The sequence below is a fragment of the Euryarchaeota archaeon genome (assembly GCA_016207515.1).
In the GTDB taxonomy this organism is placed as follows: domain Archaea; phylum Thermoplasmatota; class SW-10-69-26; order JACQPN01; family JACQPN01; genus JACQPN01.
Window position 1 is genome coordinate 1 of sequence record JACQPN010000012.1, and the last position, 57,671, is coordinate 57,671.

44 protein-coding genes and 2 pseudogenes are annotated in these 57,671 nt (G+C 62.4%); 20 read left to right on the forward strand and 26 right to left on the reverse strand.

The features are described from left to right. Positions 1–165: 165 nt before the first annotated feature. Positions 166–768 (reverse strand): nucleotide exchange factor GrpE, encoded by a 603-nt coding sequence (gene grpE, locus HY556_05150; protein ID MBI4393173.1) that lies wholly within the window; start codon positions 766–768, stop codon positions 166–168. Between the two features lie 183 nt (positions 769–951). On the opposite strand from grpE, the gene HY556_05155 reads away from it, so the two are divergent. Together HY556_05155 and HY556_05160 are read left to right on the forward strand one after the other, a co-directional pair. Further along, on the forward strand, positions 952–1,542 hold the full coding sequence (locus tag HY556_05155) for an endonuclease (GenBank protein ID MBI4393174.1): 591 nt from the start codon (positions 952–954) through the stop codon (positions 1,540–1,542). A 3-nt stretch (positions 1,543–1,545) separates the two neighbouring features. After that, positions 1,546–2,769, forward strand: a complete 1,224-nt coding sequence (locus HY556_05160) for a hypothetical protein (GenBank protein ID MBI4393175.1) — start codon at positions 1,546–1,548, stop codon at positions 2,767–2,769. Positions 2,770–2,781: 12 nt separating this feature from the next. Here HY556_05160 and HY556_05165 read toward each other — a convergent pair whose 3' ends face one another. The 4 genes from HY556_05165 to HY556_05180 form a co-directional block, all read right to left on the reverse strand. Next, positions 2,782–3,585 carry a zinc ribbon domain-containing protein gene (locus tag HY556_05165; GenBank protein MBI4393176.1) on the reverse strand — a complete coding sequence of 268 codons (804 nt, stop codon included), beginning with the start codon at positions 3,583–3,585 and terminating at the stop codon, positions 2,782–2,784. Positions 3,586–3,755: 170 nt separating this feature from the next. Next, positions 3,756–4,427, reverse strand: a complete 672-nt coding sequence (locus HY556_05170) for a hypothetical protein (GenBank protein ID MBI4393177.1) — start codon at positions 4,425–4,427, stop codon at positions 3,756–3,758. 65 nt (positions 4,428–4,492) lie between these two features. Beyond that, positions 4,493–4,900 (reverse strand): hypothetical protein, encoded by a 408-nt coding sequence (locus HY556_05175; GenBank protein MBI4393178.1) that lies wholly within the window; start codon positions 4,898–4,900, stop codon positions 4,493–4,495. 85 nt (positions 4,901–4,985) lie between these two features. After that, positions 4,986–6,329, reverse strand: a complete 1,344-nt coding sequence (locus tag HY556_05180) for a protein kinase (protein ID MBI4393179.1) — start codon at positions 6,327–6,329, stop codon at positions 4,986–4,988. A 113-nt stretch (positions 6,330–6,442) separates the two neighbouring features. On the opposite strand from HY556_05180, the gene HY556_05185 reads away from it, so the two are divergent. Continuing rightward, positions 6,443–7,222, forward strand: coding sequence for a methylase (locus HY556_05185; GenBank protein MBI4393180.1), 780 nt, complete (start codon positions 6,443–6,445; stop codon positions 7,220–7,222). 9 nt (positions 7,223–7,231) lie between these two features. Here HY556_05185 and ltaE read toward each other — a convergent pair whose 3' ends face one another. Continuing rightward, on the reverse strand, positions 7,232–8,281 hold the full coding sequence (ltaE, locus tag HY556_05190; protein MBI4393181.1) for a low-specificity L-threonine aldolase: 1,050 nt from the start codon (positions 8,279–8,281) through the stop codon (positions 7,232–7,234). Positions 8,282–8,349: 68 nt separating this feature from the next. After that, positions 8,350–8,799: a hypothetical protein gene (locus tag HY556_05195; protein MBI4393182.1), complete on the reverse strand. Its 450-nt coding sequence runs from the start codon at positions 8,797–8,799 to the stop codon at positions 8,350–8,352. Between the two features lie 148 nt (positions 8,800–8,947). Here HY556_05195 and HY556_05200 point away from each other — a divergent pair, with 148 nt between their 5' ends. The 4 genes from HY556_05200 to HY556_05215 all read left to right on the forward strand — a co-directional run bounded on the left by HY556_05200 (position 8,948) and on the right by HY556_05215 (position 10,651). Further along, positions 8,948–9,385: a tellurite resistance TerB family protein gene (locus tag HY556_05200; protein MBI4393183.1), complete on the forward strand. Its 438-nt coding sequence runs from the start codon at positions 8,948–8,950 to the stop codon at positions 9,383–9,385. A 144-nt stretch (positions 9,386–9,529) separates the two neighbouring features. Then, on the forward strand, positions 9,530–9,721 hold the full coding sequence (locus HY556_05205; GenBank protein MBI4393184.1) for a hypothetical protein: 192 nt from the start codon (positions 9,530–9,532) through the stop codon (positions 9,719–9,721). A gap of 237 nt (positions 9,722–9,958) precedes the next feature. Then, on the forward strand, positions 9,959–10,171 hold the full coding sequence (locus HY556_05210) for a helix-turn-helix transcriptional regulator (GenBank protein ID MBI4393185.1): 213 nt from the start codon (positions 9,959–9,961) through the stop codon (positions 10,169–10,171). 57 nt (positions 10,172–10,228) lie between these two features. Next, on the forward strand, positions 10,229–10,651 hold the full coding sequence (locus HY556_05215; protein ID MBI4393186.1) for a GNAT family N-acetyltransferase: 423 nt from the start codon (positions 10,229–10,231) through the stop codon (positions 10,649–10,651). Here the strand turns inward: HY556_05215 and HY556_05220 are convergent. Further along, positions 10,646–11,089 carry an Lrp/AsnC family transcriptional regulator gene (locus HY556_05220; protein MBI4393187.1) on the reverse strand — a complete coding sequence of 148 codons (444 nt, stop codon included), beginning with the start codon at positions 11,087–11,089 and terminating at the stop codon, positions 10,646–10,648. The genes HY556_05215 and HY556_05220 overlap by 6 nt on opposite strands. A 380-nt stretch (positions 11,090–11,469) precedes the next feature. On the opposite strand from HY556_05220, the gene HY556_05225 reads away from it, so the two are divergent. Both HY556_05225 and HY556_05230 read left to right on the forward strand, forming a co-directional pair. Next, positions 11,470–12,570 carry a glutamine synthetase beta-grasp domain-containing protein gene (locus tag HY556_05225; GenBank protein MBI4393188.1) on the forward strand — a complete coding sequence of 367 codons (1,101 nt, stop codon included), beginning with the start codon at positions 11,470–11,472 and terminating at the stop codon, positions 12,568–12,570. 127 nt (positions 12,571–12,697) lie between these two features. Continuing rightward, entirely contained in the window at positions 12,698–13,600 is a 903-nt protein-coding gene (locus HY556_05230) for a Fic family protein (protein MBI4393189.1), read from the forward strand. Positions 13,601–13,721: 121 nt separating this feature from the next. Here the strand turns inward: HY556_05230 and HY556_05235 are convergent, their stop codons facing one another. From HY556_05235 to HY556_05265, 7 genes are all read right to left on the reverse strand, one after another. Then, the gene (locus HY556_05235; protein MBI4393190.1) at positions 13,722–14,120 is read right to left on the reverse strand and encodes a VOC family protein; all 399 of its coding nucleotides are present in this window, start codon (positions 14,118–14,120) and stop codon (positions 13,722–13,724) included. Between the two features lie 37 nt (positions 14,121–14,157). Further along, entirely contained in the window at positions 14,158–15,315 is a 1,158-nt protein-coding gene (locus tag HY556_05240; GenBank protein MBI4393191.1) for a formate--phosphoribosylaminoimidazolecarboxamide ligase family protein, read from the reverse strand. Further along, complete coding sequence (locus HY556_05245) at positions 15,312–17,462, reverse strand: oligopeptide transporter, OPT family (protein ID MBI4393192.1); 2,151 nt, start codon at positions 17,460–17,462, stop codon at positions 15,312–15,314. The genes HY556_05240 and HY556_05245 overlap by 4 nt, the downstream gene beginning before the upstream one ends. Positions 17,463–17,579: 117 nt before the next feature. Beyond that, positions 17,580–18,671, reverse strand: coding sequence for an aminotransferase class I/II-fold pyridoxal phosphate-dependent enzyme (locus HY556_05250; protein MBI4393193.1), 1,092 nt, complete (start codon positions 18,669–18,671; stop codon positions 17,580–17,582). Then, complete coding sequence (locus HY556_05255) at positions 18,668–18,880, reverse strand: hypothetical protein (GenBank protein MBI4393194.1); 213 nt, start codon at positions 18,878–18,880, stop codon at positions 18,668–18,670. The genes HY556_05250 and HY556_05255 overlap by 4 nt, the downstream gene beginning before the upstream one ends. 80 nt (positions 18,881–18,960) lie before the next feature. Continuing rightward, entirely contained in the window at positions 18,961–19,407 is a 447-nt protein-coding gene (locus tag HY556_05260) for a HEPN domain-containing protein (GenBank protein ID MBI4393195.1), read from the reverse strand. After that, positions 19,365–19,958, reverse strand: coding sequence for a nucleotidyltransferase domain-containing protein (locus tag HY556_05265; protein ID MBI4393196.1), 594 nt, complete (start codon positions 19,956–19,958; stop codon positions 19,365–19,367). The genes HY556_05260 and HY556_05265 overlap by 43 nt, the downstream gene beginning before the upstream one ends. 174 nt (positions 19,959–20,132) lie before the next feature. On the opposite strand from HY556_05265, the gene HY556_05270 reads away from it, so the two are divergent. The 3 genes from HY556_05270 (at position 20,133) to HY556_05280 (ending at position 24,043) form a co-directional block, all read left to right on the forward strand. Further along, positions 20,133–22,679, forward strand: coding sequence for a HEAT repeat domain-containing protein (locus HY556_05270; protein ID MBI4393197.1), 2,547 nt, complete (start codon positions 20,133–20,135; stop codon positions 22,677–22,679). Positions 22,680–22,787: 108 nt separating this feature from the next. After that, positions 22,788–23,696 carry an EamA family transporter gene (locus HY556_05275; GenBank protein MBI4393198.1) on the forward strand — a complete coding sequence of 303 codons (909 nt, stop codon included), beginning with the start codon at positions 22,788–22,790 and terminating at the stop codon, positions 23,694–23,696. A gap of 59 nt (positions 23,697–23,755) precedes the next feature. Beyond that, positions 23,756–24,043, forward strand: coding sequence for a hypothetical protein (locus HY556_05280; protein ID MBI4393199.1), 288 nt, complete (start codon positions 23,756–23,758; stop codon positions 24,041–24,043). Here HY556_05280 and HY556_05285 read toward each other — a convergent pair. Beyond that, complete coding sequence (locus HY556_05285) at positions 24,040–25,200, reverse strand: M28 family peptidase (protein ID MBI4393200.1); 1,161 nt, start codon at positions 25,198–25,200, stop codon at positions 24,040–24,042. The genes HY556_05280 and HY556_05285 overlap by 4 nt on opposite strands. 80 nt (positions 25,201–25,280) lie before the next feature. Then, positions 25,281–26,342: a S8 family serine peptidase gene (locus HY556_05290; GenBank protein ID MBI4393201.1), complete on the reverse strand. Its 1,062-nt coding sequence runs from the start codon at positions 26,340–26,342 to the stop codon at positions 25,281–25,283. Between the two features lie 72 nt (positions 26,343–26,414). On the opposite strand from HY556_05290, the gene HY556_05295 reads away from it, so the two are divergent. Further along, entirely contained in the window at positions 26,415–27,485 is a 1,071-nt protein-coding gene (locus HY556_05295; GenBank protein MBI4393202.1) for a DUF1611 domain-containing protein, read from the forward strand. Between the two features lie 20 nt (positions 27,486–27,505). Beyond that, positions 27,506–28,534, forward strand: a complete 1,029-nt coding sequence (locus HY556_05300; protein MBI4393203.1) for a dipeptide epimerase — start codon at positions 27,506–27,508, stop codon at positions 28,532–28,534. A gap of 3 nt (positions 28,535–28,537) precedes the next feature. On the opposite strand, the gene HY556_05305 is transcribed toward HY556_05300, so the two are convergent. The 7 genes from HY556_05305 to HY556_05335 form a co-directional block, all read right to left on the reverse strand. Continuing rightward, complete coding sequence (locus HY556_05305) at positions 28,538–28,726, reverse strand: hypothetical protein (protein ID MBI4393204.1); 189 nt, start codon at positions 28,724–28,726, stop codon at positions 28,538–28,540. Positions 28,727–29,160: 434 nt separating this feature from the next. Continuing rightward, positions 29,161–29,463: a DUF357 domain-containing protein gene (locus tag HY556_05310; protein MBI4393205.1), complete on the reverse strand. Its 303-nt coding sequence runs from the start codon at positions 29,461–29,463 to the stop codon at positions 29,161–29,163. A 4-nt stretch (positions 29,464–29,467) separates the two neighbouring features. Further along, positions 29,468–31,303 (reverse strand): ATP-binding protein, encoded by a 1,836-nt coding sequence (locus HY556_05315; protein MBI4393206.1) that lies wholly within the window; start codon positions 31,301–31,303, stop codon positions 29,468–29,470. 70 nt (positions 31,304–31,373) lie between these two features. Further along, on the reverse strand, positions 31,374–31,868 hold the full coding sequence (locus HY556_05320; GenBank protein ID MBI4393207.1) for a hypothetical protein: 495 nt from the start codon (positions 31,866–31,868) through the stop codon (positions 31,374–31,376). 23 nt (positions 31,869–31,891) lie between these two features. After that, positions 31,892–32,539 carry a hypothetical protein gene (locus HY556_05325; protein ID MBI4393208.1) on the reverse strand — a complete coding sequence of 216 codons (648 nt, stop codon included), beginning with the start codon at positions 32,537–32,539 and terminating at the stop codon, positions 31,892–31,894. Positions 32,540–32,611: 72 nt separating this feature from the next. Beyond that, positions 32,612–33,955: a hypothetical protein gene (locus tag HY556_05330; protein MBI4393209.1), complete on the reverse strand. Its 1,344-nt coding sequence runs from the start codon at positions 33,953–33,955 to the stop codon at positions 32,612–32,614. 19 nt (positions 33,956–33,974) lie between these two features. Then, entirely contained in the window at positions 33,975–34,412 is a 438-nt protein-coding gene (locus HY556_05335) for a hypothetical protein (GenBank protein MBI4393210.1), read from the reverse strand. A gap of 474 nt (positions 34,413–34,886) precedes the next feature. Here HY556_05335 and HY556_05340 point away from each other — a divergent pair, with 474 nt between their 5' ends. From HY556_05340 to HY556_05350, 3 genes are all read left to right on the forward strand, one after another. Beyond that, entirely contained in the window at positions 34,887–36,737 is a 1,851-nt protein-coding gene (locus HY556_05340; GenBank protein MBI4393211.1) for an aldehyde ferredoxin oxidoreductase family protein, read from the forward strand. A gap of 178 nt (positions 36,738–36,915) precedes the next feature. Further along, positions 36,916–43,683 carry a PKD domain-containing protein gene (locus HY556_05345; protein ID MBI4393212.1) on the forward strand — a complete coding sequence of 2,256 codons (6,768 nt, stop codon included), beginning with the start codon at positions 36,916–36,918 and terminating at the stop codon, positions 43,681–43,683. 77 nt (positions 43,684–43,760) lie between these two features. Continuing rightward, entirely contained in the window at positions 43,761–44,045 is a 285-nt protein-coding gene (locus HY556_05350; GenBank protein MBI4393213.1) for an Ig-like domain-containing protein, read from the forward strand. A gap of 409 nt (positions 44,046–44,454) precedes the next feature. On the opposite strand, the gene HY556_05355 is transcribed toward HY556_05350, so the two are convergent. Beyond that, entirely contained in the window at positions 44,455–45,570 is a 1,116-nt protein-coding gene (locus HY556_05355; GenBank protein ID MBI4393214.1) for a right-handed parallel beta-helix repeat-containing protein, read from the reverse strand. A 378-nt stretch (positions 45,571–45,948) separates the two neighbouring features. Here HY556_05355 and HY556_05360 point away from each other — a divergent pair, with 378 nt between their 5' ends. Further along, a complete protein-coding gene (locus tag HY556_05360) occupies positions 45,949–51,360 on the forward strand; it encodes a hypothetical protein (GenBank protein ID MBI4393215.1) in 5,412 nt (1,803 codons plus the stop codon). Positions 51,361–51,485: 125 nt separating this feature from the next. On the opposite strand, the gene HY556_05365 is transcribed toward HY556_05360, so the two are convergent. Beyond that, a complete protein-coding gene (locus HY556_05365; protein ID MBI4393216.1) occupies positions 51,486–52,400 on the reverse strand; it encodes a hypothetical protein in 915 nt (304 codons plus the stop codon). A 518-nt stretch (positions 52,401–52,918) separates the two neighbouring features. Between HY556_05365 and HY556_05370 the strand changes: the two are divergent. Continuing rightward, positions 52,919–54,574 (forward strand): annotated as a pseudogene (locus tag HY556_05370) (PKD domain-containing protein). Positions 54,575–55,087: 513 nt separating this feature from the next. Further along, positions 55,088–57,661, forward strand: a pseudogene (locus HY556_05375) (PKD domain-containing protein). The last annotated feature ends 10 nt before the right edge of the window (positions 57,662–57,671 follow it).

Sequence of the window (57,671 nt, forward strand, 5' to 3'; positions counted from 1 at the left end):
GCGCCAACAGGCGCACGGTCCCATCCCCCCTTGCGGGTAAGTGCAATTTCCGCTAGGGGGCGGGGCCCCTTTCACGTCACCGAACCGAATCCGGGGGTTCTAAAAGCGAACCTCGGGGAATTTCCCTAAGTTGACAGTCTCCCCTGTTCCGGGGCCCCACGTGGCCTATCCGTTTGCTTCGCCCCGGGCCGCCACCTTCACCTTCGCGGGCCTTATGACCTTGCCGTGGAGCGTCCACCCCTTCTCGAACTCCTGGATGACGACGCCGGGCTCGAAGCTCATCGTCTCCTCGCGCATGACCGCCTCGTGTAGGTTCGGGTCGAACCTCGCCCCTTCGGCCTCGATGCGTTCCACTCCTTCCCGGGCGAGAAGGTTCCGGAATTGCTTCAGGATCAGTCCGATGCCTTCGTGCAGGCTGTCGTTTCCAGAACTGGCCTCGACTGCCCGCTCGAAATTCGCGAGTATGTCGACGACATCGAGGATGAGTTTCTCATTGGCGAAGCGTTGGTTCTCCGCCTTCTCCTTCGCCGATCGTTTCCGATAGTTCTCGAAATCGGCCTGGAGCCGCACGAGACTCGTTTGCAACTCCTCGACGCGCCTCGTCTCGTTTTCGAGGCGCTTTCGCAACGATTCCAACTCTTCCTTCCCGCGGCCCGCCTTCGCCTTCGAAGACGGCGATGTCTCCTTGCCCTGGGCCTTTCCATGGGCGGCCGTCTTCGCGTGTCCGGCCTCGACGGGCCTCGGCGCGGGTTCTTCCTTGCGGGTCACATCGCGGCTAGGGCGCGCCTTCGGGAAGAATCTTGCGCCCAATGTTAAGAAGCCCGAACCTCTTGCCTCGCCGTGGCTTCCCCCGAGAGGAACCTGTCAAGGCGGATACGCGCGGTGTTTCGCCGCCTGCACCGCCATTATGGCCCCCAGTCGTGGTGGCCGGCCCGAACGCCGTTCGAAGTGATGGCGGGCGCGATACTCACCCAGAACACCGCTTGGACCAACGTGGAGCGCTCCATTTCGAATCTTCGGGCAGAGCGCGCTCTCACCCCATCCGCCATCGCGAAGTCGGACGTGCGGCGGCTGAAGCACCTCATCCGACCAAGCGGCTTCTACAACCAGAAGGCGCCACGGCTCCAAGGGCTCGCGCGCTTCCTCATCGACGCCGGCGGCGTGCCTTCGCTGAAGAAACGCCCGACCGACGACCTCCGCGCCGATCTCCTTTCTCTCGACGGCGTCGGTCCTGAGACCGCAGATTCCATCCTCCTCTACGCTCTTCGAAAAGACACGTTCGTCGTCGACGCGTACACGCGTCGGATATTCGGGCGGTTGGGCCTCGAAATCGGCGACCATTATGAGGAAGTGAGGGGGAATTTCAAGGCGGCGGTCGGCGCCGACGTCCGCACATCCTCGGAATACCACGCTCTCCTGGTCGTCCATGCCAAACGCCATTGCCGGGCCAAGCCCCTATGCGACTCCTGCCCACTCGCGCGTTCCTGCGCGTACTACGCGACCCACCGCAACGCTATTCCCCGGGCTGCTCCTATTCGATGACAGGTGTTCGGCGAACTCTGCGTCCGTTGCAAGGGGACCCGCGGGCTCTGTGGGATCCATCCATGCCCACTCCTTGAAAAGGTCCGCGCCCAGATGCCGGCCCGCCCCTTCATCGGGAAGGAGTTGCGCGGGCCTTCCCCGCCAGCCGTCTTCGTGGGCCACGAGGGATACCCGAAGCTCAGTATCGGGCCCCTCATCTCCGCTCCCCTGGAGGGCGTCACGGTCGGCCTTGACGATCCTACGACGTGGTCGGGGCTTTCGATGGATTCAGTGATCGCGATGCGCTCGTCCCTTCTTCGAAGCAAACGCGCGTACCGCGTGACGGACGCCCGCGACCCAAAGGGAATGTTGGAGACGTCGCAGCTTCTCGCGATGTCCATAAGACCCGTCGAGACCGAGGTCGTGACACGGAAACATTACCACCTCGAACCCCAGGCGAGCGTCGACCCGTTCGCCGCCCCGATGGGACCGTCCGTACAGGCGGAGAGCGCAGTCCTCATCGACAAGCCCGTGATACCTCGCCGCGTCGATGCGCTCACGTCGGACGTCCATGCGAGCGCCCGGACGGCGATCGGCGAGCTTTACAGGAGCGGCGTCACGTCCTACCAGAACCAAAGGCTCCTCTCGATAGGGCTTCTCGGGGAGGAGAGGCGACGAAAACTCGTGCCCACGAGATGGTCTATCACCGCCGTCGACGACATGCTGGGGCTCGAGCTCATCGAGAAGGCGAAGGGATCCCAGGAAATCGGCCGGGTCGAGTACAGGACGGCGACCCTCTACGGCAACCACTTCCACGTGCTCCTCATCCCGCGGTCGTGGAGTTACGCGCTCCTTGAAGCATGGCACCAGGGTTCGCTTTGGGCGAGCGAGAACATCGTCACCGAGGACCATGAAGCCTACGATGGGCGCACGGGGTATGCGGAAAACACTGCCGGCGCTTACTATGCCGCGAGGCTCTCCGTCCTCGAACACCTCGTCGCGAGGCAAAGGCAGGCGACGGTTCTCATCTATCGGGAGATCACCGAGGAGTACTGGGCCCCGCTTGGCGTCTGGGTGATCCGCGAAGGCGTGCGAAACGCCATGACGACAAACCCGCTCTTCTTCGATTCAGCCGCGGCCGCGATGGCGCACGTGTCCACGACGGCACGGTTCAAGGACTGGCACCGGAGAAGCCCATTCGTCACCAACCTCCTGAGACAGAAACGGCTCGATGACTTCAATGCTTGACGGGGCGGTCCCCTAGAAGCGTGGCGGTTGTTGCGGTTCCGCGACGATCGTCGGTCGCGTCACCGGCGGCGGCCCCTGGCCAAAATAGTGTTTCACGTGCGGCCGCAGGAAATACCAGATGATGACGCCGTTCAGGATGAGCCCGAACACGCCGGCCCCGGCCGACGCGCGGATGGTCACCAGATTGTAAACGATACCGATCGCCTGGAAGGCGATGGTGACTATCCACGCCCACCCCCTGCCCTTCCAAAGCCCCCATCCAAGCCCCGCGTATGCAAGGCCCAAGAGCAACAAAACGACGCCAAGCGCCCCGCCGATCGCTTGGAACAATTGGGGGTCCGTGTCGGGCCCAAGGAAGCGTTCCGCGGCCGCGCCGAGGACGAGGAAGACGAGGCCTGCAAAGAGAAGAAGCCCACCCCCGATGCCGTCGAGAACCGCCAGGATAGTCACGCCCAGGGGACGCGTTTTCGTCTCGGGCAACCCACCGGGCCCGATCATCCAGGGCTCTGACTTCGGGATGTACGACGGTTGCTGGCCTCCATAAGGCGCTTGGCCTCCGACCGGTGGTTGAGGCACGTAAGTTGCGTTGCTCCCCGTCGCCGTCGGCCCGAGCGGCTTCAGTAGTTTTCCACATTGGACGCAGAAGACGTTGGCGGCCACGTTGGCGGTCCCGCATGACGCGCATCGCACCTCGGCCGCTGGCTTGCCGGGAACGGGAGGCGCACGGATTTGGTCAGTGAGCGACCTTCCGCACGCGACGCAGTAGTTGTTCGCGTCCTGGTTCGGGGTCGAACACGTCGGGCATCGCACGGTCATGGCAGGTCAAGGCCATGGCGTGGACAGGCATCAAGTTTGGCCACTCGGCGACGCGACGATGCCGGAAAAGATTCATGGGCGGTACGTCAGGTCCGGACGCGACATGCTGCAACCCAGTGTGGGACCGCGTGTAGGACGAAGGCGTCCACTCTCCGTGGTGGAACCGGCGCTCACCGAAGGAGACGCGTGGCCTCGGATAGGGGCACCTGCATCGCCGGGTCCACGGCCTGCCCGAAGAAGCGCTTCACGGGGGGTCGCAAGAGGTACCATATGGTCACCGCGTTGATCAAGAGAAAGGGGAACGTGAAACCGAAGGTGATGGTAATCGTAACGGCGTTGTAGAAGGCCCAAAGCGTTTGCAGGATCAAAGCCACGGTCCACGCCCATCCCCGCCCTGTGAAGGTCCCCCAAGCGAGGAGCATATACACGACTCCCAGGAAGAACAGCAACCCGCCAAGGGCGGCTCCATACGAGGGCACGAACACGGCTCCGGCTTCGGGCGCGAAGAACTGCTCGGCAGCGTTCCCGTACCCCATGAACATCGACCCGAACACGACGAAGAGCGCCCCGGTGATCAGCTCCACGCCGGCGAGCACCGCGACTCCTGGCGGGCGCCGCGGTTTTGCCGTCGAGCGCGGCTTGCCGATCATCCAAGGCTCGATTGGCGCCGTGAACCGGGTCTGTCGCCCACCGAGCGCATTTTCTGGGCCGCCAGAGACAGGTGGCCCGGCGTAGCCGGTTGCCGTGAGTGTCGAAGACCCTGCGAGCGGTCGGCCGCAAGCGGCGCAAAAGGCGGTGGCCGCGCCGCTCGTCAAACCGCAACCGGCGCATCGGACGCTCATGGTCGAGACGAGAGGATGTGGTGGGCGCCTTTCAACCTTGGCCCCGAGATCGCGTTACCGCGGCGTCAAGGCGTGGTGGGCGTTGCCATCGGCGCCGGCGCCTTGCCATAGAATGCCTTGATCGCCGGTTGCCAGAGGTACCAAAGGATGGCCGCGTCTATCACGATCCCGATGATGTTGAAGCCGACGACACTGATGACCAGACCCAAGGCCGTCAAGCCGAACGTGACGGTCCACGCCCACGGCTTGCCCGTCCAGAGGCCCCATGTCGCGACCGCGTAGAGGAGGCCCCATACGAGAAGGAAGCCGCCAAGAAGACCGCCCAATGCGCCGAGGATCCCGCCGCCGGTGCCGCCTGCGACACTCGCGAGGAGGGAACCCCCGATCACAAGTGCGAGTCCGCCAAGGATGAGAAACAGCGCGGATATCCCCGCGAGGATGCTCAAGATCGTAATGCCCGTAGGTCTTGCCATCGGTGTCGTCGCCAAGTATGAAACCCCAGGCCAAGACGGCCGCGCTCGGTATTTCTCCGTTCTGATTGGCGCAACGCCGCCGACTTCAGGCCTTCTGGGCCGTAAGGAGCGCTTCCCTCATCGCGGCGGCAGTCTGGAATCTGTCGCCGGCCGCCTTCGACAAAGCCGTCCTCACGACACCCTCGTATTGCCATGGTATCCCGTCGGCTGGCAGCCTCGGCAGGGCGTCTTGGATTGTCTGTCGCGCCTTGAAATCGGATTGCCCGTCGAGGGAGACGTAATGGTCGCCGGTGAGCATGCGATAAAGGATCGCGCCCATCGCGTAGATGTCCGTGCGCGTGTCCACCGGGTCGCCTCGCGCCTGCTCGGGGCTCATGTAAAGGACGGTGCCCGAAAGAGCCATCGTGCTCGCCGTAACCGTCGCGCTTCCCGCCTCAGGTTCGACCTGGGCGATTCCAAAGTCCGTGACCTTCGCTACACCGTTCGTCGTGAGGAGGACGTTCGCGGGCTTGAGGTCTCGATGCACGATCCCTGCCGCGTGAATCTGCTCAAGACCAGCGAGAACGTCGACACAAAGCCGCGATGCCTCTTCCGGCGTCAAGCGATTGCGCGCATCTAGCACGTCCTCAAGGCTCCCGCCTTGGACGTACTCCATGACGAGGACCGGCGGCTCTTCGTCCGTGATGACCTCGTAGACGCTCACGACGTTCGGGTGGTGGACGCGGGCGGCAAGGCGCGCCTCTTGGAGGAACCGCTTCTTGATCTTCTCGCCCCCGGCAAGCCACGATGTAAGGGGCTGCTTGAGGACGACCTTGCGGTCGAGGACCACGTCTTTGGCGAGCATCGCTTTGCCAAAACCCCCTGAGCCGAGTTCGCGTTCGATCTTGAAGCGGTCGCGATAGCTCTTCGTCTGGGCAACTGCCGGGGCAGCCACAGCGGCGTTCAAGGCGTACGGCGGCGCCGAATTCGTGGGGCGGGTCGTTGGGGGGTTCGCGGCCGATTCTGCCGCGGGAAGGGCGACGGTCACGTTCTTCGCCGTCGCAAAGAACGCTTTGACGTCCGGCCGCAGGAGATACCAGATGATCAAAGCGCCTGGCAAAGTCGAGACCACGATGTCTTCGAGACCAAGGTCGACAAGGCCGCCGACCGCGTAGAGACCTGCTACGAGGATCGCGATGCCTTGCGCCCATTGCCTTCCCTTCCACAGGCCGGCGGCTATGAAGTAGAAGGGAACGGCGAGGATCGCGAAAAGGACGGTAGCTGCGACACCGAGCCCGTTGGCGAAGGATCGGTAATCCGCTGGGAGGAGGCCTGAGATGAGGCCGAAGAATAGGAGGCTGCCGATGGCGAGGAGGGCGAAAACGGCGGCGGGGATGCCGTAAACCACCGCGAGGATGGTAACGCCCATCGGCCTCTCTTTCTGCGTCACATCCATCAAACAGCCGGTCCGTATTTCAAATCTAGCTGGGCTAGGGAATCCGTGGGTGGCCGGGACGTCGAAGGACCACGAACCATTATCGGGAAGCCCGCGGTTAGGACGCGGTGCGCTCGCGTATTTCGCTGCTCATCCCCGGCAGCCTCACGGAAGGCGTCGCTGACAAACGCGCGAAGACTTTGAAGATCGGCCAGATCGGTCGCGCGGCGGCGATATTCGGGGTCGAGGAGGTCGTGGTCTATGACGAGGCGTCGTTGAACGACGGCCGCTTCATCGAGAAGGTCCTAGCTTACCAAGCGACCGCGCCGTACTTGCGGAAGCGTCTTTTCGCGCTCTCCGAAGAATTGGAGTTCGCTGGCCTCTTGCCGCCGCTCAACACGCAAGCGCACCTCGCAGGACACCGAGCCACACCCGGGGAATATCGCGAGGCGGTAGGTGTGCGTGGCGGTGTCGAGGCTGGCCTCGAACGGGCCGCGAATCTTCGTGGCGCCGCGCCTTCAGGGCGGTTCTTTGTCAAGGTCGTGGAGGCGTCGTCCGTCGGCGTGATCGTCGAACAGGTTCCGTCAGGGGAATGGGCCGGCTTCACGACGAGGCGTGCAAAGGACTTGGGCGAGGCCTTGTCTGGTTTCAAGCTGAAGATCGGAACGTCAAGACTCGGGCTCGATGTACGCGAAGGGTTCAAGGATTTCCCGGCCGGGCGCACCGCCATCGCCTTCGGACCCCCTTCGAAAGGATTGGAGGAGATCTTGACCACAGAAAGGCGCGACCTCTCGACTTTCGACCTTTACCTGAACACAGTGCCTGGCCAGAGGACGCAGACGGTTCGGACAGAAGAAGCGGTGCTCGCGACCCTCTCTGTTCTCAACCTTCACGCGCCGCGAGGATGACCGGAATCGTCAATGGGCGCGATCGGTCAATCGCTTCACGCGATCGCGGATCACGTCCGACGCCCTTTGAGCGTCCCCACGGGACACGTCGTGGTGCGTCACGGCCCTGATGAAAGTAGGGGTCCTCGGCGAGACAAGGACGCCGTCCTTACGGGCTTCGTCGACGAGGGCCTGCGAGGTGATCCCGGCCCCGGCCACGTCGAAGATCACTATGTTCGTGCGCTGGGGGTAGGCAAGTCGAAGGCCGGGAACGGATTCGATGCCCCGCGCAAGGACCGCCGCGTTCGCATGGTCGTCCGCGAGCCGACCGACCATCGTTTCGAGCGCAACGATCCCGGCCGCCGCGATGACGCCGGCTTGGCGCATCCCGCCACCGAACATCTTCCGGGTCTTGCGGGCGCGGCCGATGAACTCGGTGGTTCCACAAAGGAGCGAACCTACGGGTGCGCAAAGCCCCTTGGAGACGCAGAACATCACGGAGTCCGCCGGTGCCGCGAGCGTCTTCGCCTCCGTCTTGAGAGCGATCGCGGCGTTGAACAGCCTCGCGCCGTCGAGATGCAGGGGAATCTTCTGTGAGTGCGCGATCTCTGCCACTTGCTTCGTGTAATCGACCGCGAGCGGCGCGCCGCCGTGCCGGTTGTGCGTGTTCTCCAGGCTCACGAGGGTAGTCGGCGGATGGTGCTGCTCGTCCGGCCGGATCGCGGCCCTCAACTCGTCGAGGTCGAGCATCCCGAGCGTTCCCTTTAGCGGGCGGGCCTGTACGCCTGAAAGCTGCGACATCCCGCCGGCCTCGTAGTAGTAGAGGTGTGACTCGGCCTCCACTATCGCCTCCCCGAGACGTCTTGTGTGCGTGAATACGGCGACCTGGTTACCCATGGTGCCCGACGGCACGAAAACGGCCGCCTCCTTTCCGACCTTCGTGGCCGCGAGTTCCTCCAGACGTCTCACGGTCGGGTCTTCGCCCATGACGTCGTCGCCCACCTCTGCCGCGGCCATCGCCTCGCGCATCGCCTGGGTCGGTTTGGTCACCGTGTCCGAACGAAGGTCCATGGGCGACATCCATCGTGGCAAGGGGGGTGCACCTTAATGAAAATTGGGCGTGGCCCGCGTCGCCCTCGTCTCGCGCGTCACTTTTTCGGGCGCGGAAGCTCTTCCTCGACGACGACGAGCCTCATGGTCCCGGAAACGGCGGTTTTCTCGACGTAAGGAAGAAGAGATAGTAGCGATGCGGCGAGGCTAGTGTCCCTCTGGGCCTGGGTCTTCGACGGCGGCACGTCGAGGAAACCCGTCGTCATGAGGCGCTGCCACTCGAGTTTCACGTCGTCGCGTCGAAGCGTCAAGCGGGCCGTACGCGATGCGGGCCATTGGAGCGTGACGGTGGGATACTCCACGATCAAGACCTTGTGCTTCGACCCGTCATGCATGTCCGTGATGGATCCCTCGATCTTGCAGCGACGCCGCATCGTTCCCCAGGCGGTCGCGAAATCGGCCCGATCAAGGTACCCTACTTTCTTCGGCGAGCATTCGGGGCATTGGAGCGCGATCCGTTTATGTTCACAGAATAGAGAGGCGGCCACGTTGACACTCCGCGATTGATATGATGTCCTTATCTTTCTTTGCGTAGCGGTCCTTCCCTTCCGCCCAAGATATGTTTCCAGGGGGGTCGGAAAAAGCTGAAATAGGGGCTCCCCGATTGGGCGGCGCTTCCACAGGAGGCGATTGAGCATGGGACTCTTCGACAAAGTTATCGGAACGACCAATGAGAAGTTGAACGACAAGGAAGGCTTCGCCGGCATCGCCTTGTGCGCTGTCGCGGCAGATGGCGTCATCACGGAGGAAGAGGCGTTGGGCCTTGGCACGACCATGAATCGAATGAAGCTCTTCCGGGGCCTCAACCAGCGCCAGATGAACGACATCTTCGGCAAGCTCGTCCGTGTCGTCAAGAGCCAGGGTGTGGACAACCTCATGAAACACTCCGCCGAGGCCGTCCCCGCCGACCTCAAGCCCACCGCGTTCGCGGTCGCCGCGGACCTCCTCTTTGCCGACGGCGAAGTGGCACCGGCCGAGCAGAAATTCCTTGAGAAGATCCAGTACTCGTTGGGAGTGCCGGACGACCTCGCGTTGAAGGTCGTCGAAGTCATCGCGTTGAAGAACAAGGGTTGAACCCCGAGCGTTTGGGAAGTCGGCCGCGGGGTGCTTCATCGCGCTCCGCCCGCCCCTTCTTTCTTTCCCATCCTTCTTTCCCGTCATTCTCTCCGATCCCTCTTTCGCCCACACGATTAAGATAACCTCGTAAGTTCCCTTGTCGTGGCCGGCGGTCGACTTCTTTTTTTCCTGGGGCTTCTCGCCGCTATCGCCGGGATGATGGTCATCGCGGTGACATTCGCGTTCCAGACGGCCCCTTCGATCGCGCCGGTCGCGCCGACGCTTCTCACGACGGGGATCATGGTGGCAGTGGCCGGTGTGGCGTTCGTCCTCTTGGGCCGCATGTCGGGTTGAGCCCGGTTCCGCGGCGGCGGTGTCGCTCCTGATAATCATGTAGACCACAATCTACATATAATCATGTAGATGTACATCGACACAATGGCTTCAGCAAGGACCGAGACCCCGTTGGAACGTCGGCTCGAACGCCTTACGGGCGAAGATCCCAAGTGCTGCACCGAAGATCTCCAAGCGATCGTCGAAGCGGCCAGCGCCGCCCCCGGGTTCGCCCGCGCCCTCTTGCACGCGAAGGCGATGGCCGACGAAAAGCGGTTGCAAACCCTTTCGCTCCTGAAACGCCGAGGCGAGCTATGCGGTTGCGAGATCCAAGCGGCGCTCGGTCTTACGCACGCAACCGTGAGCCACCACATGGCGTGTCTTGAGACCGCGGGTCTTGTGACCCCGGAAAGGCGCGGCAAATGGACGTACTATCGGTTGACCAAAGAGGCCAGGACGTTGGTCCCTTAGAAGAGGAGGTGAAGACATGGACGGAAACAAAGAACCCTGCTGCGAGATGTGCTGCCGTTGCTGTTGAACGACATGAACGCGCGTCAAGCGCTCCCCACGGACCTCGCGGCGGTGCAGGCACTGCTGGCGGCGGAAGGCCTTGAAGCGGAATTCAAGTACCACGAATTCGTCGTGATGGAGGCGAAGGGAGAGATCCTCGCCTGCGCCCGCTTGAAGCCTTTGCCAGATGGGACGTTGGAGCTCGCAAGTGTCGCCGTCGCCAAGGAGTGGCGAGGCATGGGTCTTGGCGAACGGATCGTGGCCGCGGTGCTCAAGCGCGCGAACGCTCCCGTCTATGCTTTGGCCCTTGCGCCCGGATTCTTTGCGAAACAAGGTTTTCGGTACCTCGAATCCGTTCCGGTCTCGCTCAAGCGCAAGGCGGAGCTCCACTGCGCGTCGAAAGGGTTCGTCCCTATGGTCTGGCGCGCCGCCTCATCATAGGACGAGCCGCTTCTCCTCTTTCACACTGTTCAGTACCAGTTGCGTGTTCGTCCGCTCCACATTGTCCAGCGAGAGGATCTCCTTGATGAAATCGTTCAATTCGTCCCTGTCTTTGAAGCGCGCCAAGATCATCGAATCCCATTCGCCGGTGACGTCGTAGACGCCGAAGACGCGGGGGTTGCGGGCGATCTTCCCTTGGACCTCCAAGAGTTTCCCGTGCGCGATACGGACGCCCACAATGACGACGAGATCGAACCCGATGACGTTGGGGTTGATCACGGGAACGTAGCCGGTGACGACTCCCGCTTCATGGAGCCTCTTGATGCGGTTGCTCACGGTCGACAGCGCTATGTCGAGTTCGCGTGCAATGTCCCGGTACGATTTACGGGCATTCTTGTTTAGGCTGCGTACGATTTTCAAGTCCAGTTCGTCAAGGATGAACGACAATTATATCGCCAGGCGGTCAATAGTATCCAACTTCATATGTTTTCCGGTCAAACGTATTGAACGTTTGGGGTGGAATCGCGGCATGCGCGAGGGCCCGGCAACAAGGATGCCGTGTGCGGGAGATCGAATCGCGCGATCCCGCGCACGAGAACGGTCGCATACCCGACTTCGCCCGTCGGCCGTTCTCTTCCAAGGTGAAGAAACGGACAACCGCGCGCCGCCCAGTCATTATCCGGTTCGATTTTCTCTTAATGACTGTTTTCCATCAAAATAAACGGTCGTTTGACTGTTTTTTCGGTGAGAGAATCAATTCCAGAAAGGTTTATTATCTATTTTCCATACATGGTGATTGCCCATTGGGGGGCCCACGCATGACCTTGCAAGCAGAATACATCTGGATGGACGGCGCAACGCCCACGCAACAGCTTCGAAGCAAGACCAAGATCCTCGACGTCGACCACGTGGAATCGTTGACGGACATCCCGGAATGGGGGTACGACGGATCGAGCACCGGCCAAGCACCGGGGGACAAGTCGGATTGCGTTCTTACTCCGGTCTCGTTCTTCAAGGACCCGATCCGCGGCGAACCGAACGTATTGGTCATGTGCGAAGTGATGAATGCCGACGGGACCCCTCACGTCACGAACACGCGCTCCAAGCTTCGCGCCGTCGCAGAGAAGACGGCGAAGACGGAACCGTGGTTCGGCATCGAACAGGAGTACACGCTCTGGCGGGGCGCGAAGCCCCTGGGTTGGCCGGAGAACGGTTTCCCTGCACCCCAATTCGGATACTATTGTGGCATCGGGGCCGACGAGGTTTTCGGCCGTGCGCTCGTCGAACGGCACACGAAGGCCTGCATCGAAGCGGGGCTCAAGATCAGTGGAACGAACGCCGAGGTCATGCCCGCCCAATGGGAATTCCAGATCGGGCCCGTAGGTCCATTGGAGGTCGCCGACCAGTTGTGGGTCGCAAGGTGGCTCCTCTACCGCCTCGGCGAGGACCTTGACATCAGCGCCACGTTGTACCCGAAGCCCGTGAAAGGGGACTGGAATGGAACAGGCGCACACACGAACTTCAGCACCAAGGACATGCGCGCGGCCGGCGGCATGAAGTACATCGAACAAGCGTGCCTCGCCCTGGAGAAAGCGCACGCGAAGCACATCGCGGAATACGGGGCTCACAACGAGGAACGGTTGACCGGTCGACACGAGACGGCGCCGATCACCGAATTCCGTTGGGGCATCTCGGACCGTGGGGCGTCAGTGCGGATTCCCCTGGCGACTTCCAAGAAGGGCGCGGGCTACCTTGAGGACCGGCGCCCCGCGGCCAATATGGACCCATATCGCGTGACCAGGCTCCTCCTTGAAACGGTTGTTCTTGGCGTGCCGCCGGAGACCGGCGTCTCCGACCCGACGTACGGGGTCAACGTTGGCATCGTGCCAAAACGCAAGACCGGCGGACACGGACACTGACCGTCCGCGTCCGATGGCGCGTGCGGCGGGCGGGCTCAAGGCTCGCCCCGCCAGCTTTTCTTTTAGGCATTTTTTCATATATTCCATACATACATATAAATAGAATATGGAATAGACTATCCTTTACGTGATTTCCATATTACAGGCATTGCGTGACGCCCTTCTTGCAAGAAGCCCCATCGCGGTCCTCCCGGAGCCCGTCTGGAAGCGCACCTCGGCACTCAACACATGGGGCACGAACGCGATCGAAGGGAACACGATGACCCGCAGGATGGTGGAGCGCCTCCTACTTGGCGACCAGATGCGCGGCACCGCACCTGCCCGCGACATCGCGGAGACGATGCAGCACGACGCGGTATTCCGACGGCTCCCGCCGCTCGTCGATCGACTCGTGACGCCCGAGATCGCGCTCGACCTTCACACCGACGTGTTCCGCAACACCAAACCGCACGCAGGCACGTGGCGCACCATCCGCGTCATGATCTTCGGCTCGGAATACGAACCGCCAAGACCGGAGGAAGTCCCACTCCTGATGCGCCACTGGGCCCAAGATTATGCGCATCGTTGGGTCGCCGGTGAAGACGTCTTCGAACTCGCCGCGTGGATGCACTGGAGATTCGAAGCCATACATCCCTTCGAAGACGGGAATGGCCGGGTGGGGCGATTGCTACTCAACATGCACTTCATGCGGCAGAGTTGGCCGCCTATCCATCTGGGCCCTCCCGAGAAGGACGAGTACGTGGCGGCGCTCCAGGCGGGCCACAAGAACGACCTCGCCCCGCTGCGCGATCTCTTCCGGGCGACCATGGGGCGAAGCCTTCTCGACCTATTGGATCAAGTGGGCACGGCAGACGACGCGCTCCAGACGATCACCAATCTCGGAAAGAGCGGCCCCTACGATCGGAAGTACCTTGCCCTTCGGGCGAGCCAGGCCGCACTTCCCGCCATCAAGGTGAAGGGAGAATGGAAGACGAGTCGGCGGGCTCTTGCTATCTATGCCGACGCGATGGGGCGCAAAGGTGACGGGTGAACGGCCGCGTCGGCCGTCCGCTGTGACACGTTGACAAGTCTACCGCATCGATCCGGACGACCAGCAAAGGATTATCGAGAGAGGTGGGGGAAGGGCCGCGACACATGGGCGTAACGAGGAGCTACGGCGCTGGCTCCCGCAACTCGACCGTGTGCCCGTCAGGACTGTTCACGTAGGCCAATCGGCCGCCGCCTTCGCGGAAGGGCGGGATGACGAGTTTCCCGCCGGCCTTCTCCAATGTCTCGATCGCGTCATCGAGTTTTCCCCCTTCCACTTTGAAATTGAGGTGATCCAGCGCTTCGCCGGCCGAATACGGCGTGGCGTACGGGTTCCCTGGCGGGTAGTAGTTGAGTTCAAGGAAGTGACTCGCATCTCCGGCCACGAGTTCGACAAGCGTTCCCCCTGTCTCCTTGACGAGGGCGCCTTCCCGTAGGCGCATGCCGAGGCCTTGCGTGAAGAACCGGATGTTCGCCTCAAGGTCGACGACCCTTAGCCCGGTGTAGCCGAAAAGGAACCTCATGACTTTGAACTAGACAAAGGAGGTTTGAATCTTTGGCCTACGTCACGACCTCTTCGAGGCGCTCTTCGTCCACGGCGCGACGGAGCTCCATCGCGATCCTCCTCCCGGTCGACATCGGCCTTCTCCATAGGGCGTTCCCGTAAGGGTGGCCCACGGAGACATGTACGTTGGTTCCGCCGCCGATACGCGGCGCGACGTCGTAGCAGAAGAAGTCCATGTCCTTGTCGACGCAAGTCTGCAAACAGAAGGGGCCGATGATGCCGGGGGCGTAATGCGTGCGCGCAGCACCTACGAACCGTTCGGCCATGTCGAAGACCTTCTCTAGAAGCGATTCGCGGATCGTCGCCGAGTTGTGGCCGACCACCGTGTATTCGGGCCACATCTCGCCTTCGCGTAACGACATCTGTTGCGGAGCGGGGAGCCTCACGTGCCCGTCGAGGCTCGATTCGAAGCGCCAGTCGATCCCCAGGAGTTCTATCGGGCTCATCGTCTCCTCGAGCGGGGAGTGGAAGAAATTGAAGTTGAACACCGGGCCGATGATGTAATTCTCGATCCGCGCGTTGGCAAGCGAGGCCCGCTCGATGGTCCCGGCGCGGATCATGGCCTCCGATTTCTTGACGTACTCCTCGTGCGAGGCGCACGTGAAGAAACCGCGCTCAAGTTTCTTCTTCGCGTGATGGAGTTTCACTATCGAAAGGCCTTCGATGTCCTCCGGACGTTTTACCTCCGGCGGGAAAGGGATGCCGGCCTTCTCAAGCAGGTTGTAGTAGGAGTCCTTTCCGTCCCGTTCCTCGACTTTGAGCATCGAGCGCGAGCCGAGAATCGGGACGGCGAATTCGTCCTCGATTGTCTGGACCTTGGCGTACGAAGAGAAGGAGCGGTTTGGAACGAAGATCGATTGCTGCTTCAGGAGCCGTTTCTGCGCGTCGGCCGTCAGGACGTCCTTGAACTTGGGCAGGACGATCGCCTCGTCGACGATCCCCCGGAGCGGTCTTCCATCTGGGCCTCGCTTCGCCCGGAAGTAATCCGAGTAGGTCTTCTCGCGGCCCGCCTCGCAGATGGCCACCGTCCGGAACCCCTCGTCGACCGCACCGTCGCAGACGTCGAGCGCCGAATGCGACGCGAGGACCGCAACCGAGACCTTTCGAGGGTCATAGGTTTTCAGGTTCTTGAGCACGGAGGCGCGTTCGATCACGTTCCGTCACCCCGTTCCAAGTGTCGGCCAAGAAGGAGGTCGCGTACCGGGATGTAGATGAGAATGACCGCGATGTACAGGAAGATGAGTAGCCCTGGCCAAAAGATCGTAGGCGTGAAGGCGATGTCGATGCCGCTCGCCATGACGTAATAGGTCGCTCCTCCCCCGACGATGAGGCCTCCGAGCAAGGTGATCACCTGTCCGAGCCGGCCGGGCCGCAAGACGACGACGGCGCCCGCCGCGAGGAGGAAGACCATTATGAGAGGCGCGAACAAAGTCGTGCTCACTCCGCCCACTATCATGAAAGCGATCACGACACCGGTTATCGCGTCGCCGGCGATGAGGCCCGAAGCGAGCAGTATCCCGATGCGTTCGACGCCCGAGTGGATGCGTTTGTTGCGCGCGGTCTCGGTGCTCGCAAAGTGCACGATCCCCTCCCCGGCGCGGATGGTCGACTGCAAGGGGTACCGGCTCTTCAGGTACCGGTCGACGAGGAGGCGCAAGATGCCGCCGGCAAAGATCGGGACGGACAACGTCAGAGGAAGATAGATCCCCACCGCAACAGGAAGGACCGGTAGGTTGAGCACGATGAGGCCGACCGCGAGCACCATGCCGATTACGAGAAGGTTCAGGTCCAAGGTCTGCGCAAAAAGGCCCTGGACGATGGACGACATCAGGAACGCCTGCGGGGCGGGCAGTTGCTGGCTTCCGATCGTGTAGGCGGCGTCTATGACGTTGAGGACGGGCCCGACGATGAGGGCCGTGACCACGACTCCCACGATGAGGGCGATCTGTTGCGTCCGGGGTGTCGCGCCGACGATCTGGCCGGTCTTCAGATCCTGGAGGTTGTCGCCAGCCATCGCGGCCGCACAGGCGATCACCGCGGCGACGCCAAGCGCTCCCTGTATGCCTTGCGCCCCCGTAGCGCCCGCGGCAAGGAGAAGGAACGACGAGAAGATGAGCGTCACGATGGTCACCCCGCTTATCGGATTGTTGCTCGAACCGACCACACCGGCGAGATAACCGGCGACGGACGAGAAGAGGAATCCAGCGATGAGCATCACGATCGCCGCCAGCGCCGCCTGCGTGATGGACTGCGTGAAGAACCAATAGATCCCGAAGATCGGGATCGTGAGGAGGAGGCAACCGACGAGCACCTGGATCATCGGTATGTCGCGTTCGGTCCGAAGCGCTCTGGGCGCGTCCTTGCCCTGGCGGAATTGGGTGACGCCGTCGTCGAAGGCCCGCTTCAGGCTTTTTCTCGTCTTGAAGATCGTGTAGAGGCCGCCGGTGATCATCGCCCCGCCGCCGACGTACCGCACGTTCGCGTTCCAGGCCGCGAAGGCGGCCGGGATGTCTGAAAGCTGCGCCCCCGCGGCGTCGACCGGGAACGGCCGCATCGTCATGAAGATCGGGATGAGGATGAACCATGCGATGGCGCCTCCCATCATGATGAGCATGGCGATTCGAAAACCGACGATGTAGCCCACGCCTAGGAGGATCGGCGCAAGGCTCGAACCTAGATAGAACACGCTGTTGCCGAATCGCGTGGCCGCTTGAGCCGTGTCCGTCCAGAGACGCATCCCGAGCTGCCCATAGTTGAAAAGCGCCGCGAGGACGATTCCCCCCGCTAGTACGCGCATCCCTTCCCCCTTCTCCTCGCCGGCTTTGAGGATCTCTCCGCACGCGACCCCCTCCGGGAACGGGAGCCTTGCCTCGATGATGTAGGCGCGGCGCAGTGGCACTGTGAAAAGCACGCCGATGGTCCCTCCGGCGATGGCGATCGCCGTCACCTCCAGGAGATGGATGTCCTGCCACGCTCCCGCGAGGACGAACGCGGGGACCGTGAAGATGACGCCCGCGGCCAAGGCTTCCCCGGCGGAAGCGATGGTCTGGACGATGTTGTTTTCGAGGATGTTCGAGTTCTTGAACGCCCGCAGAATGCCGACCGAGATGACGGCTGCCGGTATGCTCGCCGAGACAGTGAGCCCGACGCGTAGCCCGGCATACGCGTTGGCTGCGCCGAGGATCGCGGCCAGGATCACACCAAGGAGGATCGCCTTGATGGTGAATTCGGGGATCGACCGGTCCGCCGGGATGTACGGGCCCTCGCCCGCCGGTGGGGCCGCGGTTCCTGGCTCTGGCACAGGGCGCGGATTGCGCCTGACAATAATAAGTGTGCCGTAGACGATTCGGGCCCGAGACGTGCGGGTGCGCCGGGCCCACAGGCGAAGGCAAAAAACCGATCCGCGGGGCCGGCGATGCTACAGACTTGCCCGTAGCGCCGTCGAGAATTCGCTTAGGCCTTTCGCGAGGACCGTCGCATCCCCTCCATACCCGACACGTACGAAGCCGGGGAGACCGAAGAATCCGCCCGGCACTACGAGCGTCGAGTGTTCTTCGAGGAGCCGCCGCGCGAACTTTTCGTCGTCGACGCTTTTTGGCAAGCGGATCGCTCCGATGATGCCCCCGGAAGGTTCGCGCCAGGAGACGAGGCTAGAATCCTCAACGAACCTCCGCATGATGCCAAGATTAGTGTCCCGGATGCGCCTTGCCCGCTCAAGGAGCCGGGGCTTGGACTTCAGGGCTTGAATCCCCAGCGCCTGTGAGACTACCGGAGGCGTGCCCGAAGTGTAGCCCCTTACGCGCCTCACCTCGGCCGCAAGTTCGATGGGGCCGACGAGCCAACCGATTCGCAGGCCGCCGCGCCCGAAGCACTTGGAGAACGCGTTCGTCGTGACGATATTATCGGCGATCGAATGCGCTGGGGGGACCTGCTTCAGCGCGAGTTCCCGGAAGATCTCGTCAACGAAGAGAACCCCCTCGTGCTCCGCGGCCACCTCCGCGAGCCGCTTCATCTCCAAGACATCCAACGCCCTGCCCGTCGGATTGTTCGGGTTCGCAAGAACGAACAGCTTGGCGCCCCGTTCGAACCCGGAGCGCACCTCGTCGACGTCGAACCCCCAATCGAGGTCCTCACGCCGATGCACGCGTTCCACGTCGGCGCCGGCGAAGGCGGGAACCGCGGCGAGCTGCTCGTACGTCGGCGTTTCGACCAACACCCGTTCCCCGGGGTCGATGAGGGAAAGCAGTCCAAGGAAATTGGCTTCGGTTCCAGCCGTCGTGATGGCTATTCGCTCGCTGTCGACCTTTTCCGACAGGGCAAGCTCCCGGTATAGCTCGGGAGAACCCGTCGCCTCCGAATAACCGAGTCCCAGTTTCGAGAGGTCGATCCCAAGGCTTTCGAAGGTCACTCCGGGGATGGCGCTTGTCGCTATCTCGTACTTGGCGCGCGATTCGTGGGCGTCGAGCCACTCGTCGAGAGCAAATGTGGGAAAGCGGCAGCTCACCCTCATGGAAGGGTCTTTCCTCCCGATTCCTTCGCGAACCAAGCGTCCACGAGCGTCCTCACCTTCTCCCTCTGGCCGTCGGTGAGAAGAGTGTCCCCTTTCAAGGCATCAGCGCCCTGCTGCAGGTAGTCGCCCATCGCCGGCCGCGGTACAATCGCAATCGCGACCGCCACCACCGCGACCGTCCGCCACGACCATCCGTCACCGAGCGCCATCTTTGGGGCCGCTCTATCCTTGGAAGGTAATAAAGGTTAGGGGTAAGGTAGGCGGGCAGAAGCGACGTTTGCGGCCTCGACTAGTGCCGCACCGAGATCAACGATTCGATCTTGTCCATCGCGCGGTGCATGCAATCGAGGGCCCGCGCCGATTCCTGCTCGTCGCACAATCGGTCCTCGTACTCGGCCGCGTGCTTCGTCGCGAGGAGGTTCCCCGTTTGCTTCGCAATAGCGTCGCGGTCGCGCGAGGAGACTCCATCGATCGTCTCGAAGAGGTCGAGGAGATCGTCGTGGTTTTCCGAGGCGGCCCGTTTTCCAAGTCGCTTCACGCACAAGGAATCGAGGGCGTTGATCACGGCATGGACCGCGGCGGAGACCGTGGGGTCCCAGTCACCAGCCGCGTGGGCTGATTCCGCGGCTCGTTGGAATCGCTTGGCCTTGGTCAGGTAGATGCCGGATCGGGCCCGGTCGAGCTCTCGCGTCTTCAGACCACGTCCTCCAATCTCTTCGTTGATATGGGTATGCAATCGGTCCTTACGGATCGGATAAGCGGCGTTTCCCAGGCGCGGCGCAATTCAGACGGCGTGGAATGGAGCATGTTGTAGCGGCCTTTGTAGATCGCCCTCGCTGCCCGCCGCACCCGTACTCCGGCCTCTGCGGCGGCGTCGTGGCTTTTCGCTACGAGGAGGACGTCGATATCGCTTTCCGCCGTTGCCTCCCCGCGGGCCACGCTTCCGAAGAGAACGCAAACGACATCGCTCGGCAGGACTCCGGCGATTGTCGACACCAACGCTTGTGCCAGTTCTTCCTCAGATTTGAACAATCTCCTCAGAGGTTCGCTGAAAGTGGACGCGGAACGAAACTGTACTTGTTCGCCTCGTCCCGACCCGTGCGTCGTCACGAGACCACCGGCTTTGAGGTCCCGCAAGGCCAAGTTCACCGTATTCGGGCTCATTCTGACGTTGCGGGCTATCTCGGCTTCGTTGAATATCCGGTCGGGGCTCCTCGAAAGGAGGCGCAAGATCCTGATCTTCGACGCCGATCCCAGTGCCCTTTCGGTCCATGCGAGTTCCGGCATATCCTATCATTAGGACAATATCCTATTTATAGGATTCGAGGCGCAGGGCCCCGGGTGCGCTTGAAAAACGAGCCGGTGGCGGCCCGAGGTATTCTCCAATCAACGCCCCGAGCTACGAGGGTCAGGCACGCATCAACCACTTCCTTTATGCCAAGCCCCTCATTCGGGAACCAGATGAAGCCGGACACCAAATCCCCCTACAAGTCCTTCGTCGAAGTGACCCACCGCGAGCACTTCGTCCGGGACAAGACGTTCGACATCGACCACGTGCGCCTCGACATCCGCGTCGACGAGAAGGCGGGCACTGTCGGCGGGAGTGCGACGATCGAGCTGTCCGCCATCGCCGCGGTGTCGGAGATAGAACTCGACGCCATCGACCTGCAGGTGAAGCGCGTGGTCGAGGGGGGTAAAAGCCTCCGGTTCGAGAGACTCGCGGAGAAGCTGCGTATCCGGCTCGGCCGAAAGCTCAAGGAAGGCCAGAAGACGCGCGTCAAGGTCTTCTACTCCGCCTCACCGAAGAAAGGCCTCTATTTCATCCGGCCGGACAAAGGCTATCCTGACAAGCCGTACCAGGTGTGGTCCCAGGGCGAGCAGGAGGACAACCGGTACTGGATGCCCATCTACGATTCCCCGAACGACAAGATGACGAGCGAGGTCGTGGCCACGGTAAGGGACGGTCTCACCGCCCTCTCGAACGGAAGGCTCCTTTCGGCAAAGCACGACAAGAGAGCGAAGACGAGGACGTTCCACTGGATGCAGGACAAGCCGCATCCGTCCTACCTCATCGCGCTTGTCATAGGCGAATTCGCGGAAGTCAAGGATAAGGCCGGTCACGTGCCTCTCGGTTACTACGTCAGAGCGAAGGACGAAGCGCTCGCGGCCCCCACGTTCAAGGCCACGAAAGAGGTCATCGCGTTCTTCGAGAAGTCCATCGGCCACCCGTACCCTTGGGCGAAGTACGATCAAGTCGTCATCACCGATTTCATGTGGGGCGGGATGGAGAACACGACGCTCACGACGGTGAACGAGAAGTACCTCGTCGACGAGAAGACGCGCGCCGACTTCGACCCCGACGGGCTCGTCGCCCACGAGCTCGCCCACCAATGGTGGGGCGACCTAGTCACGACGAAGAGTTGGGAGCACATCTGGCTGAACGAGGGCTTCGCCACATATTTTGATGCTCTCTTCTACGAGCACAAGCACGGGAAGGACGAATTCCAGTACCACATGCTCGCGAACGCCAAGTCGTACATGGACGAGGATTCAAACAGCTACCGCCGGCCCGTAGTCACCAACATGTTCACCGACCCGGAGGACATGTTCGACCGGCACACGTACCCGAAGGGCGCTTGGGCGTTGCACATGATCCGGTACGCCCTCGGCGACGCCCTGTTCTGGAAGGCCATCAACCATTACATCAAGAAGAACGCGGGAAAGAACGTCGAGACGAACGACTTCAAGATCGCGATTGAAGAGGCGACCGGCCGCAACCTAGATTGGGTCTTCCGCCAATGGCTTTACAAGGCGGGGCACCCGGAATACGAGGTCAAGTGGTCATGGAACGACGGCGTGTCTGCCGTGGTCCTGAACGTCAAACAGAAGCAGACCGTGACCGAAGACACACCGATGTTCCGCATGCCCGTGGAGATACTTGTCGAGACCGAGAAGAGGACGAAGACGTTCAAGCTCGACGTGGAGAAGGCCGAGCAGACCTTCCATCTGGTCGTCGATTCAAAGCCAAAGCTCGTCCAGTTCGATCCCGACCAATGGATCTTGAAACGGCTGAAGTTCGAGAAGGAGAAGGACGAGCTTCTCCACGAGCTCGCGAACTCGAAGGGCATCATCGGGCGGATCACGGCCGCCGAAGGATTGAGCAAGGTCATCAATGACGACAAGGTCATCGCGGCGCTCGAGGCCAGTTTGACTCGCGACAAGTTCTACGTCGTGCGCATTTCGTCGGGCCGCGCCCTTGCCGCCATCGGCAACGACCTCGCCCTGGAGTCACTCCTAAAGGGCCTCAAGGACAAGGATCCGCGCGTACGTCGCTCCGTCGCCGACTCGCTCGGCGGTTTCAAGAAACCGCCCGCGGTGGAGGCGCTAATCAAGACGATCGGAAGCGACAAGAGCGATTACGTGGTGGCCTACGCGCTCGCTGCCCTTGGGAAGACACGATCAGAGCGCGCGTTCGACGTCCTGGCCAAGAACCTCCCAAGGAAAAGCCACAACGACGTCATCCCCTCCGGTGTCCTTTCCGGACTGTCGGAACTCAAGGACGAACGCGCGGTCTCCCTCATCGTCAAGGAGACGGCCTATGGGAGGCCGTCGACGATCCGCAACGCCGCGATATCGGCGCTCGGGAGGCTCTGGGAACCACTTGAGAAAAAGCGCGACGACATCATGGACGCCCTCGCCGACACGGCAAGGGATGAGATGCATTCGCAACGAAGAGCCACGTATGAAGCGCTCGCCCATGTGGTCGAATCCCGTGCGTTTGCCGCTCTTGATCGGGGCGCGAACACGGACCCCATAGGCATGCTCCGGCATACGGCAAGGCTTTCTCTGAAGTCTCTACGCGAGAAGAAGGAAGAGCAGGCGACCCACGCGAAGACGCAGAAGGAGCTCGAGGAGATGCGCGAGAAGATGAAACAGCTCGAACTCAAGATCGCGGACGTGGAACAGAAAGTCGGGAAGGCGGGGAAGAACGGGGCGCGAAAGCGATGACTCAAGGCGCCCGTGGGCGCCGGCCGGCGACGGAAACATCCCGGAAACGGCAATCGCTTTCCGTGATGTTCCCGTAACCCTCATCATCCGGGGGCGGCTCCACGCCTTGTGCGATCCTCTGCGTGGTTTGCCCCGCTCGCCTTCGCCGCATGTTGCCTCATCTGGGGCTCGACGTGGCTTGCGATCAAGGTCGGTTACGATGGCACGTCGGCACTCATGGCGGCGGGTCTGCGCTTCCTTCTTGCGGCGGTCATCCTCATTGTCGCCGGGATCGCGCTTCGCTCCAAGTTCCCGTTGAAAGGGCCGTCGCTTCATCTCGCGGTCGCGGTCGGCATCCTGCTTTTCACGTTCGATTACGGCCTCATATACTGGGGCGAACAGGTCCTCGAAAGCGGTCTCACGGCGGTCCTCTTCGCAACGCTTCCGATACAGACGGCGCTTCTTGCGAACGCGTTCATCCCGGCCGAGCGGTTGACCGGGAGGCGCGCCGCCGGGGTCGCCCTCGGGTTCGTCGGTGTCCTGGTCATATTCAACCAGAGCCTCACGTTCGATCCCTCGCGCCTTGCTCCCATGCTGGCCATCGTCCTCGCGGCCACGTTCGCCTCCATCTCCTCGGTCACCACGAAGATCCGCGGGCACTCGGTCGACGTGGTGGGCCTCAACGCGGTCGCCATGATGATCGGGGCCGTCCTCCTTTTCGTTGGCGCGGCCGCCCTCGGCGAACCGCTTATCATCCCGACGGCCCCGACGGCGCTTTTCGCCATTGCATATCTTGCGGTCCTCGGGTCGGTCGTCACCTTCCTACTCTATTTCTGGCTGCTCAAGACGTGGCAGGCGACCACGTTGTCGTTCATCGCCGTGATCATCCCTGTGATCGCGCTCGTCCTTGGATTCTGGTATCGCGGCGAGGTCGTGGGCCCAGCCGTCCTGGTCGGCGGCGCCATGATCATCGCGGGAATCTACCTGGTCTCGACCATTGGCGCCCGGGCGGGCTCTCGTCTCAGTGCGGGAAAGTAGCGCGCTCGAAGGGATGGCAATGCTTTTTGCCCCGTCGTGCGGTGCGAAGGTCGAAGATCGTGGCCGGGTGGAAGCGCGTCGTCATCATCACCGTCATATCCGCCGTTGGCGGCGGTGTAGGCGGTTTTGTCGCAGCCGGACTTCTGGGGTTCATTTTCGGCTTCGCCATCGGGGGCGGACTAGGTGTGGGCGTGGGTTTACTAGGAGGAGGCGTAAAGTCTGGTGTCGGTGCGGGATTGATGGCGGGGTCCGCAGGCGCGATCGTGGCGGGCTTCGTGGCGGCGATAATCTCGGCCATCGTCAGCGGTATCTTGACCGGTATCGGGCGGGCATTTTTCGGCGGTTAGTCCGTCCGCTCGTACTCGATCTCCAACTTGTCGAGCGCCAACACCGTGTAGTACGTACTTGTGAGTACTTTTTCCACGCCTGCCTCGAACATGCCGCGCCCGCCCGCCACGGTGTAGATGTTCTCCATCGTGTCGTCGGGCGCGTGGTAGGCGTTGTAGTCCGACGCGAGCCGCATCCCGCTCCAGCGCATCACCGGGATGTTCACCCGGTCGAAGTTCCGCTCGTCGCTATTGCGCGTCGAGAAATTGAGGATCTGCACGGCCGACTCGCCCTCCGGGTAACCCAACATGTCGACCGTTATCGCGCGTTGCAGGGGATTGAAGACATCGGCCGTCGAGGCGCCCGAATATATACACATGCATCCGGCGGTGGAAGGCCAGTTGATCCCCACCATGTCGAAGCCGATGTACGTGTCGATCACGAAGGGGTCGTCCTTGATGTCGGCAACGAACGCCTGCGACGCAAGGAGCCCTTCCTCCTCGCCGTTGAAAAGGATCACGGCCCGCGTCTTCTCCGTGGGAACGGACTTGAGAAGGCGCGCCAGTTCGAGGCTTATCATCGTGCCGGACCCGTTGTCGTAAGCACCTTTCAGAGTGACGCCGTAACGGTACATAGTCCAATTCGCGGAACGGTTCTCGACGACGCGTTGGGCCTCGGGCAGAGTCTCATCGATGACCTGTTGGCGCCACGCGGCCTTCGAATCGTAATGCCCGCCCCATGCTACCCAGTGGTTGGGATCCGTGGTCCCCGGTATGTGCGCCACGATGGCCCGTAGCGGCCCGAGCGGGAACTTGCTCCCCGTCTGTGCAGTGAGCCCGGCGACCGCGTAGTTCCTCAATTCCACCGTGTAACCCATCGCCTTCAATTCGGAGATGATGTGCTCGGTGGCCTGAGCCTCGACGGCGCTTCCGGTCACTCGAGGACCGTACGCGTCGGTGAACCGGATCAGCCAATCGACGGAACGCTTCGCATCGACGGCCGGCGGCGTCGCACTCTCCAGAAGAGCCATGAGCTCGGCGGGTGAAAGCTCCGCGTCGGCTAGGGTGGACGATGTCGCAATCGGTTGCGTGGAGACGCAGCCCGAGAGGACTACAAGGGCCCCTAGGATGAGGCTGGATGCGTGGGTCTTCCCGTTCACGGCCATATCGCGCGCCATTGCCGTTCGCCTCCAAGTCGCCATATCGCCTAAAAAGCTTTATTGAACAAAGACGGACGCCGGCGCGATGGCGGGGCTGCCTACCCCTTGGCGGCGAGCGCGTCGAAGGCCGCGGCGGCGTTCACGAGCCCGTATCCGTAGTAATCGTCGTGAGCGGTGGGGCCACGGCCCGCAAGAGGCCCGATCTTCTTGGCCGTCACCATGAAGACGTTCTTGAACTCCGTGACGGCGCTCGGGCCGCCGGCGGCCCCGTCCCGTTGGTACTTCGGGAAACCTTCGAGGAGCAAGGCGATCACGGCGCCCACGTAGGGTGTTGCCTGCGAAGTGCCGCTTGCCGAGACGTAGAGGCCCTCCTTCCATGAGGAGACGATGTTGACGCCTGGAGCCAAGAGCTCCGGTTTCTGGTTCGGGTCCGTCCTCGCGCCGATCGACCCGATGACACCCGTGTTCTTCCCCTTGTAGCTGAAAGGCGCGATGTGCTCCTTCTCGTCCACGGCGCCCACCGCGATCGCTCCTTGGACGGACGCAGGGGTCGCTACGTCGCCGTTGTCCTCGTTCGGGTCTTCTTTGTTCCCCGCGGCGGCGACGACGAAGACGCCGAGGTTCACGGCGCGGTTAACCTGGTCTTCGGTCTGGCTCCCCAAGGACAGGAGACCCTTCTTTCCTCCGAGCGAGAGGACGATGACGTCCGCGCCGCCGTCGATCGCGGCGGAGATGCCGCGCGCCGCCCCCGCATCGTCCACCTCCCCGTTGCCCGGAACCGCCTTCACGGCGATGAGGCCCGAGAGGGGGGAGCCGCCTTTGACCGTCGCCCCTTTGACGACGTCGTTTTTTCCCTGGCCCACTATTATCCCGGCGACATGGGTACCGTGGCCGTTGTCGTCGTAGGGCGAAGTCCTCCCACCCACGACGTCCACCCACGCAACGCTCACGCCCGCGAATTCAGGGTGCGAGGTGTCGATCCCAGTGTCGACGACGGCCACGAGGACGCCGCGACCGAGGGTGCCTCGCGCATGGAGGGCTTCGATGCCGGTGATCTTCAGCGCCCAGGCCGATTGGGTGACGAATTGGTCAGTCACCCCAGTGCAGCCCGTAAGCCCCGGAAGCACCAAGAGCAGGATCAGGAACGAATCCCGGCGCATCGACCGCATAACCCGCTTCTGGTAGAAAAAGGGGCGATAATCCTTTAGGGGTCGCCCGGAGATAGCGTCCACGTGACCACGGTCATCCTCGCCCATGACAAGTTCGGGCCCGTGTCGGCAAAGACCGGCGCGAGCCTCATTCGTTACGGACGGGACAAGGTGGTCGCTGTCATCGACCGCTCGAAGGCGGGGCACGACGCCGGCGAGTTCCTCGACGTCGCCAAGGGGATCCCCATCGTCGCTTCCATGCGCGAGGCCCTCGCCTTCAAGCCGGACACCCTCGCGATCGGCATCGCTCCCGTAGGCGGCATGCTCCCGGACGAATGGCGTGTCGACCTCGAAACTGCGCTTCAAAACGGGGTCGACGTCGTGAGCGGACTCCACTTCTTCATCGCCGATGACCCCGCACTTGCCGGACTCTCGGCCCGGACCGGCGCCAAGATAGTCGATGTCCGGCGGCCGCCGCAGCGAAGACTCATCGCGACGGGCGAGGCGCGAAGGATCCCAGCGATCACGGTCCTCACGATCGGCACGGATTGCTCCATCGGGAAGATGACGACGGCAGTGGAACTCCAACGCGAAGCGCTACGGCGCGGCATCGAGGCGGCCTTCGTCGCCACCGGCCAGACGGGCATGATGATCGGCGCCGATGAAGGGGTCGCGATCGATGCGGTCGTGGGCGATTTCATGGCGGGCGAGGTTGAGCGCATGGTGTTGTCCGCGGCAGGAAAGGGCAAGCGCCTGATAGTCGTGGAGGGGCAGGGGACGACAAGCCACCCCGCCTACTCCGGAGTGACGGTTTCGTTGCTTCACGGCGCCTCGCCAGACTACCTCATCCTCTGCCATGACGCGACGAGAAAGCACAAGAAAAGCTTCGAAGACTTCCCCATAGTGCCACTGAAGGAGGAGATCGAGAACAACGAGCGGCTTCTCCGGCACACGACCGGCGGGCGCGTGGTCGGCGTCGCGCTCATGACCCTCGGGTTGACGGATGAGCAGGCGCGCGCCGAGGTGGCGAAGGCCGAGCGGGAATCGGGGCTGCCGGCGACCGACCCCGTGCGATTCGGGCCTGGGATATTGATGGATGCGATCGAGAAGGCGTCCTACGGTCATAGGAAACGGGTGACGCTTCGTGGACATTGAGGCGACGGGGTTGAAGTGACGTGGACATTGACGTCTCGCGGCGCGACCTGAAACTCAAGAGGCCCTTCGTGATCTCTGCCGGCGCGTCGGACCTGGTCACGGTAGTTCGAGTGAAGGTCACCGACGGCAAGTCGAGCGGCCTCGGTGAGGCGTCGCCGTCTTTACGCGTGACGGGCGAGACCGTGGCCAGTGTCGAGGACGTCCTCGGGATCGTCCGGCGCCAGATACTTTCAGACCGCCGTGGGCTCGATGCCGGGTTCAAAGAAGCGCGGACCGGGATATCCGGGAATGGCTCCGCCATGGCGGCGCTCGACATGGCCATCCTAGACCTACGAGGCAAGGAAGCGGGCCGTCCGGCGCGCCGCCTCCTTCGACTTCCGAAGGCGCGACTGGCCACTTCGAAGACCGTGAGCCTCGCCGAACCAAAGGAGATGGCCGAGGAGGCCGCCTTGTTCCTCGTCGAGGGCTACGGGACGTTGAAGATCAAACTCGGTGCCGGGCCCAAGGACGCGGCCCGCATCGCCGCCGTGCGCGCGGCCGCTCCGAAGGCGCGATTACGCGTGGACGCGAACGCGGGATGGGACCCGCGCACCGCCCGCCGGATGCTCGATGCGCTTGAAGACAACCGCGTGGAACTCCTCGAACAGCCGGTGAGCCCTCGTCTCGTGCGGGATCTACGGGACCTTACCGCCGCCACGAAGATCCCGGTATTCGCGGACGAGTCTGTGAAGACCGTGGAGGACGTCGAGTTCTTGGCCGCGACCAAGACCGTCCGGGGGATAAACGTGAAACTGATGAAATCCGGCGGCATCAGGCCCGCCGCCGACCTTCTAAAGGCGGCCAGGAAGCGGCGATTGAAGACGATGATCGGGTGCATGATAGAATCGAGCGTCGCGATCTCGGCCGCCGCGCAGCTTCTTGCCCTCGCGGATTTCGCCGACCTCGACGGAGCGGACCTCATCGCAAACGACGACTACGCGGGGGCGTCCATCGTGAAGGGCGTGATCTCGACGCCGGACGGACCTGGCCTCGGTCTTTCGCCCCTTTGAGCTCTAGAAGAAATTCGGCGGCTTGAGTTTCTCTTCACCGGTCGTGGGCTTCGAGCGGGCGCGCGCCAGTATCTCACGGAAGGCCTCGTCCTGCGTCACCATGGAACCGCGTTCCTTGGCCAGTTCCGCTTTGAATAGGTCGAAATCGCGCTTGTCGGAGTCGCTTACGCGGATCACAGCTAGGTTCGCCATGCTTTCTCATCACGGTGTCACATTTATTAGATTTGTGAAGCGGCTTGGCTCAAGCCGCCGGCAGGAAGGAAAACGGGGTGGAACCCCAAAATTGTCCATAGATGGACGAAACGAGGCGTTCCAAGTGTTAGATTTCCTGAAATCGTATCAAGTTTGTAATAAACAGCTTAAATAGTCGATGGGTCCGACTAGAAGTGCAGTTGCCGATTATCGGGGGCCGCTGACGCCTCTCAAGACCAGTCGAACTCCCTCCCCGCCCCCAACGAGTTCTTCCCGAATGTATTGGGATGCGTCGGGCCCCTCTTGCTCTCACAGCACCCTTTTTGGCGCCGGGGGCGCCAAAAAGCGTGCACGGAAAACTTGTGCCCCGTTAGGGACGGGGCCCATCCCTCCGGGATGGGCCGGGCGCTCGCCAAGGGATGCGCGTGTTTGTTTCAGTCCAGCGCGAACAATTTGTATTTGCCCGAGACCTCGAACAGGCCGATCCGGGCCCCCGCGTCAAGCCAGCCGTGCGCGTAGTTCACGCAGGCGAAGGCGTTCACCATGTCGCCCTTTTCTGAAAAATGCATGGCGTCCTCATAGTACGCGCGCGCCATCTCGAGGAACTCGTCGGCCGACCTTCGCAAATGGGATCTCTCGTGCGCCGCGATCTTCACGTGGCCCAACGCCTCCCGGGTGATGGCGAGGTACTTCTCGAGCCGTTCCTTCGGGATACGGTCCGCGGCGCCCTCCGCCATGGCCTCACCGGTTCCAGAGCCGGGCGTGGAACCCCTTCCCTTTCCTCAATTGGGACTTCACCTTCACGCGCACGCTTTCGAGGCTCCGTTTCAGGTCTTTCGTGCCCTCGTCATCCTTGTAATCGCGAAGCAGCCTCTCGATCTTTGGGAAGAGCTTCGCGTCGATGAGCGTCAACAACTCGTCCAGGTTCCTTTCCGGGAGGCGCGACAGGTCGCTTTCGGCGAGCCGCATCGTCGCTTCCCGTACCTCAAGGAAATCGCGATCCGTCGTCACAGGCGGCGACGCCGGTTCCGTGTCCGCGGCCTCCAACTCCTCGTGGATGGCCCGCCGCGACACCGGCGTCTCGACCTCCCGTTCCTCCTCCGGCGCCTCGGAATCGAGGTCTTCGAGGACATTGACGGAGCTCCCGCCGTGCTTCGTCTCGCGCGGCCTGATCTCGACGAAGATGGGCTGCGCCAGCGCCGCGTTCGAGACTATCGCAACGCCCACCGGGAGTTTCGCGATCTCGCCCTCCATCTCTCCAGTGAGGCCTTCGACCGAGGAGGAGATGGCCTTGAGGTCGTTCGGGTTCGTCACTTTGAGGATGAACTGCGTGTTGCATTGGGAAACCACGTTCTTGTCGACCTTGGCCGGGCGTTGGCTCACGACGGTGAGACCAAGGCCGAACTTGCGCCCCTCCGCGGCCACGGTCCGAAGAAGATCCGACGAGAGGGCGACGCCGTAGCCGCGTTCAGGGCAGAAATTGTGAGCCTCCTCGACGACAAGCATCATCGGTGGGATGCGGTTGAGTTTCCTCGCCTCGAAAAGCTCTTTTCCAAGTCGCGACACGACCATCTGCTGGATCTCCGGCGGCACGCCCCGGAGATTGACGACCGTGCATTGCCCCTTCTTGGCGAGGGCCGCCACGGGCGTGCCCTCCTCGTGGAAGATCCCGAGGCCCTCGACGAGTTCGAGCGTCGAGACTAGGTTCCACTTGGCGTTCGATTGGTTGCGCTTGACCTCTTCGATGACGTCGCGCACCGTGTAGTCCTTGCCGCGATCCGTTATCGCCTTGATCGCCTGGTGGAGCATCCCCATCTGGACGCTCGATATGCGGCCCCCGAGTATGTCGTTGAATTCATGGGGGCGCAGGTTAGTCCCATCGAGTTTCAGCTTTTGCGCGTTCGCGTTCACGGCGTTGTCCGGCGAGTACTCGATGACCGCCTCGCTGTAGCCCTTGGGTTTCACGCCGAACCGGCGCATGATCGTCATCTCGCGCCTCTCGACGTTCGGTTCGGCGAGGCTCGAGTACTCACCGTGCGGATCGATCACGACGATGGGCACTTGCTTCTTGAGAAGCTCCTCGAGGATGACCCCGACCACGTAAGACTTGCCCGCCCCCGTCTTCGCAAGGACGCAGACGTGTTTTTGGACGAGCGCATTGATGTCGAGCCGCACCGGGATGTCGTGGCCTGCCAGGAAGCCGATGTAGGCGCCATCGTCGTCGGCGAGACCCAAGACGCTCCGGATCAGGTCCGCGTCCGCGCGGAGCACGCGCTCGCCGGCCTTGAAAGGGGAATGAGGGCTTCGAAGTATGGATCGTGCGTCCCGGTAGCCAAGGACGATCGCGTTCGCCGACAGCTTGTCCGAGACGTCGGGCCGACTGAAGGGTGAAACGGACGAGGCGCGTTCGAACGAAAGGTCGCTCTCGCGGGTGATCGCGTGGATGCGCGCGAGCACTATCCCCTCGTCGTGCCTGACCTTCACGTACTCGCCGCGTTTGACCTGGGCATCGTTCAACGCAATCTTGAACTCCGCGGCGTCGACGTGCCCGTAAATGACGCCTAATTGTTCCTGCATCCCGGTCGACTCTACTTAGACGGGCTTCACTTATATTTGTTATTTTAGGAAGCCACTGGGATGACCGAACCTACTTGGCGCGGATGTGGGGAACAAGCGCCGCCGGGTCCCGTAACTTCAGCCTCAGCCGCAGATGGAGACCCTTATCCGCGAGGGGATCACCCCCGGCCCGCGTGGACAATTCCAGGACGCCGCGTAGCTCATCAAAGGCCGACACGTCGCAAACGCGGAACAGGTAGCCGTGGGCACTTGCCCTGCTCATGCGGGTGGTCATGAAATACGTAAGCCCCGCCGAGATGAAGACGAGGGCGCCAACAAGGAACCCGCGACCATCCGGGAAGAAAAACAGGAAAGCGAACGACGTAACTGCCGAGGATCCGAAGAGTAGGATGGCCACATTCTTCATGTAGGAACCATCGGGAGCGAAGACGAGCGAGCGATCGCCCACCATGAGCTCCCCTGACATCCTGAAAAGCGATGGGACGCGGCGCAGCATCGTGGCGCCGCTTCGCCCACGGATCGCCTCTCCAGGGCAATTGAGCATCCAGACGTCCTCGGCGTCCAACGGTGTCGAAGGGACGCCGGGCCCTAAGAGGCTTTGGAGACCGACTGATCGAGGATCACGTGCGCAGGTTGGAGCTCCGTCTCCGGCGGCACGTTCACGACGAGGGTGAAGCCCTTGAAGGCGAACTCCAGAGCCTGCTCCTCCTCGCGAGCGGAGGCGCTTTCCACCGCGATCTCAGCGGTCACGTAAGCTGGCCGGGCCTCGTGCCGGCGAAGAAGGTCCGTGAGGTCGAAGGTGTGCGAATGCCACGTCCCGTCGGCGGGGGCCGATTGATCGTGAAGGGTGTGGCCGGACACTTCCATGTCGTCGTCTCTCCCGACGCGCGCGTTGGCCCTCACGTGGAAGCGTATCTCTTGCGCCCCGGATCCGCCCCAAAGTCGGCGTCTCTCGATGAAGTGGAATACGGCCGATTCGATCGAGCGTAGGTCCGTCAAGGCCACCGGCCTCGTCCAGATGCTGCCTTTTCCCGTCGCGCCGCCGCCGCTCGTGAAAGCCATCTCCTGGCCGTCCTTACGCCACGCGGGCGGCCGCACTGAAGGCAGTTTCTTCATGAGTTTGTCCACGAGGCCCTTTCGGATGTCCGCGACGGTCTCGTCGAACGTGAACGAATCGAGGCCGTCCTGGGGCGTGAAGATGTACTCGTATTGCTTCCGTGGGTCCTTTCGTGGCATCGGCGAACTACCTGTTCCGGGGAGTGGGTGAAATGGAAAGGGCGGGGGGATACCCCGCCCGAAGCGTTCTATCTACTGGCTGCGGTTGATGGTCCCATCGGGGTTGATGGTGAGGACCGACCCGTTGGGGAAGCTCCTCGAAATCGACCCGTCGGGGTGCTCCGTGACGGTGACGCCGTTCGGCATCGACTTCACGAAGGTCTTGTCCGCGAGCACCTTGAAGATGGTGCCGTCCGGGAGTTCCTTCACGAACTGCCCGTTCTTCCATTCGGACACGATCGCGCCGTCGGGCATCGTCTTGATGATGCTGCCGTCCGCGAGGACTTTCACCATCGTGAGGTCCTTCAAGGTCTTCACGAGCATGTTCGAGGGAAGCTCCTTCACGACCGTCTCGTCCGGGAGCGTCTTGATGAGCGTCCCGTCCGGGTTGATCTCCAAGGTCGTGTCGTTCGGTAGCGTCCTCACAACGGTGTAGTCGGGGAGCTGCTTCACGAGCGCCCCGTCCGGGAACTCCTTCGTGAAGGTCCTGTCGGCGAACTCGCGCACGATTGTACCGTCGCGGAGGATCTTCTCGAGCGTCTTGTCGGCCTTCATGCGGATGATCGTGCCGTCGGCGAGCCTTTTCTCGAACACGCCAGAGACGTAGTCGCGCACCGTGACGCCGTCGCGGGTGGTCTTGGTTATCGTCCCGTCGTGGGCGACTTCCACGGTCGCGCCGTCGGGAAGGACCTTCCTGAGCGTCCTGTCGCCGGTCTCCGTGATCTGCGACCCGTCGGGGAAGTGCTTCGTGACGCTCTTATCGGCATCGATCCTGACCTTGACGCCGTCGGACGTCTCCTTTTCCAAGCGGCCGTCGGGCTGGTTGCGGATCGTCGTACCGTCGGGTAGCTTCTTCTCGAAGCTCCCTTCCCAAACGGCGAGTTCAGTGCCGTCGGGGAGGCGGTGGACGAACGTGCCGTGCGGGTCGATGGTGACGTTCGAACCGTCTTTCAGCTTGAGGCTGAAGCCGGCCATCCCGTAGTGGGCGCTCTCGCCGTTTGCGTAGTTGACGCCGACCTCGCTTCCGCGGGCGACGGTGATCCCCGTCTTGTTCGGGAAGTTGAGGATGAGGTCGCGCTGCGGGGTCGCCTCGACGTTGAGGCCGTCCGCGAAGCGGGATTCGAAGTGTCCGCTCTCGTCGACGCGCACGGTGGTGCCGTCCGCATACTTCTGGGTGAACACGTGCTTCGGGCTGACCGTGATCGTCACGTCGCCGAGCTGACGGCGGATCGTGCCGTCCTCAAGCACCTTCACTTCCTGTCCGGCGTGGGAAACCGGGCTGTCGAAGTCCGTCTCCTTGGCCTTCGAGACGTCCGTCCATTCACTGGCCTCCTCATGTCCGCCCTTGCGGGTCTCTGTCCTTGTCTGCTTTGGCATTCTTTCGTCTCCTGTGAATTCACTGGGCCTTGTTGACTTGAAGCTCCTCAAGGCGTGATAATGAAACGAGGAACACCTGGTCCCTCAGGCTCTCGCCGAAGCGCGCCAGGTAGCGGATGTTCGCGAACTCGCGCGCGAGCTGCTTGTCGCCGACGGTTTCGGAGATCCACCGTTCGATGTCGCCCGCGTAGATCCCGTATTCGAGGGCCTTGATGTCGACCGTCTTGACCGCGTCGACGAAGTCGTCGAGCCGGGCCACGCGCAGGATCCCGTTACGGTGCTTGCCGGTCTTGAAATCGAAGGGCGACCAGAAGAAGGTCCGCAGAAAACTTTCGGCGTCGGCGACCTCGGAGACGGGAATCCGACGAGGGACCTCCGTGAGCGAGAGCGGGCGCACGTCGACGGCCATCGGCGGTTTGTTCTGCGTTATTGCCTTACGGGTTTCTGGACCAGCCACGTTGATACCTCCCTTACCCCTTCGCGAGAACGGGTAACTACCGCAACAGGCCTCTTATCCAAATAGGTTTGCCTCATTCGATCGAATGGATGACCACGCGGGTCGGAGCCTAAAAGAAATCGAAAGGAATGCAAGGTTTATGGGGATTCGTATTCTCGTGCCTTGAACGGAATCACAAATACGGCATTAATGTGAAGACTTTTTTCCAAGGAGGGAGGACTTTTGGGTGGATCCACGCCGACGCTCAGGAAAAAAACAAGAACTCCGCGATCATGGACCGCCGACACCATGCGACGTCGGACTCCGAAGTGATCCGCCCGACAGGTTTTTTCGGGAGATCGTCTTCGGATGGATCCAGGTTAATCTCATAGTTTGGACCGCGTAACAGAAACACCCCTCCCCGAACGAAAGGAAAGGTGCACGCTGGGGCAGCTGGTCGGTAACGGTTTAGGGCATAGCGGGCGTTGTTAGTCCATGCCCGGCGGCCTTCACGGAAAGCTCCTCGACGTCGATCTCACGACGGCGGCGATGTCGGATTGGCACATTCCTGCGGATTGGGCCTCGCTTCATCTCGGCGGCCGGGGAATCGGCGCGAGGATACTGTTGGACCAGTACGAGGGGCGCGCGGAAGACGACCCGTTAGGGCCTCGGAACATCCTCGTTTTCATGACGGGACCACTCGTCGGTCTCTCGGTCCCCGGCGCCGGAAAGCACGCGGTCTACGCACGCTCGCCGCTCACAGGACTGTTCGCGGAGGCGTTCTGTGGCGGGTACTTCGGCAGCGAGTTGAAAAAGACCGGTTACGACGGCATCATCATCCGAGGCCGGGCCCCGGAATGGCAATACCTCTCCGTCATCGACGGAAGACCTGAGATCCTGCCCGCCGGAGACCTTCGGGGAGCGCCCGTGTCGAAGACCGAGGCGGAGCTTCTGAAGCGGTCTCCTCGCGCCCGATGCGCCTCCATAGGACCCGCTGGAGAGAACCTCGTACGGTTCGCGGCCATCATGACGGATCGCAACCGCGCGGCAGGAAGGTGCGGCGTGGGCGCGGTGATGGGTTCGAAGACGCTGAAGGCGATAGTGGTGAGGGGGAACGCGAAGGTGCCCGTCGACGACGAGGCGGCGTACCGGGAGGCGCTCAAAGACTACATCTCGACGCTCCAAAGCCCCGGCATGAAGCGTTTCGGCGAATACGGGACGCCGGGAGGCGTGGAATCGCTCGACTCGCTGGGGATCCTACCGACGCATAACTTCCACCAAGGCCGGTTTGAAGGAGCGTCGAAGATCAGCGGCGTGCGGCTCCATGACGACCTGCTCGTCGGGCGGGACACCTGCTTCGCCTGTCACGTCCGTTGCAAACGCATCGTCGAAGGAGAAGTGGACGGGGAACGGATCGAAAAGGCCCAAGGCGGGCCAGAGTACGAGACCATCGCCGCGTTCGGCTCGCTGCAGATGGTCGACAGCCTGGAGCACGTGTCGCTTGCGAACGCGAGGTGCAACGAGCACGGGCTCGACACGATCTCGGCGGGGAACGTCATCGCCTTCGCCATGGAGGCCTCGGAACGCGGGCTCATCGACGACGGCGTCGCGTGGGGGGACGCTTCGAAAGCGTTGCGGCTGCTTGACGACATTGCGTACCGTCGCGGCCTCGGCGAGACGTTGTCGCTTGGCGTGCGCGAGGCGGCGAGGCGACTCGGCGGGTCGGACTTCGCGATCCACGTGAAAGGCCTTGAGGTGCCGATGCACGAGCCGCGCGGGAAGAAAGGCCTTGGACTCACCTATGCGGTGGGTCCCCGCGGCGCGAACCACAACGAGGGGCTCCACGACACTTCCGTGGAGCGCGCGAACGCCTCGCCCGAACTCGGGGCGACCGCCGCCTTGTCGCGGTTCGACGCGAGCGAAAGGAAGACGGCGGTGGTGAAGAATTGGGAGGACGCGGTGTCCTTCACGAACAGTCTCATAGTCTGTCTTTTCACGACGAACCTCACGGGGAAGGCGTACAACCTCCCGCATCTAAGACGGCTCGTGACCGCCGTGACCGGTGTCCAGATGGATCGCGATTCCATGCTTGAAGTGGGCGAGCGGAACTTCAACCTCGGCCGCCTTTTCACGACGCGTATGGGGGCGCGCCCGGAGGACGATGACCTGCCGCCGCGCTTCAAGCGCGAGCCGTTGGATTTCGGTGACCGCCAAGAAGCGATCCCGGACGACGTGTTGAGACCGTGGATCGCGGATTATTACGCATTACGCGGTTGGGGCGTCGACGGAGCGCCCTCGCCCGCAACGCTGGCACGACTCGGTCTTTCGACGCTCGCGAGAGCATAGCCCGTAAGGGAATGGCAACTCCGAGGTTCAGCACTCGAAGGTTATAATGGGACGTCTCATGGTTCGTGCTTACCCGCTGGAAGCGGGCGGTATTGGAGGCGGGCGTCCCGGTTTCGAACGCAGCGCGATCGCGGCGTAGGCAGAGGGACGACCGGCCTTGTAGAGGGAGTCGATTGATATGAGGCGGAGAGCGGGCGGCAGCAAGGCAAGGGCATTCTCGACCATCATCGCAGTGGCGCTCCTCGCGACGCCAGGGTCCACCGCGTTTTTCCCCGGCGAGGCGAGCGCCGCGCCGGCGGAGGGCCACGAGGCGGAAGGCAGCGAGACCGCGTTTCCATCGGCGGTCGAAAACGTCCCACCGGTCGTCTCGGACCTCCTCGGTCGGGTAGGCCTCCCCAAGGCGCCATTCGCCTCGCCCGGCGGGCCGCCGACGCCCGTGACGGAACAATCCTTCGTCCCGCCGACGCCTGACCCCGTGGGCTTCGAGGAGAACCTCGGCCAGGTCGATCCGCGCGTGCGGTTCACTCTCCGCGACGGCGGTTCAATGTTGTACCTCCTCGACGATTCCTTTGTCCTGCGTCTTATCGATGTTTCAAAGCGCGATGAGAACGGGGCGCCGGCGGAATCAACGATGAGCGTCGTCTCGTTCACCATGGAAGGCGTTGCACCGGGCCTTCGCCCCGCCGCATCGGCCTCGCTCCCCATGACGGGCAACCATTTCATCGGCTCGGACCCTCACGGATGGGTCTCGGGTGCCGCGCATTACGAACGGGTCACGTACGCATCCGTCTACGAGGGTATAGACCTCGTGTTCCGCTCAACGGCAGCGGGGCCGGAATACGACTTCGTGCTCCGACCAGGTGCAGATGCTGACCAGATCCGTTTGCGGATCGACGGCACCGACGGCATCCTCATCGACCCGATGGGCGAACTGGTGGTCAAGACAGGTGCCGGGGAGATCCGGCACGCAAAGCCATCGGTCTACCAGGTCTCCGACGCGGGCCGCGTTGATGTCCCGGGAAGCTTTTTCATGATCTCCGAGGACACCGTCGGCTTCCAGACCCTGTGGAAGGATGCGGCTGCGGAACTCGTGATCGACCCGCTCGTCTACTCCACGTTCTACGGCGGCACGGGCGACGACGTCGCCGAGGCCGTTGCCATCGGCTCCGACGGTTCCACGTATTTTGCCGGCTGGACCTGGAGTTCGGACTTCCCCACCACCACGGGTTCCTACTCGGCCTCGAAGCCCACCGACATCTACGGCTGCGGTTGCCAATACGTGTTCTTCATCACGAAGTTCAACGCCGCCGCCACATCGGTCGAGTTCGCGACGTACGTCGGCGACTCTGTCGGATTGGACCCTACCCACGTCGGGATGGCCCTCGACGGGGCCGACCGTGTCTACGTGACCGGCGCGACCTACGGGCCCGACTATCCACTGGTCAATCCCGTGGAGAACCCGCCATCAGGAATAGACCGAGTCCGCGCCGTCGTTTCCAAATTGAGCGCCGATGGTTCCACGCTCCTCTTCTCCACGACCATCGGCGAAGGCTCGTCCTCGAAGGGGCATGCCTTGGTGGTCGCCGATGACGGAACGATCTGGGTCGCAGGCGATGCCAGGGAAGGCTTCCCGACGACCCCTGACGCGATCGACTCGGCGTACGCCGGCGCCGGATACGATCAAGGTGACGCCGTCCTTGCAAGGCTTGACCCCGCAGGTTCAATCGTCTACGCGACGTACCTGGGCGGCCTCTCCGACGACGAGATCAATACGCTGTCCGTCTCTCCAGACGGTAGGATCACAGTGGCCGGCGACACGCGTTCGGCGACATTCCCGACCACGGCTGGCGCGTTCATGGAGCGGGGACCGAGCCTTCCCCGGGTATCTGCGGAGGCCGCGAGCGCCACCATCGGCGACCACACGTACATCTTCGGCGGGCTCGAATGCTTGGGCAATGGTTTCAGTTACTGCGATGACGTCGTCCGCTTCGGGGCGGCCGATCTCTCCGCCGAAGTCATGACGGCCCGCTTTCCGACCGGTTTTTCGCTTGCTGCCGGCGCAAGCGACCGGACATATGGGTACGCGATAGGCGGATTCGATGTGGTCTCCTGCGGCGAGGGCTGCTATACCGGCGCCTGGTCGGGGGCGATTCGCCGGTACGATCCGACGGCCGACGCGGTCGCCATCATGGGTGCTTCCGTCGAACCACGTGCCGGCGCGGCCGCTGTTGGGCTTGGAGATTACGTCTACATCTTCGGCGGCACGTACGACTACTTCTATCCGACGCGTAGCGACATCCTGCGCTACGACCCCGCGACCGACACGGTCGAGACGATGGGTGCCACGCTACCGAGCCCGAACGGTTGGGAAGGCTGGGGCGACGGCCCCGCGGCGACGGACGGCAGCAGCATCTACCTCTTCGCCGGACAGCGGCCAGGCTCGATGCTCGACACCATCATGCGCTACGATCCTTCGACGGATTCGCTCACGACGATGACGGCGGCGTTCCCGGCGCCGCTTGCGAGGGCTAGCGCCCTCTGGACCGGCACCGCCTTCTACATATTCGGGGGCGTGACGGAGTGCGAGGGCTGTTACCTCACGCCCGTCGACACGGTCTACCGCTACGACCCGTTGACGGACACGTTGACGACCGTTGCGGGGACCCTTCCGACGACCCTCTACTCCGCCTCGGCCACGTGGGACGGGACGAACGCGTACCTCCTCGGTGGATTCGCCGGGTGGCAATTGAGCTTCGGCGTCCTCCGGTTCGATCCCGTTTTCGGGGCCACGTCAGGCCTCACCAATGGCGGAGGGCGGGACGCCTTCGTCGCGGAGATCGCTGGTAACGGCACGTCCCTCGCGTGGTCGACCTTGCTCGGCGGCGACACGGACGATGCCTTGAACGCGATGGCGTTCGACGGCAACGGTCAGATCCTCGTGGCGGGCTCCACCTATTCGCTCGACTTCCCGACCCAGTTCGCCTTCGACTCCACGCGGGCCGGAAGCGGCGAGGTCCCGAGTCAGGACGCCTTCCTTTCCAGACTGTCTTCGACGGGGAACGCGTTGCTTTATTCGACTTTCCTCGGTGGCGAGGAGGACGACGCGGCGAACGCCGTAGGGATCGACGGGTTCGGCAACATGTACGTCGCGGGCAAGACCCACTCGGGCGATTTCCCCGTGACGGCGAACGCGGAGCAAGGCACCTTCGCAAGCTACTATTTCTACAACTCCGACGCGTTCTTGTCGGAGCTCGATCCGTTGGGCGCGTCCCTCGTCTATTCGAGTTTCCTTGGCGGCCGGGAGACCGACGTCGCCAACGCGATGGCGATGGACGAGTTCGGCAATCTCATCCTGGTCGGGACCACGGGTTCGTCAGATTTCCCGGTCGCGAACGCCATACAGCCGGAGAACGCGGGCGGCTCTGGGATGGACGCATTCGTCACGAAGATCCCGTTCCTCGGTGGCGGCGTCGGGAACGGCAACAATGGCAACAACTTCCCGACGATCCAGGACGCCATCAATAATTCGCGTCCCGGCGACACGATCTACATCGCCCCGGGCACCTACCTCGAAGCGCTCACCGTGGACAAGAACCGGTGGGGCGAGGACCTCACGGACCTCTTCCTATGCGGCGCGACGGAAGCGGGGGTCCGGGGTTGCGGCGGGTTCTCCAACGAGGGGCCGAAGGTGATCGTCGACGCAACGGGTATCTCTGACACGGTCATCGACGTGAGCGCAGGCGGATTCACTTCGCTTACCGTTAGGTACCAACACCTCGGGCCTGCCGAGGGCGACGAGGTCGTCGGGGCCCGCTTCAACGACGTGTATTATCCGCAGTTCAACACCAATTGGATCGTCGTCCAAGGCGGGGGCTGTACGCAGGCCCAAGTGGCGGCGGGCCAATGCGATCAAGCCGGAGGGGCCCGCGTCTACGGCGTCAAGGGGAGGACGCTCGGCGGCTTCCTGGCGTACAACACCGTCTCGGCGGACGTCCCCCTCGCCGACGGTTCGATCGGCGGCACGTCAGGCTTCAAGGGGTGGTTCTACTACACGGGGCTTCGCGGCAACACCGTGAAAGGGTGGACGACGGCGGCGTTCGAGGTCACCGACGTCGTGAACATCATCGAGGACGGGGTCGTCGATACGAACTCGGTGGGTGTTCTCCTGTGCGGGACGACCTACTCGGTCATCGTGAACAACGACTTCAAGAACAACGGGGCGGCCCTGTCTTACTGCGCGACGAACGTCTCCGTGCCGAACTACATCCACTTCAACAAGTTCGAGACGAGTAACGCCATCGGCGCGTCCGTTCCGGACGGCGTCGAAGGACAGGTGATAGATCTAAGGGCCAACGATTGGCAGATCTACCGTCACACGGGGATCGGGCCCCGCGTCGCCGATTCGGGAACGGGTAACACCGTGAAGTACGTGCCGTTCATGCTCGTCGACGGGAGCATCGAACCGCCGCTCGTCGTAGTGTCCCCATACCCGCACTGGTCCTGCGACTATTCGTGGGCCGAGGTCATCATCGTCTACGACAATTATTGGGACTACCACTGCGCATTCACGTCGATCGACGGCGCGCTCCAATTCGCCCAGAGCGGCGACACGATGATCGCGCCCGGCTCCATCTACCCGACGAGCCCCACGCCGCGACTTGAGAACGTGACGATCGAGAGCAATGCGCCTTTCTTCGAGGAATCGTCGAGGCTCGACGGCGTCAGGATCTGCAGCAGCACGCGGGACAACAACACGGCCTGCAACCCATCGGCGGGGATCAACGTCGTGGACTCGTCGGGATCGGGCAAGCCGGCTTTCACCGTCGGCGAAGTCGAGGGTGTCCTCATCGACGGTTTCACCTTCACCGGCGCGAGTCCGGTCTTTTCTTCCGAAGGTTCGACGGCGATGGAAGTGCGCGACAGCACGTTCGCCGTGAGCGCTAGCGCGACACAGGCCCGGCACGGCGCGATCCTCCGGGACACGACGGACGCCGTGCTCCGCTTCAACCGCGTGCTTGGGAACATGTACCCGGGGAGCATCGGCATCGGAGCGTACGATTCCGTGGACCCGACGGTCTCATTGAACAACATCGACCAGAGCGGGACCGGTGTCTATTTCAGCGGCGTGGTCGGCGGCGAGGCGCGCGGCAACGTGATACGCGTCGCCCCGGCTTCGCAGTTCGGCGGCCAGTCGCTCGGCGTCAGTTTCTTCACCGGCACCGGTCAGGCGGCGCGGTACAACACCTTCGAAGGCACGGGGATAGGCCTCACGGTCAAGGGAGCGACCGAGGTCTACGCGCATTCGAACACCTGGAACGCCGTGCCGACCGGGATCCGGCTTTCGGCCTCGTGGGCTCCGATTGATGCGGCACAGCCCGATGGCATACTTCTCCGGTACAACCGTCTCGATGGCGCCGCCACGAAACTCCTCATAGAACCGGGTGTCGCAGGACTCGCCGTCGATGCGCGATACAACCATTGGGGTGCTTACAGCAGGGACACCATTGAAGCAACTATCGAAGACGCCGGGACCGGCGATTCCGTCGACGTGTCCTGCTTTTACGACCTCGACGGGACGCACACCGTCTGCCCGCCGACCCCGTCGTTTGACGTCTCGCCCGCGACCGGCCATTGGCGGACGGCCTTCACGTTCACGGACACCTCGACACCGGGCGGTCGTGCCATCGATTCATGGGATTGGGACTTCTCGGACGGGTCGACGGCCGCTGGATCGACGGTGAGCCACACCTTCGCCCGCTCGGGCGTCCTGCAAGCGACGCTCACCATCGAGGACGCGGAAGGTTACGTCGAGTCCACGACCCGCGACGTGACCGTGACGAATGCGGCGCCGGTCCTTCAACCCGTGGGCGCGAAGACGATCGCCGAGGCGAGCGAACTCCGGTTCTATGTCCAAGGTAGCGACCCCGATGGGGATTCCCTTACGTTCGTCGCGTCGGACCTACCGGCCGGCGCGTCGCTTTCGAACCTGCCGGACGGGCGCGGACTTTTCGCGTGGACCCCCTCGTTTTCGCAGGCCGGCGTCCACCGTGTGACCTTGGGCGTTACCGACGGGGACCTCACCGGTTCTGAAGCCGTCGACATCACCGTCGGAAACGTCGATCGGCCACCGATCGCATCGCTCATCGGGCCGTCGATACTTCGCTTGGGGCAGGTCGGAACATTCACGAGCACTTCCACGGACCCCGACGGCCAATTGGCGGGCGAGGACTGGAGCTTCGACGACGGGGCCACGGCCGCGGGCAAGACGGTGACGCATGCATTCGCGACCGAGGCTTCACACTACTACACTTTGACCGTGACCGACCCCGAAGGCGCGTCCGCTTCCATCACGAGGAGCGTGATCGTCGACGGCACGGCACCGGTCACGACCGCAGCGGCCACGGGGACGCGATCCCCGTCCGGTTGGTACACGTCAAGCGTTTCCGTGACGCTCCTCGCCTCCGACTCCGGCGGTTCTGGTCTCCTGGCGACCTACTACCGGTGGAACGGCGGGAACCGCATCGGCTACAATCCGTCGACCGGCATCAACGTCCCGACCGACGGGACGACGTCGATCGCGTTCTGGTCCGAGGACCGCGCCGGGAACGCGGAGTCGTCAGGCCTCATGACCATCCGGATCGACAGGACGGCGCCGGTCGCGTCAATCACATCGCCTTCGACGTTGGCCGGTACTGACGTCGGAATCGTGGAGCCGGGCCCGGTGAACTTCACGGCCGACGTAAGCGATGGCACGGGATCGGGCGTAGCGCAAGTGAAGTTCTACGTGGATGGGGTGCTCGTCAAGGTGCAGACCGGAAGCGGGCCTTACTATCACCTTTGGGACGCTTCGACGGCAACGCCCGGTCGGCACGTCTTGGAGGTGCGGGCCATCGACGCCGTGGGCTTCGCAAGGTCGGAATCGGTGAGCGTCATCAGGAGACCATAGACTCTCCTCACGACCGCGCCGGAAACCTCGAGACGCAACGCACGACGAGTTTCACCATCGACGTCTCGCCGCCCATTGTGGAGATCACGAACCCGACGGACCTACTCGACACCGGCATCGCGCTACAGGTCGGCGGCGAGGTGGTGGAATTCACCGCGACGGCAAGCGACGCGGGAAGCGGTATCGCGGCCGTGAAGTTCTACGTGGACGGGGTAATCGTGAAAATCGACACGTCAGGGGGCCCGTACTCCTACGCGTGGGATAGTTCGACCGCCTCGACGGGACGGCACGTCCTCTCGGTCAAGGCGATAGACGGGGTCGGGAGGATCCCGGAGGAATCGATCGACGTCGTGAAGATTTGACCACCACGGGATGGGTAAAGCCCATTTCTCGCGACGGCCAGCCGACGTCATAATTCGTGCCATCAAGTTATCCCATCACCGCGGCCACGTGGCCCGGCCATAGGGGCGGTCGGACAAGCGCTGACCACCAACGTGGGCCAAAAAACACGGCAAGCTTCGCGAGTTTGGCAAGTCGATTATCGCGTACGTCGAAGCAACGGTTTCAACACCAGCGTGAAGCAGTAATACACCCCAAGTGGAAGCGGCGTGAGTCGTCACGTGATTGGCGTCGGTGTCGCGAACCAATCGATGAATGGGGCACGCCTTGGAACGCCGGCCGGGCCCAACGGCATGATGCTCGCCAAACCCGATTTCCTAGGGGCGCTTCCGGATGATGGCGCGGGTCAAGAATCCCAATGCGCTTGAGAATCTACGGGCCCGCGGTCGGGCTGGCCGAGGTAAGCCAGGGGCTAAACGAGGGGGCTTGAGCTCCAGCCAGGCATTTCGTTACCGCGTCACCGCTTCCGCTTCCAAGGCCGCTTGGGCCCGACGAGTCTCCCCACCAGTTGTTCGTCCAGTTCAGGACGTTGGAAGAGCACGTTCTTAGTCCGTAGTTCGAGTTTCCGAAGATGTTGTTCCCGGAATAGGAATAGGTGCTGGTTCCACCACCGATATCGATGCCGCCGCCGGAATTGTAGGAGACGATGTTATCATCCACATGGGCGCCGCTCGACCCAGTGTAAATGCCGACTCCGGTGTTGTTCGTGACGAGGTTGTGGCTGATGGTGACGTTGGTGTAGGAGCCCAAGAAAACGATGCCGCGAGCCGCGGCGGCCGTGACGGTATTCCCGTCAGCTACGACATTCGAACAGGCCAACACAATCCCGGAGTGACTCGAAGTGGTGACGCTATTGGCAGAAACATTCGTCCCGCCGCACGCCGCCACACTCACGCCGCTATAGCAACCTGAGACGGAATTGCTGCCGACCATTGAACCGCTGCTCGTCCCACTTATCAGAATACCAATGGACCCCACCGAGCCAGCCGCACACTCCACCGTGTTCCCACTCACGCTCACCCCAGCGCTGTCGTGCACGAAGATGCCGTCACCAGATTGCACGCCGACCAAGTAACTTCCCGCGGGCCCGATGGTGTTAGACTCGATTCGGACGTTCGCCGAGTCCTCCACGTAAATCTCCGCAAGTTTGTGGTGGCTGACGACGTTGTTCCGAATAACGACGTAGGCCGTAGTTTGGATTATGGTGATGCCGCCGCACACGTCCTCGAAGGTTGAGCACTCTGGTGAGAGCGCCCCGTCAATGCTCCAACCCTCGATCACGTAGGGGTTGGCCGCCGTACCGCATCCACCCACGACGCCGTTCGCCGCGTTTGGAACGCAAGAGACGCCCAGGCCCGCGTTTCCGATTATCAGTATCGCTGGCCGTGAGATGGGGGCTGCGGCGGCGAGTCCTGGCAAAAAAATACTGACGAGCAAGACAAATGTGCATAACGTCACTCCGAAGCTCGAAAGCCTCCCGCCAGTCACGTCCTGAAAGTAGCCGTGGGAGTATTTCAACATTCTCCGAATCGCCTGTTTGCTATCGCGCTCCAAGACTTCGCCGAAAAGCACAAACTTTATAAGCGCGCGCGCGCGCGTGTATTTGTTGGGGGCAAGAAAATGGGGCGGGCTAAGCCTAGAGCAATAATAATTACGTTCATCATTCTATTTTCTGGATTTTCCTTTCCTCTTGATGTTGAGCCGCTACAGTTAGCTCCGGTAGCAAGCGCGGGGCACGGTGGTCCCCATCCCGAACTGAAGCAAGTCGTCACGGACCCACCCAATCCGAATTCCACGACTGACGTGTACCTGAAGGCGGAGTGCTCAAATTGCAGCGAAATCAGTCTTGAATGGTTCGTCGACGGCGTGAAGTCAGACGATGCCCAAATCTCATTTGAGAGCATCCCTCCGGACGGGGTTTTCAATTTCAAGTATTCACTGATTCCGGCGAGCCAGCTCAAGTACGGTGCGAACGTCACTTGGACGGCGAACGCCACATTGACCGCTCTCCTGACCGATTCCAAATCGGGGTACTTCGTCGTCGGCAACAGCCACCCGGTCGCGACCGTTCACCCGCTGCTTAAGTCTCAAGGATTCTCCGTCAATCGATTTCAATCGCTTGATTTGGAGACATTCTACAATAGGGAGTACCGCGACGGTAATTGGACCTATTGGCAGGACACCGTGAAAGTGCAGGACAAGGAGCAGGACGACAATGAGTCGTTCGCGATCCAGCAGAATCTCTCGTACAATTGGGATTTCAAGGAGGGAAACTTCAGCGCGTTCTCGAACTCGTCACGGGCCAGTCACGAGTGGCGGGACCTAGGGGATTATCAGGTCCGCGTCACCGTGAAGGATTGGAGCAAGGCGACTGGCGCGCAATTGAATTCCACCACGGCCGATATTCCGGTCCATGTTCGAAACCAGCCGCCTTCCCTAACATTTCTTGAAGCCCGTGAGATGCCCGCGATGGATTCGGACACATCTACGATCGCGGACGACGATGTCGACACGACCGACGTCCTGCGCGTGAAGGTCCATTGGTCGGATGGGGACGCTGCGACTGGCGCGGATCAAGTGTTTCTTGATTTCTACGATGTAAGCGCCACCGCCGCCGCACTGAACGCTACACGAGAGGTGAACGCGACGGGTGTTGGAGCGAACGTGTCGGTCGTTGAATTACCACTGGTGGATTTCAAGGCGTCGAGGCTTCGCGTGTGCATCCGCGACAGGGTCACCACATTGCCCGTCAACGGAGCCATCCCGTTGCAAGCTGGACGCAACCTCACGCTAGCGGGGAAGATCTGCCTCACCACAGAGATCCTTCAGAAATTCAACCCCCTTGACCTACGCGGGATCGACGTCGTCCACTTCGTGTCGGGCGATGCGCCGTTTTCCACCACGGGCAACGTCACTGATATTTGGACGAAGGTGCCGTTGGATGTCTCCACGCCGCACGAGCGGAACGAGACCATCCGGTTCTTCAATGAGAATCTCACGAAACTCATGAATGGTCGACCGCCTCGGGTACTGGCGATTGAAAGCCTCGGATACCCGTTGACCGACGAGGTGAACGCGAAGCTCGGTCTCCTGCGCGATTTGGGCACGTTGATAATCGCGCCCGTCGAAGCGAACGATTTCAGCACAACGGTGACGCAGTACTACACGGCGGGCGGAATCGGCATCAGCCGCCACGTCATCGGGGTCGGTGTCGCGAACCAGTCGATGAACGGGGCACGCCTTGGAACGCCGGCCGGGCCCAACGGCATGATGCTCGCCAAACCCGATTTCCTCGTCGCGCTTCCTGATAACATGGCTATGGCGCAAGCTCAAGTGCAGGCCGTGCGGAACGTCACGGATTTGGCCGCGATCCTCATGCTCAAGGGGATTACAGACCCGTTCATCATCGAAGAATACCTTCGGACCATCGCCGTGCCGTCGTGGAACGGCGTCGACGCTATCGACAATGCGTGGCGCCAGGGTTATGGAATCCTTAACACGACGAACATCCTCGGCTTCGTCTCCAACGCGACTTTCAGCCCGCAAAACCTCAGCAAGGATCACAATCTCTCCGTTTGGGGAAATTCCTCGAAGCTCAACCACATCGTCGACCTTGCACCGGTCCTTCTCAATCCCTCCGCCGACTTCGGGGTCACGACGCGAGAGAACGCCACGACGGCGCACTTGAAGCTCGTGAACCCGTCCATGGTGTTGCCAAGTCTCGGAGATCAACTCTTGGGGTCTCCGCGCGCCCTGCTCGACAAAGGTTTGCTGCCCAACACCGTCTTCGCCTCGGAGAAGAAGGTTCGCATCAACGTCACGTTCTACCACTTCCCCGAAACCCTGTTGAACAATGCGAGCGAGGCGATGCGCGGCCTCGGCCACGAATCCGCCGTTTGGAGCCTCATGGGAAGCAACACGACGGACCCGAACCTGACCGTGAACACGACCTCGGACATCCTTTCAGACTTGAATTCGAGCCGCGGAAGCCTGGACCACCCTTTGAAGCCGTATTATTTCATCCCCGAGACGACCGCGACGGTCGGCGGTGACTTCGCGGTCACCCGGATTTCTCCCTATGTCGAACCGCTCCTGGAAGCGGCCGACATCGCCTTGGACCGGACCAAGTACCTCGGGTTCTCGTCGGAATCGCCGTTGAACGCCTCGACGCGTTTCGCCATCCAGCAGCACCGGCTTGGTCTCGTCGCGCTTCGCGCTAATCTCACGAACGTCGGGGACTTGGATCGCGTCACCGGAAACGTGAGCCTCCTAAAGGTCAAGCTCACGAATCTCGTGGCGATAGTCCCTTCGGACCCCGTGTTGAAGCCCTTGAATGACACGGTGAGGAATTACACGGAGCAATTGGCGTTGTTCGCGAGTCGGACCGTGGGCGCCGTCACATCACTGGGGGACGAGACGTTTGTGGATCTCACGACGGAGGCCGAAAAGACCACGCAAGCACCCTACGGTCACTATTTCGGCGTCGTCCGCGTCATCGCGGAGGACATCTGCAACAACTCCACCGCGACGGGACAGGATCAGACCTGCAAAACGATCATCAAAACGGCGCCGACTGGAATCTACCTGACTCGAAACGTCAACTTGACCGTCCGGTATCGAGATGGGACGGCAATCCCGAACGCGACGGTTCAACTGTTCATGTTGGACACGGCGCCGGAGGATACGGGCTCGTGCGAGGGCCGATTGGATTCTCCGAGCGTCTCGTTGGAGGTCCAATTGGCGCAGTCGTCGACGCGCATCCAGACGGTCTGGCGTGGGCAAACGAATCAGGACGGGAACACGACGCTTTACTCGGTCCTTCCCGGATTCTGGTGCTCACAATTCCCCTACCTGTTTCCCGCGAATTTCACCTCCCACACGACGGCCCCGAATGGTTCGGACGCGCGACACAATGAAAGCTTTGGGGCCGTTGAGCTCACGCCCCACCAATGGGACTTCCGAGGCATGCCAAGTTACGCGAACTACACTCGGTTCCTCTACGATTGGGGCTTTTGCAGCGTGAACACGGGCCCGGAACGCGCGTTCGAGAAATGCATCAACGGGGAGACGCCGACCTACCCCATGGTGGGCCCGGCCCGTTTGTTCTCCGGCGGAGTTTTATCGGCCGCGGGGTACGCCTTGAACCCGAAGACCGCGGTGTTGACGGCGGTGGATCGCCAGTGGGCGCGGGACCAGCTTTGCGATTGGACGCGCGGTTACAATGAACTGTTCGGAGCCGGCCTTTCCGTTGGCGACATAAACAACTCGTTAGACGTCCCCATTGTGGGAGGCAAACTCGGCGAATGCCGGGATGAAGCGGCTTTCTTCCAATGGCCCTCAGCACTCCTGATGCACGAGGCGTTCAGTGAGACTGGGCGCGTGCGCGATTACGTGAACGGGACGGAGTGGGTGACGAACAGTTGGCCGGTGGTGCCCGCCCTGCCGGGTTCGCTTCTTGACACCACTTGGGCGTTCTTGGCAAATGAGACGACAGTGACAGCGACCCCGAAGACCCTTACGGGCCCTTCCGTGATGGGCATGTTGCGTTACAATTTCACCATCCCCGAGAACGAAGTCGTGAACATCGCCACGAGCTTCCAATTCGAATTCATCGGAACGAAGGGCTTCTACGTCGTCGCCCTCGGCGACGACGCTGTGAACTCCATGGAAAGCACGCTTGCAAACGTTTCTTCAGCGGAGCCCACGTGGTTCGAGAACCCCTTACAAAAATTCCTGAATCCACACTTGAGGATCACGCCCTTCGCCACGAACCAACCCTTGAACGTCACGTTCGATTCGCAGTGGGACTTCAACGCGACGTTGCAAGTGGAGAACCACGCGTCCCAAGGCAACATGAGCACGAATGCCGAGTGGATGACGCGCGGTTGGAACCCGAGAGGCGGCGCGATATTCTTCGTGTTCTGGCGGGAAAGCATCGTCTCGGCGAGTCTGCTTCGCGTCACCGACTATGATTACCGTGCTTTCACGTACCTGGGGATGGTGCCGGCCGTGGATGCGTCCTCCTACGCCGCCTCGACGGGTAATCAAGTGGACAACACGCGGGTCAATCCCGAGGCGGAAGGGTGGGACCTCCTCATTTCGACGAGCCGGAAGCTCACGAACGTCACGGTGACTCCCGGCGTGGATGACCCGACCTACCTGAATGCGTCATCCTTGTACTCGACGGGCGTGACGGAGGGTTCGGACTTCGGGCCGATCATCGAGCGCCGTGGGATCGATGATTACCCGATTACGTTGGCGTCGAATTCGAAGACGCCGGGGTTCATGGTCGACTCGTACGGGGGTGGCGTCGTGTCGCAAGACAATGGGACGTGGCGTTACCTTGGGCGTGGCATGAATTCCGCGGCCCCCGGGTACCTTGAGCAACGGTGGGAACGCGTGGCGCCGGAAGGCGCTGGAGCGGTTGATTCGGTGATTGATGCGGCGATCGATCCATTGGCGGGCGCCAGTTTGGCGCTCGTATGTCCGGGTTGTCAGGACGATTTGTTGGATTTCGTGAATTCGTCGGCGCCGTCGTACGCGGTCCCGGATTTATTCGCCGGGAAGGCGGATAGGGTGCACCATGCTGTTTGGTTGAACACGAGCTTCAACCGGTTCTATGATGTGGGTCTTACGTGGAATGAGACTTTCGCCGAGGTGGGCGTCTCTGGGTGGAACGCGTCCGGTCCGCTTCCGGTCGACCCGGTCGACCGTTACGTGGAACGGGAGAATACGAACACGAATTACACGATCGAGGCGCATGGATTCACGTCGCACGCGTGTTGGATGTGGGTGATTAGCGTCCAGACATGTGCGACCGGTGGTGAGGCAAAGGTCGTTTTGGAGGCGGACCCGCGCGTGGAGCTCTTCGGTGGCGCGATGAGGTGGAGTTTCAACCTCGGCACCCTATCGGTGGTCATCGTCGACAATGACGTCGATGACGAGGTCCCGGATACGGTGGTCATCTGTCAGGATAATCATTGTGAGGATTTCAATCCGGATGCGTGCCCGATGAGCGATGACCTGGAGTTCAGGACGTTGGCCTGTCACTTCAACATGAATGCGCCGTCGGGCTTCGTGTATTTCACGGAGCGTTCGGGTGACGTGGGGGGTCCACCGCCGTTCGAGACGATGGTGTACACGGCGCCGGTGGCTGCACATGTGTGGAACCCGTTGTACCTCGTGGATCCGAATGAGGCCCACTATCAGCCAGTGCCCATCAATTATCCCATCTGGTGCTCCGAACTTACAGATCCGGATACGTGCGTCCTTAACTAGCGTGGGGCGTCGCGTGGCCAATGCACATTTTCACTAGTCCTCGGCTTGCCAAATTTCGGGGGATTTTTCGGAGATGACGCAACGGACCCGGCCGCAATTACCAGTCGTAACGACATGGGGTCCGATCACTTGCACGGTTTCCCGCCCCACGAACTGTCAAAAAGCGTCGCATCCCAGCCGTAGGCCGCGTAGTAGCCGACCGTGGGTTCGCAGCGTAGCCACCTCAGGTTCCCGGATGAGGTCTGGTTCGCGATCGGCGCCGACGTGTAATGGTTAGCAGGCCAGCTCTTGCCTGATGCGAGCAGTTCGACCCTCAGGTCCTCCGCGCTGATGCGTTCCGGGACGAGCCCCGCGTGGCCACGCGTGTAATCGTTGATGAGTTGCACGATGAACGCGTGGGCGTCGGCCGAGACGGTGTCCCCCTTCGCGATCGTCTCGGGATCCAATGACTTCGACGGGACCTCGATGGCCCACGGGAGGGCAGGTCCGGGCGCGAACGTGTAAGGGCTCTCAAGGGCGCCTGACGCCTCCACGCGCGCGCTCACGATATTCGTGCCCGCCGCCTCGATCGTCACCGAATAGTCCATGCGGCTCCCGCCGGCGTCGAAATGCCCTTCACCGGCCCACGTGTGTCCCACCAACGTCGTCGTCACGTTCCCGCGAAAACCCGCGTGTTCCGTGAGGTACTTCAGGTCCCACGCCAAGAGTTGCACGGTGCTTGTGCGGAAGGCCGCCGCGTCGAACCCGTATTTCGTCCAGCCGATCCCGTTGTACGTAGTGTAGATGACCGTTCCGGATTTCACGGCCCGGCCGGGGAATTCCGCCGTGCCGTTCGGGTCAGCCGCGAAAAGATCGCCAGCGCGGCCCGTGAACATCCTTCCCGGCGCCTCGCCTGGTTCGCCGGGCGTGAGCGTCACGATCATGTCCGCGAATTCCAGATCCAGACGCTCTGCAGGGCGGGTCTGGTCGGACGTCGGACTTGTGCAACCGGTCAGAGTGATCGTGCTAAGAAGCATGATCGCGAAACGCGCTTTGCTCACAGCGCCTCAGTCGCAGCGGATTCTTATAAAACGTTTGGTGGCGGGTATCGGCTCCTCGACTCGGATGCGACCGATTGCCGGGAACCCGGTTGCGTGGCTCGGGTTGATCGAAGACGGCGCGTTATCGACGCGAAGACGACGCTACGGATCAGCATAGATGCATCGTCTTTCCGGGAACACGAAAACCAGCGCCGATCCGCGGTCACGCCGCGGTTCACTGATCGCGTTCCGAGTTCCCGATCTCTCCGAATCTCGCAGCTGATCAGCTCCGCATTTGAACATGTTTGACAAGTATTCCAAAAACCGGTTGTTAACCTCCTATCGTAACAACGATATCATATTAATACGACCGGTGTCCTCTTCACGTAAGCCCCAGATGGCGAACTGGGACGGGAGACTGGGGAGGCGGAACGCGGTTTCCGTAGCCGAAGAAAGTGTTCGGTTGTCGGTCACGCTTTTTCGCGCGCCTCGCTTTCTCGATCGGTCAGGATTTCGTCGCCGAAAAAGAGGGATTTGAAATGGCGAAAGGAGGCAACGAGGGCAAGCGGGCATTGAATGTTTTTGTGAGCGTCATGATGGTCACTTCTGGCCTATTGGTGCTTCCATTCTCGGAATGGGCGCCGTTCGGCACAGCAAGCGCGACACCGAGTTTCGGCACAGGCGCCGCCGGTTTCACGGACTATCAACCCCCGTCGACGATGGGTAACGACGCTGCCGAGCCCGGCATAGGCGTGAACTGGAACACTGGAAAGGTGTTCATCAATTCCAACGCAGACCAATTGCGCGTGACCTTCAACGACGCGGTCTACCCTCCGACCGCGTTTTGGGAAGACAAGAGCGCCCCCTTCTCCATAGTCAACATCGACCCCGTGCTTTTCACCGATTCCGTCACGGGCCGCACCTTCGCCGGCGGCCTCGACGGGACTTGCAGCATCATCGGGTTCACGAGCGACGACGGTAACTCCTGGACCCCGTCGGCGGACGCCTGCGCCCATGGCGGTTGGGACCACGAGACCGTCGGCGGCGGCCCGTACGCCGAACCCCTTCGGAGCATCATCGAGGACAGCCCGATCGCGTACAAGCACGCAGTGTACTATTGTTCGCAGGTCGGCCTGGAGCCGAGCCCTGCCTTCTGTTCGCGAAGCCTCAACGGCGGCCTCACCTTCGAAGAGGTGCGCCCCACGTGGGTGAGGGATTGTTGGGCCATCTCCGGCCACATCCGCGTCGCCCCCGATGGGACCGTCTATCTCCCGTCCCGTAACTGCGGCGGCAAGGACGGCTTCGGCGTGAGCACCGACAACACGCTCAACTGGAACGTGAGGACAATACCGGGTTCGACCGCGAGCGGCCGCTTCGACCCGAGCATCGCCCCGAGCTACAACGCGGACGGTTCGGGCAACTACTGGATCTACTACGGCCAGGCCGAGGCGAACGGCGCCTTCATCGCGGTCTCGAAGGACCGCGGCGTCACATTCGAGGACATCGGCGCCGGCAACGGCGTCACGCCAACGAAGTGGTTGAACGTCGGCGCGCTGACGAGCCCGCCGGTGTTGCGGGCCGAGTTCGCCGAGGTCATCGCGGGCGATCACGACAGGGCCGCGTTCGCCTTCCTCGGTGCGACACAATCCGCGGCGAACCTCCCCGGTTGCGCGGCCGCACAGAACTCGCTCGTATGGTACATGTACGTCGCCATGACGTACGACGGAGGCGTCACCTGGAACGTAGAGAAGGCCTCCGAAAAGATAGTACAACGCGGTTCCATCGGCGACCCCGATGAGACGTGCCGCAACCTCCTTGACTTCAACGACATCACCGTGGGCGCCGACGGACGCGTCCTGATCGGCTACGCCGACGGCTGCACGTCCGCGTCCTGCGAAGGGCCAAGCGGCACGGCGGGGCAGAGCCGTAGCGAAAAAGCGACCATCACGCGCCAAAGCAGCGGCCGCGGCCTCTTCGCGGCGTTCGACACCGGTTCCCCGCTTGAAGCCGACGCCGGCGGCCCATACTCGGGCGGCGTCGGGGCGCAGATCTCCTTCGACGGCGCTGCCACGGGCGGCACCTCGCCATACTCATTCGGTTGGGACTTCGGTGACGGGAACACGGGAAGCGGCGCTTCCCCCACGCACGCCTACGCCTCTTCGGGGACGTACACGGTCACCCTTACCGTCACCGACGCGGCAAGCACCAGCGATTCGGTCTCGACGACGGCGACAGTATCCAGTACGACCTCGGTGCCGGTCGTCGACATCGAGAACCCGGCTTCGGGTTCCACCGTGCATGACACCGTTGCGATCTCCGGGACGGCCGGTCACACGGGCGACCCGAACGGATTGACGTTTGCGGGCCTTTCCTCGGTCACGGGCACCGGCACGACGGCGACACTTTCCTGGAGCTCCGCCTCGGGCGGCACGCCTCCCTACACGTACAACGTGTACACGGGCCCCGCCGGCAGCGTCGATCTCGGTAGCCCTATCGAAACAACGGGCTCCACAGGAACGACGATCTCCGGCCTCGTCGCCGGCGTCGAAGCCTGTTTCATCGTCCGCGTCACCGACTCGGCCGCCTCGAGCGACACGAACACGGTGGAGAAGTGCTACCTGCCCACCTTGACGACCGAGACCATCACCTTCTACTACCACGGCGGCGAGTTCACGGACGCGCCGGACCCCGCTCCCGACAGTGCTGTCATGGTGAAGGGGACGATGAGCACGACCCCGGGCGCCGCCCCGAAGCGGGCGGTCACCGGAGGTGGCCTCGTCGGTTCTAGCCAACAGATAGGCAACGTCGTTTCTCCGGACATCGACGCCTACCCGCTCCTGTTCGAGAGCGGCCCATTGACGGGCCCCCTCACGATCGCCGACGGGACGACCACCATCACCGACAACGACGGCGCACCGTGGACCATCGCGAACAACGTCCTTCTCAGGGACTGCATCGCGGGCGGCATCGACGGCAACTATTTCGCCGACGTGTACCAGGTGGTCGGCGACACTGCGACGCTTGTGCTCACCAACGACGCCGCGGAGTTCTCCAACACGGGCGTCCTCTCGGCCGACCCGGTCGAAGGCGACTGCGTCGTACACCACTTGGGTTACGCGGAGCCGAGCACCGCGAGCCACACTTTCCCGGTGGGAAGCAAGATCCTTGTGGGGATCCACCCGGACTTCTTCGCCGCATCCTTCAGCGCGACCTACAAGTGGGACGGTCCGGCCCTCTATGACTCGCACCTTGAGTTCACCGGGACCTACGAGCCAGGTTCGCCGCCTGTGCAGGCGATGATAAGCGACGCCGTCGGCGACGGGCACAGCCCCGAAGCCGATTTCGTCCAGGTGGACGCGGCGGCGACGGCCACGGACCTCGTCGTGGCCATGAACGTGGACCTTCTTCTCACGTCCCCCGGCGACGGGTTCGCGTCGAGCGAGTTCCACGAATGGGACGTCGTCTTCACGATCGGGACCACGGAGTACGATTATCAGGTCTACACGTTCGGCCAGGTGACGGGCCTTTGGTCCTTCAACGACGGCGCGGACAGCACCGGCACGGTCGACATCGACTACGCGAACAACAGGATCACGGTCACGATCCCCTGGACAGAGGTCGGCGCCACGGCGGGCCAGGTCCTTTCCGACGTCCACGTGCAATCGTACGAGACGCCGACCGGATTTCTCAGCTCCGTCGTGCCAGACGACAGAGCTCCCGACGTCGGCGGCGCGGCGTTGAGCGTTCCGGCCTCGGTCTCCGCCCCCTCGACGGGCGACCTCGTTACCGGTCTCAATACGCTCTTCCTCCATGGGGAACGCGTGCGATCGCTCTCGGTCCCGTCGATAGGCGACCTTGGAAAGTCCGCGCCCGTCTTGTCCTTCGAAAGACCGGAAGGGCTTGCGCCCTCGGTCTTCTCTGAAAGCGACGGCCCCGTCTTCATCGCGTTCAGCGCGCCGTTCGAAAGCGACGCGACGATCGGCGACGGTGAGGGCTCTACGATCGACGGTGCGAGCCTCGGCGTCTACATCTCGCAGAGGTCAACGGCCTCGATGCTCGATGGATTGAACGCGGAACTGAATCTTGTGACCAACGACGGCGTCTTGCCCCTTGCAAGGAGCTACAGCGACGACGGCCCGAAGGCGCAGGGGATGCCGACGCTCGTAAACATGCCGTTCGAGATGGGCAAGGCGTACTCGAAGACGCGGCAACTCGGCGGCTTCGACGTCTCCCGGACCGATTTCGCCGGCTTCCCGGCCACGGATGAGAACGGCGATGTCCTCGCCCACGTGGGCGACAGGCTCGAAGTCCGCTTCTGGATCGACTCGCCGGCCACCACGTCGCCTTACGCGGTGTACTATGACAACAACCGCTTCCCGAGCGCCCTCAGGGTGCCGTTGAGCGGCCTCGCGCCGGCCGAACCGCCGGTGCCGATCACCGCGACGGGTGCGAACGTGCTCGGCGCCGACGACCCGCAGGAACTCCCGCCGCAGTATGCGAGCCTTGACCTCAAGGGCGCGGCGGTCTCGAACACGGCGACGGACCTTGTCGTGACGTTCACGACCTACGGTTTCGATCCGGCCTTGCCCCACCCCGGTAGCCCCGCGGCCACATGGGAGTACGGTTTCACGCTGGACGGATCGGAGCTCGCTTTGTGGATAGAGAGCACCGGCGCACAGAACCCGACCTTCGAGGCCCAATCGCAATGCCTCGGCTGCCTCGGCGCGACCGGTTGGCTGACCCTCCAGAGCGGCTTCCCGGTGACGATCGACGCCGCGAGCCACACCCTTACGGCGACGGTCCCGCTGTCGGCCTGGTCGACGGCGATCAGCGGCGCTAGCCTTTCGCCCGGCGACACGTTGACGACGACCTTCCTCCAAGCGAGGATGCTCGTGCCTGGAAACGGGCTTCCGAGCGTCCTGCCCACGATGGACTATGCGCCCGGCGGCGGCCCCGAAACCACGGCGACGCAATTCGTCCTGGCTCCCGCCAATGGCAACGAGTACACTATACAGGGCGGCCCGAACCCCGACACGCCTCCGACCATCTCGGCGTTCTCGGGTTCGCCGACGTCGGGAAGCGCGCCCCTCGCGGTCGACTTCAATGGAAGCGTCGTAGAAGGGACGAACGCCATCGCCAGCGTCTCTTTGAACTTCGGCGACGGCTCGAGCCCGGAAAGCATAACGCTTTCCGGCGGCAGCTTCTCCGGCGTCTCCCACACGTACACGACTTCAGGCTCACGTACGGCGACGCTCACAGTGACCGACACGGAGGGCCTCACGGACTCCGCGA

Excerpts from the sequence above, each read along its gene's own strand:
- HY556_05155 (MBI4393174.1), top strand. The coding sequence starts at position 952 with ATGGCGGGCGCGATACTCACCCAGAACACCGCTTGGACCAACGTGGAG.
- HY556_05165 (MBI4393176.1), bottom strand. The coding sequence starts at position 3,585 with ATGACCGTGCGATGCCCGACGTGTTCGACCCCGAACCAGGACGCGAAC.
- HY556_05170 (MBI4393177.1), bottom strand. The coding sequence starts at position 4,427 with ATGAGCGTCCGATGCGCCGGTTGCGGTTTGACGAGCGGCGCGGCCACC.
- HY556_05175 (MBI4393178.1), bottom strand. The coding sequence starts at position 4,900 with ATGGCAAGACCTACGGGCATTACGATCTTGAGCATCCTCGCGGGGATA.
- ltaE (MBI4393181.1), bottom strand. The coding sequence starts at position 8,281 with ATGTCGCCCATGGACCTTCGTTCGGACACGGTGACCAAACCGACCCAG.
- HY556_05200 (MBI4393183.1), top strand. The coding sequence starts at position 8,948 with ATGGGACTCTTCGACAAAGTTATCGGAACGACCAATGAGAAGTTGAAC.
- HY556_05210 (MBI4393185.1), top strand. The coding sequence starts at position 9,959 with ATGGCCGACGAAAAGCGGTTGCAAACCCTTTCGCTCCTGAAACGCCGA.
- HY556_05225 (MBI4393188.1), top strand. The coding sequence starts at position 11,470 with ATGACCTTGCAAGCAGAATACATCTGGATGGACGGCGCAACGCCCACG.
- HY556_05235 (MBI4393190.1), bottom strand. The coding sequence starts at position 14,120 with ATGAGGTTCCTTTTCGGCTACACCGGGCTAAGGGTCGTCGACCTTGAG.
- HY556_05250 (MBI4393193.1), bottom strand. The coding sequence starts at position 18,671 with ATGAGGGTGAGCTGCCGCTTTCCCACATTTGCTCTCGACGAGTGGCTC.
- HY556_05255 (MBI4393194.1), bottom strand. The coding sequence starts at position 18,880 with ATGGCGCTCGGTGACGGATGGTCGTGGCGGACGGTCGCGGTGGTGGCG.
- HY556_05265 (MBI4393196.1), bottom strand. The coding sequence starts at position 19,958 with ATGCCGGAACTCGCATGGACCGAAAGGGCACTGGGATCGGCGTCGAAG.
- HY556_05270 (MBI4393197.1), top strand. The coding sequence starts at position 20,133 with ATGAAGCCGGACACCAAATCCCCCTACAAGTCCTTCGTCGAAGTGACC.
- HY556_05285 (MBI4393200.1), bottom strand. The coding sequence starts at position 25,200 with ATGGCGCGCGATATGGCCGTGAACGGGAAGACCCACGCATCCAGCCTC.
- HY556_05290 (MBI4393201.1), bottom strand. The coding sequence starts at position 26,342 with ATGCGCCGGGATTCGTTCCTGATCCTGCTCTTGGTGCTTCCGGGGCTT.
- HY556_05305 (MBI4393204.1), bottom strand. The coding sequence starts at position 28,726 with ATGGCGAACCTAGCTGTGATCCGCGTAAGCGACTCCGACAAGCGCGAT.
- HY556_05310 (MBI4393205.1), bottom strand. The coding sequence starts at position 29,463 with ATGGCGGAGGGCGCCGCGGACCGTATCCCGAAGGAACGGCTCGAGAAG.
- HY556_05315 (MBI4393206.1), bottom strand. The coding sequence starts at position 31,303 with ATGCAGGAACAATTAGGCGTCATTTACGGGCACGTCGACGCCGCGGAG.
- HY556_05325 (MBI4393208.1), bottom strand. The coding sequence starts at position 32,539 with ATGCCACGAAAGGACCCACGGAAGCAATACGAGTACATCTTCACGCCC.
- HY556_05330 (MBI4393209.1), bottom strand. The coding sequence starts at position 33,955 with ATGCCAAAGCAGACAAGGACAGAGACCCGCAAGGGCGGACATGAGGAG.
- HY556_05340 (MBI4393211.1), top strand. The coding sequence starts at position 34,887 with ATGCCCGGCGGCCTTCACGGAAAGCTCCTCGACGTCGATCTCACGACG.
- HY556_05345 (MBI4393212.1), top strand. The coding sequence starts at position 36,916 with ATGAGGCGGAGAGCGGGCGGCAGCAAGGCAAGGGCATTCTCGACCATC.